Source organism: Geodermatophilus arenarius (assembly GCF_042654585.1).
In the GTDB taxonomy this organism is placed as follows: Bacteria; Actinomycetota; Actinomycetes; order Mycobacteriales; family Geodermatophilaceae; genus Geodermatophilus; species Geodermatophilus arenarius.
Window position 1 is genome coordinate 57,672 of the sequence record NZ_JBHSGR010000003.1, and the last position, 56,664, is coordinate 114,335.

Here is a 56,664-nt window from a genome sequence, read left to right on the forward strand (position 1 = left end):
ATGCCCTGCGGCCGGAAGACCAACAGCAGCATGAGCCCGATCCCGACCAGGACGAAGCGGATCTGCGCCACGTCCGTGGACGACAGGAGCCCCTCGGGGATGATCCCGTTGTCGATGAGGAGCCGCAGCCCGGTGTCGGCGAACTGCAGGATGAACAGCAGGATGACGGCGCCGACCACCGGCCCGAGGACCCGCGCGGCACCGCCGAGGATCAGGGCGGCGTAGGCCAGGAACGTGTTGGCGTTCTGGTACTGGTCGGGGACCGCCGACCCGGTGCCCACGGCGTAGACCATGCCGCCGAGGGCGCCGATGATCCCGCCCAGCACCAGCGCCTGCATCTTGTAGACGTAGACGTTCTTGCCCAGCGCGCGGACGGCGTCCTCGTCCTCGCGGATGGACTTGAGGACGCGGCCCCACGGGCTGCGCATGAGGGCCCACACCAGCAGGCACGACAGGGCCACCAGCACCCACCCGACGAGGGTGACCCACAGCTCGCCGCCGGACCAGCTGGTGCCGAGGATGCGGTAGCGCTCGTTGGTCGCCCACGGGGCGAGGGCGATGAAGTCACCGTTGAAGGCGGACAGGCCGCGGGTGCCGTTGGTGACCGGGGTGGCCGACACCGAGCGGAACAGCAGCCGCAGCCCCTCCGCCGTCGCGATGGTCGCGATGGCCAGGTAGTCCGCGCGCAGCCGCAGGGTCGGCAGGCCGAGCAGCAGGGCCAGGACGACGGCGGCGGCGAGGCCGACGACCACGCCCACCCAGAAGGGCAGCCCCCACTGGCTCACCGAGATGGCGATGCCGAAGCCGCCCAGCAGGGCGAAGGCGATCTGCCCGAAGTTGAGCAGGCCGGCGTAGCCGAACTGGACGTTGATGCCGATGGCGAGCAGCGCGAAGAAGATCGCCTGGAACCCGAGGCCGGCCTTGAGGGCGACGGCCAGGGCGTCGATGAGGTCGCCCACGGGTTCAGCCGATCCGGACCCGGCTGCCCAGGATGCCCTGGGGCCGGATGACGAGGATGACGATCAAGAGCAGGAGCCCCCCGACGTACTTGACGTCATTCGGGATGACGAGGGTCGACATCTGGACGAACACACCGACGATCAGGCTGCCCACCAGGGCGCCGTAGGCGGTGCCGAGACCACCGAGGGTGACGCCGGCGAACATCAGCAGCAGCAGGCGGAAGCCCATGTCCCACTGCACCTGGTCGGACAGGCCGAGCAGGACGCCGCCGAGGGCGGCCAGCGCGCCGCCCATCATCCAGACCACGAGGATGACGCGGTTGACGTCGATGCCCGACGAGGCGGCGAGGTCGCGGTTGTCGGCGACCGCGCGCATCGCCTTTCCGATCTTGGTCCGCTGCAGCATCACGGCCACCAGCACGAGGACGACGATCGAGACGACGATCGAGATCAGCGCCCGGTTGGTCAGCGTGAACAGGCCGTAGTCGACGGCGCGGCCGGTGGCCACCTGGTACGGGCTGGACCGGCCCCCGTAGATGATCTGGATGAGGTAGCGCAGCAGCAGCGACAGGCCGATGGACACGACCAGGGCGGCGACCAGGCCGGTGCCGCGGCGGCGCAGCGGCCGCCACAGCGCCAGCTCGTTGAGGGCGCCGACGGCCGCGCCGACGACCATCGCGATGAGCGTCGCCGCGATGAGCGGGACGCCTCCCGACACGTTGACGTACCAGGCGGCGACGGCGCCGATGGTGACCAGCTCGCCGTGCGCGAAGTTGGTCAGTCCGGTGGTGCCGAAGATCAGCGAGAGGCCGACGGCGCACATGGCGATCAGGAGGCCGAAGCGGATGCCGTCGACCAGCAGCTGCACGGCGCGGACGGTGCTCCCGCCCTCGCCGCGGCTGCCGTCCTCGAGGCCGATGATCACCGGCTCCCGCCGGCCCGTGTCGACGGTGACCGCCCGGTTGTCCGCGCCGGCGAGCTCGACGCCCTCGGGCAGGTCGTCGCCGTCGATGGTGACGACGTAGTCGCCGGGGCCGGGCAGGTCGACCGACCAGCGGCCGTTCTCGTCGGTCTCGACCGTGTCGACCTCGTCCCCGGCGGCGGTGGTGACCGTCACCTGGACGTCCTCGATCGGGCCGGACCGGCTGGTCTGCAGCGTGCCCAGCACCTGCTCGCCCTGGGCGCCGGCGACGCCGGGGACCAGCACGGCGAGCCCGGTGGCGGCGACGAGCACCAGCAGGAGCCGGAGCAGCACCCTCCGGGCGGTCCCCGGGCCCGGGCGGATCGCGCTCCGGTGTGGCCGAGGTGGCCCGGCAGTGGCTGACGGGTGCCTCACACAACCTCCCTGTTCGTGGCACTGCTCTGGGGGCGTGGCGTCGATCGGCACGGTGGGTGTCGCGCGACACAACGCGGGCAGTGGAGGCGTGACGGTAACCCAGGCGTGTTGCGTCCCCGTTCCCTCGTCGCTGCACTGTGACCGAAGCGCGACGCGCCGACGCACCCGTCCTGGTGATCACTCCCGTCCCAGGACCGGCGCGTCTGCGTGGCCGCGGGTCGCGGGAGGTGCACGCTCGGCGGCGCCGTCCAGGGAGGGCTCACGTGTCTGCTACCGGCCAGCGGTCCCGCGTCGTCACGCGAACGGCGCGCCCCGACGACCTGCCCGCCGTCCTCGCCCTGGTGCGCCAGCACCGCGCGGAGGCGCACGCGGAGGGCGTCCTCACCGGGCAGACACCGGGGGCGGCCGCGGCGGCCGGCTTCCGCCGGCTGCTGGCCGACCCCGCGCACCGGGTGGTGCTCGCCGTGCTGCCCGGCGCCAACGCCGCGACCGCGGCCACCGCGGGCGAGGTCGCCGTCGGGCTGGCCGTGCTGGGGCTGGACCCGCTGTCGGCGGTGCTCGGCGTCCCGCAGGTCACCGTGGACAACCTCGTCGTGCACCGGGACCACCGCCGGTGCGGGGCCGGGGCGGCGCTGCTGGCCGCGGCCGCCGACCACGCCGCGGAGGTCGGCGCCGAGCACGTCGTCGCCGCGGTCGGCGGGCACGAGGCCGAGCGGCAGCGGTTCTTCGCGCGGATGGGCTTCGCGCCGCTCACCACCCGCCGCATCGTGCCGCGGGAGACGCTGGCCCGGTCGCTGGCCGCCTGGCAGCGCGGCGGCGTCCCGCTGCCCCGGCCCCCGCGCCGCCGCCCGGTGTCCCGGGCGCTGCCCGCCTGAGCCGCCGCGGGCTCGCGAGCGGTGGGAGCCGCGGGGTCCTCGCCTAGGCCGGGAGGATCGCGCAGGTCAGCCGCGCGGTGGCGGTGGTCCGCCCCCGGTCGTCGGTGACCTCGACGAGGAACGTCGACAGCGTGCGGCCGACGCGGGCCGGGGTGCACACGGCGGTGACCGTGCCCGACGTCGCCGCGCGCAGGTAGCTGGCGTTCAGCTCCACCCCGACGGCCTTCTTCCCCGGGCCGGCGTTGAGCATGGCCGCCCAGGAGCCGATCGTCTCGACCAGCGAGCACGTGGCCCCGCCGTGCAGCAGGCCGAAGGGCTGCTGGTTGCCCTCGACCGGCATCGTCGCCACCAGCCGGGCCGGGTCGTAGTCGACGATCGTGATGCCGAGCTTGTCGTCGAGCGGGCTGGCCGCGCCGGGCGCCAGCCAGTCCGGGGGAGCGGAGGTCACGCCGGGCACCGTAACCGCGGGCGGGCCGGCCCTCCGTGCGGGGCCTCGGAAGCGTGGGTGAGCGCACCTAGGATCGTGCGCGATGTCCGCTCCGGTGACCACCCCCGCGCCCACCGCCCCCTCGGCGACGGCTCAGCCCGCCGCCCAGCGGCCGCGGCTGCTCCTCCTCGACGGGCACTCGCTGGCCTACCGCGCCTTCTTCGCCCTGCCGGTGGAGAACTTCTCCACGACGACGGGCCAGCCGACCAACGCCGTCTACGGCTTCACGTCGATGCTCATCAACGTGCTGCGCGACGAGCAGCCCACCCACCTCGCGGTGGCCTTCGACGTCGGCCGGCAGACGTTCCGCAGCGAGATCTACGCGGAGTACAAGGCCAACCGCACCGAGAGCCCCACCGACTTCCGCGGGCAGGTCAGCCTCATCCAGGAGGTGCTCGCCGCGCTGCGGATCCCGGTGATCACCGCGCCGGGCTACGAGGCCGACGACGTCATCGCCACGCTCACCGTGCAGGCCGTGGAGCAGGGCATGGACGTGCTCATCTGCACCGGCGACCGCGACGCGCTGCAGCTGGTGAACGAGCACGTGACCGTGCTCTACCCGCGCAAGGGCGTCTCGGACCTCACCCGGTTCACGCCGGAGGAGGTCGAGGCGAAGTACGGCCTGACCCCGCAGCAGTACCCGGACTTCGCCGCGCTGCGCGGGGACCCGAGCGACAACCTGCCCAGCATCCCGAGCGTGGGGGAGAAGACCGCGGCCAAGTGGGTGCGCGAGTACGGCTCCCTCGACGAGCTGGTCGACCGCGTGGACACGGTCAAGGGCAAGGTCGGCGAGAAGCTGCGCGAGCACCTGTCCTCGGTGCTGCAGAACCGGCGGCTCACCGAGCTCGACCGGCAGGTCGCCCTCGACCTCGGCCCGCAGGACCTCGCCGTCCGCGCCTGGGACCGCAACGAGGTGCACACCCTCTTCGACAACCTGCAGTTCCGGGTGCTGCGCGAGCGGCTGTTCGCCACGCTGAGCAGCGCCGAGCCCGAGGTCGAGGGCGGCTTCGACGTCACCGCCGACGACGTGCCGGCCGGCGGGCTGTCCGCGTGGCTGGACGCGCACGCCCGCACCGGGCGGACCGGCGTCGTCTTCCGCGGCACCTGGGGCCGGGGGACCGGTGAGCTGACCGGGCTGGCGCTGGCCGCCGCCGACGACCACGCCGTGTTCGTCGACCTCGGTCCCGACCTCGACGTCGCCGACGAGCAGGCGCTGGCCGACTGGCTGGCCGACCCGGCCGCTGAGAAGGTGGCGCACGACGTCAAGGGCCCGCTGCTGGCGGTGTGGTCGCGCGGCTGGGACCTGCAGGGCCTGGCCAGCGACACCGCGCTGGCCGCCTACCTGGCGACGCCGGGGCAGCGCTCCTTCGACCTCGGTGACCTCTCGGTGCGCTACCTCAAGCGCGAGCTCAAGGACGCCGCCGAGCCCGAGGGCCAGATGACCCTCGACGGGATGGGGCCGAGCGAGGCCGACCTCGCCGCCGAGGCCGCGCACGCCGACGTCCTCAAGGCGGTCGCCGTCAACGACCTCTCCGACGCCCTCGAGCAGGTCCTCGCGCAGAAGGGCGGCGACCACCTGCTGCAGGGGATGGAGCTGCCGCTGACCCGGGTGCTCGCCCGGATGGAGCACCGCGGCATCGCCGTCGACACGGACCTGCTCGCCGAGCTGCAGCGCGAGTTCGCCGAGGGCGTGGCCGCCGCGGCCGCCGAGGCGTACGCCGTCATCGGCCGGGAGATCAACCTCGGGTCGCCCAAGCAGCTCCAGGCGGTGCTGTTCGACGAGCTGGGCCTGCCGAAGACCAAGAAGATCAAGAGCGGCTACACCACCGACGCCGACGCGCTCACCTGGCTGCTGGCGCAGACCGGGCACCCCTTCCTCGAGCACCTGCTGCGCCACCGCGACGTCACCCGGCTGCGCACGGTCATCGACGGGCTGATCCCGATGGTCGACGACGCCGGCCGCATCCACACGACGTTCCAGCAGACGATCGCCGCCACCGGCCGGCTGTCCTCGATCGACCCGAACCTGCAGAACATCCCGATCCGCAGCGCCGAGGGCCGCCGCATCCGGCAGGCGTTCGTCGTCGGCCCGGGCTTCGAGTCGCTGATGACGGCCGACTACAGCCAGATCGAGATGCGGATCATGGCCCACCTGTCCGGGGACGAGGGGCTGATCGAGGCCTTCACCTCGGGGGAGGACCTGCACTCCTTCGTCGCCTCGCGGGCCTACGACATCCCCATCGAGGACGTCGACCCGGAGATGCGGCGCCGGATCAAGGCGATGAGCTACGGCCTGGCCTACGGACTGAGCGCCTACGGGCTGGCACAGCAGCTGCGCATCTCCACCGAGGAGGCGCGCGAGCAGATGCACGCCTACTTCGAGCGCTTCGGCGGGATCCGCGAGTACCTCGACGGCGTCGTCGAGGAGGCCCGGCTGCGCGGCTACACCGAGACCACCCTCGGCCGGCGCCGCTACCTGCCCGACCTCACCAGCGACAACGGGCAGCGCCGGCAGATGGCCGAGCGGATGGCGCTCAACGCCCCGATCCAGGGCTCGGCGGCCGACGTCATCAAGGTCGCCATGCTCGGGGTCGAGCGGGCGATCGGGGCCGAGGGGCTCCGCTCGCGGATGCTGCTGCAGGTGCACGACGAGCTCGTGCTCGAGGTGGCGCCGGGGGAGCGGGAGGCGCTGGAGGAGCTGGTCCGCCGCGAGATGTCCGGGGCCGCGCAGCTGTCGGTGCCGCTGGAGGTCTCCGTCGGCGTGGGCCGCAGCTGGGACGCCGCCGCCCACTGAGCCTCGACCTCGAGCAGAGGGTCAGGTGTCGACACGGGCGGCCCCGGTGCAGGGGCCCGCGCCGAGCCTGCGAGGCGTGGGGGGCACCGGGGTCCTTCAGCAGGGCCGGTGGGCGACCAGGACGAGCGTGCCGGGGACGAGCGCGCCGCGGGCCGGCGACCACTGGCCCCACTCCTGCGTGCGGCCCGGCGTCCACTCCGGCTCGACCAGGTCGTCGAGGACCAGGCCCGCCCCGACGACGGCGCGCACCCAGTCGCCGACCGTGCGGTGGTGCTCGACGTACACCGTCCGGCCCTCGCCGTCGGTCTCCACGTAGGGCCGGCGGTCGAAGTAGGACGACACGACCCGCAGGTCCTCGGGGTCGGGGGAGTCCGGCAGCGGCCAGCGGAACGGGTGGTTGACCGACACGGCGAACCGCCCGCCCGGGCGCAGCACCCGCGCCACCTCGGCCAGCGCCCCCTCGACGTCGGCCACGAACGGCAGCCCGCCGAACGCCGAGCAGACGACGTCGAACGACGCGCCGGCCAGCGGGAGCGCGCCCACGTCGGCCTGCAGCAGCGGCACGACGACGCCGGTGGTCGCGCCCAGCTCCGCCGCGCGGGCGAGCATCCCGGCCGACAGGTCCAGCGCGACGACGTCGGCCCCGGCCCGGCGCAGCCACCGCGCGCACGGCGCCGACCCGCAGCCGACCTCGAGCACCCGGCGGCCGGCGACGTCGCCGAGCAGGTGCGCGTCGGCCTCGCGCAGGCCCTCCGGGCACCACAGGAAGTCGACGTCGCCGAGGTCGTCGCCGTGCTCGGCGAGGTAGGCCGGCGCGGCGGCGTCCCACCAGCCGCGGTTGGCGCGGACCGACTCGGCGGACCCGGCCGGCCGCCGCTCGACACCCCCGGCGGCGGGGTAGCCGTCGGGCCCGAGGGGGAGCGTGGGCGGCGGCACCATGACACGCCCAGCGTGACACGCCGGGCCGGATCGGCAGAGGTCGCCCACCCGGTGGACCCCGGTGCGCGCGCGTCCGTACCATGGGGATGCGCCAGAGGTCTGTCAGTGCTGTTACCCGCAAGGGATCGGCGCGCGCCGGCTCTCCCCGCTCCCGCGGTCACCCGGCCGCGGTCCCCCTGTCCCTACGCATCCCCCGTCCGGAGCACTCGACCACATGACCTCCACCCAGGTCCGTCCCGACAGCACCCCCCAGATCGCGGTGAACGACATCGGCACCGCCGAGGACTTCCTCGCCGCGATCGACCAGACGATCAAGTACTTCAACGACGGCGACATCGTCGAAGGCGTCATCGTCAAGGTCGACCGGGACGAGGTGCTGCTGGACATCGGCTACAAGACCGAGGGCGTCATCCCCTCGCGCGAGCTGTCCATCAAGCACGACGTCGACCCCAACGAGGTCGTCAAGGTCGGCGACGAGGTGGAAGCTCTCGTCCTCCAGAAGGAGGACAAGGAAGGCCGCCTGATCCTGTCCAAGAAGCGCGCCCAGTACGAGCGCGCCTGGGGCACGATCGAGGCCAAGAAGGAAGCCGACGAGGTCGTCACCGGCACCGTCATCGAGGTCGTCAAGGGCGGTCTCATCCTCGACATCGGCCTGCGCGGCTTCCTCCCCGCGTCGCTGGTCGAGATGCGCCGCGTCCGCGACCTGCAGCCCTACGTGGGCCGCGAGCTCGAGGCCAAGATCATCGAGCTCGACAAGAACCGCAACAACGTCGTCCTGTCCCGCCGGCAGTGGCTGGAGCAGACGCAGTCCGAGGTCCGCAGCGAGTTCCTCAACAAGCTCGCCCGCGGCCAGGTGCGCACCGGCGTCGTCTCCTCGATCGTCAACTTCGGCGCCTTCGTCGACCTCGGCGGCGTGGACGGCCTCGTGCACGTCTCCGAGCTGTCCTGGAAGCACATCGACCACCCCTCCGAGGTCGTCGAGGTGGGCCAGGAGGTCACCGTCGAGGTCCTCGACGTCGACCTCGACCGCGAGCGGGTCTCCCTGTCGCTGAAGGCGACGCAGGAGGACCCGTGGCGCCAGTTCGCCCGCACCCACCAGATCGGCCAGGTCGTGCCGGGCAAGGTCACCAAGCTGGTGCCCTTCGGTGCGTTCGTCCGGGTCGACGAGGGCATCGAGGGTCTGGTCCACATCTCCGAGCTGGCCGAGCGCCACGTGGAGATCCCGGAGCAGGTCGTGCAGGTCGGCGACGAGATCCTCGTCAAGGTCATCGACATCGACCTCGACCGGCGCCGCATCTCGCTGTCGCTCAAGCAGGCCAACGAGGGCGTCATCGGCGACGAGGAGCAGTTCGACCCGGCCGCCTACGGCATGGCCGCCTCGTACGACGAGCAGGGCAACTACATCTACCCCGAGGGCTTCGACCCGGAGACCGGCGAGTGGCTCGAGGGCTACGAGGAGGCCCGGGAGACCTGGGAGCGGCAGTACGCCGAGGCCCAGGCCCGCTTCGAGGCGCACCGGAAGCAGATCGCCGAGGCCCGCGCGGCCGACGCGGAGGCCGCTGCCGGGGGCAACTACTCCTCCGGCGCCGACACCACCGCGGACACCACCACCGGTGGCGGCACCCTGGCCAGCGACGAGGCGCTCGCCGCGCTGCGGGCCAAGCTCGCCGGCGGGGAGTGACCCGCTGACCGTGCGCTGACGGTCTGACGAACGACGGAGGCCCAGGACCCGCGAGGTCCTGGGCCTCCGTCGTGCGCGCACCGGGGTGGCGCAGAGGGGGGTGCCCGCCCGCCGTCCCCGTCCGGGCGGGCACCCGGTCTCGTCGGGCGCCGCTCCAGAGCGAGCGCCGGACCGGCCTCCTTGCAGGGGCCCGCTGCGAGCGTGCGAGCAGTGGGGGGCGAGGAGGTCCTTGGTCAGAGGCTGAGGATGATCGCGAAGGCGGAGCGCGGGCGGCCGCCGGCCGCGGCCAGCGACTGCCAGGTGTGGCGGCCGGCCGGGGCGGCGTCGAGCAGCCAGCGGAGGAACGCCCCGCGGCGCGGGGGCTCCGCCTGCTGCATCGCCATGCGCGTGCGCACGGCGGGGATGTCGGCCACCCGGATCCCGCCCGCACGCTCCGCCCGGTGCCGGCCCGGGGTGCGGGGACCGGCGGGGACCGTCGCGACGGCGGTACGGGGCTGCGACATCGGGCTGCCTGCCTTCCTCGGCTGCGTCCCCCTCCGTGGGGAACCGACGGGGCGGACGTTATGGGGAGTGACGGGTGTGACTGGTGCGACGCGCCGGGCGCAGGGGGCGGGTGTTACCCGTCCGTGACCGCCGTCCGCGCGCTCGTTACCGTCCGTCCGTGCTGCGCATCGGGTTGACCGGCGGGATCGGGTCGGGGAAGAGCACGGTGGCCGCGCTGCTGGCGGCCCGCGGGGCGCTGGTCGTGGACGCCGACCGCATCGCCCGGGAGGTCGTGGAGCCCGGCACGGCGGGGCTGGCCGCCGTCGTCGAGGCCTTCGGGCCGGACGTGCTCACCCCCGACGGGGCGCTGGACCGCCCGGCGCTGGCCGCCGTCGTCTTCGCCGACCCGCAGGCGCGGGCACGGCTGGACGGCATCGTGCACCCCCTGGTGCGCGCGCGGGCCCTGGAGGTCGTCCAGTCCGCCCCGGAGGACGCCGTCGTGGTCCAGGACGTCCCGCTGCTGGTGGAGACCGGCCAGGCCGGCGCGTACGACCTCGTGCTGGTCGTCGAGGCCGACCTGGACACCCGCGTCGCCCGGCTGGTGCTGCGCGGGCTCACCGAGGACGACGCGCGCGCCCGCATCGCCGCCCAGGCCACCGACGAGCAGCGCCGGGCGGTGGCCGACGTCGTCCTCGACAACAGCGGCGCCCCCGAGGCACTCGCCGCCCAGGTGGAGCGGTTCTGGGAGGAGCGGGTGGCGCCGGCGGTGGGGGAACGGCGGTGAGCGCCCGCCCGCCGGGGGTGAGGGCCCGGAGACGACGGGAGCCCCGGACCGCTGGGGTCCGGGGCTCCGCGTGCTGGTGGGCGATACTGGGTTCGAACCAGTGACCTCTACCGTGTCAAGGTAGCGCTCTACCACTGAGCCAATCGCCCGAGTCCGGTCTGCCGACCGGCCCGCTCCACCGCGCTCGGCGAGGAGGCGAGGTGGAGACGGGATTTGAACCCGTGTAGACGGCTTTGCAGGCCGTTGCCTCGCCTCTCGGCCACTCCACCGCACACACGGGCGCCGGTCTCGCGACCAGCGCCCGAGGTCCCGAGCGGACGACGGGATTCGAACCCGCGACCCTCACCTTGGCAAGGTGATGCTCTACCAACTGAGCCACGTCCGCGTTGCTGTGTTCTGTTGTGTCGCTGTCGTGCAGGGAGAACCATACCCGACCCGCGGAGGGGGTTTCACGGGGGGTCCCCCCGGGCTCACCGGGCCCCGGGATCGGCTCCGCCGCCGGACAGCAGCGCGGCCAGCGCGTCGTCGACGTCGAGCGCCGCCGTCTCCTGCCCGGAGGGCACGAGCTCCTCGGTCCGCTGCAGGAACGCGGCCACCGTGGCGCGGGACAGCTCGAACAGCGCCTCCCCGGACGGGGCCCGCAGGTGCAGGTACAGCACGTCACCGGTGGTGCGGGCCGGCCAGATGCGCACGTCGCCGTCGCCGGCCGGCCGCTCGAGCCCCGCGGCGAGCAGTTCGCGGCCGACCAGCCAGGTGATGCCGTCGGCGGCGACCTCCCCGCCCTCGCCGAAGCCGATCCGCACCGCGAAGGGGTCGCGCACCGCGTAGGAGAGGGCGGCCGGCACCTCGGTCCACGAGGTGGGTCCGACCAGGTGCAGCGTCGTCGGGACGGAGTACCCGGAGGGGGAGCGGTGTGCCATGTCGCCTCGATCCATGTCACGTGTAACGACGAGCGGAGCCGGATGTTGCGCGGACCTGCTGCCGGGCGTGTCGCCGCGGCCGGGCCGGCCGCGGGCGGTCATCGTCCCGACCGGTCCGCGCGGTCCCACCGGGTTCAGGGGCGGAGACCGTCCGGTGACCTCCCTACCCGGCGTGGTGAACCGCGAAGCGCGCTGTCGCGAATGCGACGTGTGACCATGGGAACCGTGACGCGTCCGGCACGACGTCCGGAGGGCGACCCCGGTGACCTGGACCTCGTGGCGCGCGTACGGGCGGGCGACCGGGGTGCCGTGGACGACCTCTACGACCGGTTCCGCCGGCCGGCGTTCGCACTGGCCCGGCGGGTGCTCGCCGACGACACCCTCGCCGAGGACGTCGTCCAGGACGTGTTCCTCGCCGTCTGGCGGGACCCGCACGCCTACGACGGCGCCCGCGGCAGCTTCTCGGCCTGGTTGATGGCGATGGTCCACCACAAGGCCGTCGACGCCGTCCGCCGGGAGGAGTCGCACCGCCGCCGCCGGGCCCGCGCCGAGGACGACCTCGCGCTGAGCGCCCCCACCGGCGCCCGCGACGTCGAGGACGAGGCGTGGGGCCGGGTGGTGTCCGAGCGCGTGCGCACCGCGCTCGGGGCGCTGCCCGACGCCCAGCGGGAGGCGCTCACCCTCGCCTACTACGGCGGGTACACCCAGCGGGAGGTCGCGGCCCTGACCCGCGCCCCGCTGGGGACGGTGAAGACCCGCATGCTGGCCGGCATGCGCCGGCTGAAGGAGGAGCTCGGCGGGGTCGCCGGGCCCACCGCCGGTGGTGCGCTCAGCGGTCCCGCCGCGGTCGACGGAGGCGCCCGGTGAGTCCGCGCCCCGACTCCCACGAGCCCTTCGACGAGCTCGCCGTCGGCTGGGCGCTGCACGCGCTCGAGCCCGAGGACGAGGCGCTGTTCGGCGCCCACCTGCCCACCTGCCCGCGGTGCACCCGGACCGTCGCCGAGACCTCCGAGGTGATGGCGGCGCTGGCCGCGGACCTGCCGCCGGCCGAGCCGGACGACCGGCTGCGCGAGCGGCTGCGGGCCGCGGTCGAGGAGACCGAGCAGCTCCCGCCCCCGGCCGGCGTCGACCCCGCCGCCCCGACCGCGGCGCCCGTGCCGCCGCCGGTCCCGGGCACCCCCGGCGGGCGCCGCCGCACCGACGGTCCCGTCGCGACCGGTTTCCCCGGCTACGTGCCCGCGCCGGAGGAGCCCGCGCCGGACCCGCGCCCGGTGTGGCGGCGGGTGCTGCCCAACGCCCTGGTCGCCGCGGCCGTCGCGGCGATCCTGGCGCTCGGCACCTGGAACGTCGTCCTGAGCTCCGCCCGGGACGACGCCCGCGCCGCCGCCGTGGAGCAGCAGCAGGTCCTCGAGGCGCTGCTGCAGCCGGGCCGGGCGACCATCGCCCCCGTCCAGGACGGCGACGGGGACCCGGTGGCCACCGTCGTCGCCCGCGACGCGCAGCTGGAGGTCGTCGCGCACGGCCTGCGGGTCAACGACAGCAGCGACAGCGTCTACGTGCTGTGGGGCGTGGTCGACGACGCGCCCGTGGCGCTCGGCACCTTCGACGTCGTCTCCCCACAGACCGACCTCCGGACCGTAGGCTCCGCCTCGACCGGTCTCGACGACTACGCGGCCTACGCGATCAGCATCGAGCCCGGCCGGCAGGCTCCGGCGCAACCGTCGGACGTGGTGGCGAACGGGCAGGTGACCAGCTGAGCGGACAGGACACGGTGCCGCCGCCCCCGCGGCAGCGGCGGGCACGACCGACCGCGGAGCAGCGGCGGGAGCACTTCGCGCAGGACGGCTACCACAGCCTGCGCGAGCGGGTCGCGGAGTCCCGGTGGCGGCGGCGTCTGGCCGCCCGCCGCTCGGTCGACCACACCTACCGGATGGCCGTCGGCATCGTCGGCAGCCTGGTCGTCGCCGTCGGCCTGGTCACCATCCCGCTGCCGGGGCCCGGCTGGCTCACCGTCATCGCCGGCCTGTTCGTGCTGGCCACCGAGTTCATGTGGGCCGAGCGGCTGCTGGAGTTCACCAAGCGGCACGTCAAGGCCTGGACCGACTGGCTGGGCCGCCAGCCGGTGTGGGTGCGCCTGGGCATCGGCGTGCTGACGGCGGCGTTCGTCTACGGCGTCCTGGTCGTCACGCTGCACCTCACCGGCGTTCCGGACTGGGTGCCGGGGTGGGTGCCCCTGTGGCGCTGACCGTCTGGCATCATGGACGGCGCAACGGGCGATTGGCTCAGTGGTAGAGCGCTTCGTTCACACCGAAGAGGTCACTGGTTCGAACCCAGTATCGCCCACCGGCACGAGAGGGCCGGGCTCCCGACGGGGGCCCGGCCCTCTCCGCGTCCACGGGGGAGACCCCGTCGTCGCCCGGGCCGACGCCGCTCGGGGCGACGTCGGCCGGTGGTGTCGGCCGGTGGTGTCGGCCGGTGGTGTCGGCCGGTGGTGTCGGCCGACCACGACGGCAACGACTCCCGCGGGCTGCCGTCCCCGGGGACGGGAGGGCCGGGCTCCCGACGACGGGGAGCCCGGCCCCCTCGCGCAGTGCCCGGCGGCTCAGGCGGCCGGGCCGTAGGTGAGGTGCGCGACGCCGTTGCTCAGCGCCTCGACGCCGACCAGCGACAGCTTCTGCTTCGTGCCCTCGGGGAACAGGTGGATGCCCTCGCCGACGGCGACCGGGTACACGTACAGGTGCAGCTCGTCGACCAGGCCGTCGGCCACCAGCGCCCGCACGAGGGTGGCGCTGCCGCTGACGTAGAGGTCCCGGTCGGCCTTGAGCTCCCGGATCCGGTCGGCGTCGTAGCCGCCGAGGGAGGTGGAGTTGCGCCACACGCCCTCGGCGTCGGACAGCGTCGAGGAGACGACGTACTTGGTCGTGTCGTTGAAGAACGGCGCGCCGGGGTCCTCCTCGACGGTCCGGGTGGACCACGCCGGCGCGAACATCTCGAAGGTCGTGCGGCCGAGCAGGATCCCCTCCGCCGGCGCCGTGAGGGACCCGATCGAGGCGGCCAGGTCGTCGGGGAAGCCGTAGTCGACCGTCCACATCGGTGCGTCGACGACCCCGTCGACGGTGGTGAACTCGTGCACCCGGATGACGCCCATGCCTGCTCCTCGGTCGGTCGGCCGGCCCTGTCGGCCGGTCTCGTCGGGTCAGACACTGGCGGATCCCGTTTCTCATCGGTGGCGGACCCGCCGTGCTGCACGATGCGGGGATGGAGCCGACCCCGCCGGTGCCCGATGCGTACACCCTGCGTGCCGTCGTCGAGCTGGAGGTGGCGCTCGAGGCGGGGGCGGCGGTCGACGCCGCGCACGCCGTCGTCGGGGACCTGGCGGTGCGGTCCTTCGGCCCCGGGGTGTTCGGCTGGATCGGCGAGGCGCTGGCCGACGAGGACCGGGACCCCGAGGACTGGGCGGCGCTGCTCGCCGACGACGACCTCGCCGGCCGCGTCCTCGCGCACCTGCGAGACCGCGCCGGCGACGACGGCGCCGCGGCGGGCGACCTCGTGTGGTCGGCGTACCCGCCCGGTGCCGGCTCCGGCCACGAGCGGTTCCGGCGGGCGGTCCGCCGGCGCCGGCAGGCCGCCCTGACGGCGGCGCTGCTGCCGCGGCCCCCGCGGGTGGCCGGGCGCGGCCGCCGGGACTGAGCGCACGGGGACCGGGCGCACCGGGACCGGGCGCACCCGCCGCCTCCGCCCGGATCGGGCGCACCATGGGGGCGATGGCACCGGACCGGAGGGCACTGGACAGGGTCGCCCGGCTGGACGCGGCCGTGGAGCGCGACGGACCCACCTGCATCTGGTGCGGCCGCGCGCTCACCGGGCACGTCCCCCCCACCACCGAGCACGTCGTGCCGCGGGTCAAGGGCGGCCCGTCGTGGCTGGAGAACGAGGTGGCCGCCTGCCGGCGGTGCAACGGCGAGCGCGGGCACACCGCACCGGTCGAGTGGCTGGAGGAGTGCCTGCGCCGCGGCTGGCCCGCCGACGAGCAGCGGCTGGCCCGCGTCCTGACCGGGCTGGCCGAGGCGATCGCCGTCCGCGGCGGGCAGCGCCGGGCCCGGCCGTACCTGGAGTCCCAGTTGCGCCGGCTGCGCCGCCGCGGTGTCGTCGTCGCCCGGTCCGCCTAGCCTGGCCCGCGTGAGCGCGGGGACGGTCGTCGGCATCTCGGTCTACCCCGTCCGCGGGTGCGCCGGGACGCCGCTGCAGCAGGCCGAGGTCGGCCCCGCCGGGCTGGCGGGGGACCGTGAGTCGGCCGTCGTCGACCTCGACGGGCGGGTGCTGCGCGGCAAGGACGCCCCGGGACTCGCCGGCGTCGTCCCCACCGGTTCCCCCGACCTCGACGCCGCCGCCGTCGCCGCGGTGCTGGGCCGGCCGGTGCGGCTCGAGCCGCTGACCGGCCGCCCCGAGGGCGCCGCGGCGGTGCACCTGGTCTCCCGCCAGGCGCTGGACCGGGCCGCGGCCGGCGTCGTCCCGGACGGCTGCGGCGCCGAGGACCCGCGGGCCAACCTGCTCCTCGACCTGCCCGCCGACGACGAGCGGACCTGGGTGGGCCGCCGGCTGCGGCTGGGCTCGGCCGTGCTGCAGGTCACGCGGCTGCCGAAGCACTGTCTGGGCGTCTACGCCGAGGTGGCCGAACCGGGGACGGTCACGGTCGGCGACGAGGTCCTCCCCGCGTAGTCGGGTCCCCGGGGCCGGCGCGGACGCTCGTTAGGCTGGCCGGTGCGCGTCCGCCTCCGGCCGGGCGCCGTCCGAGCACCTCGCGACCCCCCAGGAGCCCCCGTGTCCGCCGCGCTTCCCCCTGCCGCAACCACCCCGATCCGGGTGCCGGCCGGGACGACGGCCGAGCAGGCGCTCAAGGAGGCCGGGGTCGCGCTCAAGGGCCCCGACGGCGCCGTCGTCGTCCGCGACCTGGCCACCGGCGACCTGCGCGACCTCGCCTGGGCCCCCGACGCCGACGCCGAGGTCGAGCCCGTCGTCGCGGCCAGCCCCGAGGGCCGGGCGGTCATCCGGCACTCGACCGCGCACGTGCTCGCCCAGGCCGTGCAGGACCTGTTCCCCGGCACCCGGCTGGGCATCGGCCCGCCGGTCGAGAACGGCTTCTACTACGACTTCGACCCCGAGAAGCCGTTCACCCCGGAGGACCTGCAGGCGCTGGAGAAGCGCATGCAGCAGATCGTCAAGGCCGGGCAGCGCTTCGCCCGCCGGGAGATCAGCGACGACGACGCCCGCGCGGAGCTCGCGCACGAGCCGTACAAGCTCGAGCTGATCGGCCTGAAGGGCGGCGAGGCTGCGTCCTCCGATGACGGCGCCTCCGTCGAGGTCGGCGGCGCGCAGCTGACCATGTACGACAACCTCGACCCGCGCACCGGCGAGCGGCTGTGGACCGACCTGTGCCGCGGCCCGCACCTGCCGCGCACCTCGAACATCCCGGCGTTCAGCCTCACCCGCTCGGCCGCCGCCTACTGGCGGGGCAGCGAGAAGAACCCGCAGCTGCAGCGGGTCTACGGCACCGCGTGGGAGAGCCGCGAGGCGCACAAGGCGTACCTGGAGCAGGTCGCCGAGGCCGAGCGCCGCGACCACCGCCGCCTCGGCGCCGAGCTGGACCTGTTCAGCTTCCCCGACGAGATCGGGTCGGGCCTGGCGGTGTTCCACCCGAAGGGCGGCGTCGTCCGGCGGGAGCTGGAGGCCTACAGCCGCCGGCGGCACGAGGAGGGTGGCTACTCCTTCGTCAACACCCCGCACATCACCAAGGGCCGGCTGTTCGAGATCTCCGGCCACCTCGACTGGTACGCCGAGGGCATGTACCCGCCCATGCAGCTCGACGAGGAGCGCGACGCCGACGGCACCGTCCGCCGGCAGGGGCAGGACTACTACCTCAAGCCGATGAACTGCCCGATGCACAACCTGGTGTTCGGGGCCCGCGGCCGCTCCTACCGCGAGCTGCCGCTGCGGCTGTTCGAGTTCGGCACCGTCTACCGGTACGAGAAGTCCGGCGTCATCCACGGGCTCACCCGCGCCCGCGGCTTCACCCAGGACGACGCCCACATCTACTGCACCCCCGAGCAGATGGCCGGGGAGCTGCGCGGGTTGCTCGACTTCGTGCTCGGCCTGCTCGCCGACTACGGCCTCAGCGACTTCTACCTCGAGCTGTCCACCCGCAACCCGGACAAGTCCGTGGGGTCGGACGAGAGCTGGGAGGTCGCCACCGAGGCGCTGCGACAGGCGGCGCTGGACTCCGGCCTCGAGCTCGTCCCCGACCCGGGCGGCGCGGCGTTCTACGGCCCGAAGATCTCCGTGCAGGCCCGCGACGCCATCGGCCGCAGCTGGCAGATGTCGACCATCCAGGTCGACTTCAACCTGCCCGAGCGGTTCGGCCTGGAGTACACCGCCGCCGACGGGTCCCGCCAGCGGCCGGTGATGCTGCACCGCGCGCTGTTCGGCTCGATCGAGCGCTTCTTCGCCGTCCTCACCGAGCACTACGCCGGCGCGTTCCCCGCGTGGCTGGCGCCGGTGCAGGTGGTCGGCATCCCGGTCACCGACGACCAGGTGGGGTACCTGACCGACGTCGCGCTGAAGCTGCGCGCCCGCGGCATCCGGGTCGAGGTCGACGACTCCGACGACCGCATGCAGAAGAAGATCCGCAACGCCAGCAAGCAGAAGGTGCCCTTCGTGCTGATCGCCGGGGCCACCGACGCCGACGCGGGTGCGGTCTCCTTCCGCTACCGCGACGGCAGCCAGCGCAACGGCGTGCCGGTCGACGAGGCCGTCGACGCCGTCGTCGCCTGGGTGGCCGCGCGGCACAACGCCGACCCGACGGCGGACGCGCCGCTGGAGTCGCGGTGACCGTGGGGCCCGACGGCTTCACGGTCCCGGTCTCCGCCGACGACGGCGGGCCGGCCGCCGTCTTCGAGCACCTGTGGACGCCCTACCGGATGGCCTACATCCGGGGATCGGGCAAGCCGACCGGCGAGCACGACTGCCCGTTCTGCCTCATCCCGGCGATGCCGGACGAGCAGGGGCTGGTGGTGGCGCGCGGTGCGACCGTGTTCGCGGTGCTGAACCTCTACCCCTACAACGCCGGGCACCTCATGGTGGTCCCTTACCGGCACGTGCCCGACTACACCGACCTGACCGAGGCCGAGGTCGCCGAGCTGGGCGCGTTCACGCAGACGGCGATGCGGGTGGTGCGGCAGGTGACCGGAGCACACGGTTTCAACATCGGGATGAACCAGGGGTCGGTGGCGGGGGCCGGGATCGCTGACCACCTGCACCAGCACGCGGTGCCGCGCTGGGGCGGCGACACGAACTTCATGCCGGTCATCGGCCTCACCCGGGTGCTGCCGCAGGTGCTGGCCGAGACCCGCACGCTGCTGGCCGCGGCCTGGCCGGGGGCTGCGTCGTCGGCCCCGTCCGCGCAGACGGGGGACTGACCGTGCTGGGGTCGGGCGCCCGGGCGGCCGTCGGCCGGTTCTGGGCGCCGGTGGTCACCCGGCTGGCGCGGGCGGGGGTGACGCCGGACGCGATCACGGTCACCGGGACCGTCGGCGCGATCGTCGCGGCGGTGGCGCTCGTGGCCCACGGCGTCCTGTTCTGGGGCGCGTTCACCGTCACGCTGTTCGTCCTGCTCGACATGCTCGACGGCGCGCTCGCGCGGGCCCGCGGCGGCGGGTCGGCGTTCGGCGCGGTGCTGGACTCGACCTGCGACCGCGCCGTCGACGCCGCCGTCTTCGGGGCGCTGGTGTGGTGGTACACCGGCGAGGGCGACGACCGGCTGTTGGCGCTGCTGGCGATGGTGGGGCTCGTCCTCGGCGTGCTGACCAGCTACATCAAGGCGCGGGCCGAGGGCGTCGGCATCCCGTGCGACGTCGGCCTGGTCGAGCGCACCGAGCGGCTGATCCTGGTGCTCACCGGCACCGGCCTGACCGGCCTGGGCCTGCCGTACGCCGTCGACGTGGGGCTGTGGCTGCTGGTGGTGGGCGGCGCGGTGACCGTCGCGCAGCGGGTGGCCGCCGTCCACCGCGGCGCCCGGGGGAAGTCGCTGACGCCGTCGGCGCCGGCCCCGTGAGCGGCCTCCGGGCGCGGGCGGCCGCGCGGGCCACGGACCTCGGCTACGCCGCGGGCTGGCAGGCGGTGCAGTGGCTGCCCGAGCCGGTGGCCCGCGGCGCGTTCGACGCGGTGGCCCGCTTCGCCGCCGGCCGCGAGGGCCGGGGCACCCGACAGCTGCGGGCCAACCTGCGCGTGGCCACCGGCGGCAAACTCGCCGAGGACGAGCTCGACGCGCTCACCGCCCGCGCGCTGCGCTCCTACGCCCGCTACTGGCAGGAGGCCTTCCGGCTGCCCCGCCTGGGCACCGCGCGGGTGCTGCGCGACACCGTCGTCCCCGGGATCGACCACCTCGCCCGCGCCCGCGCGCAGGGCCGGCCGGTGATCCTGGCGCTGCCGCACAGCGGCAACTGGGACGCGGCCGGGGTGTGGTTCCTCGACTGGCTCGGTGAGCCGTTCATGACCGTCGCAGAGCGGCTGCGGCCGGAGTCGCTGTACGAGCGGTTCCTCGCCTACCGGGAGACCCTCGGCATGCGGGTGGTGCCCCTGACGGGCGGGGAGCGGCCGAGCTCGGCGGTGCTGCGCGAGTGGCTGGAGGCCGGGCGCTCGGTGTGCCTGCTGGTCGACCGCGACCTCGGCTCCGGCGGCGTCCCCGTGGAGTTCTTCGGCCGGCCGGCCACCATGCCCGGCGGGCCCGCGCTGCTGGCCGCGCAGACCGGCGCCTCGCTGCACCCGGTCACCTGCCGGTTCAGCGAGCGCGGGTGGGTGCTGCAGGTCGGCGAGGAGGTGCCGCTCGACGGCGGGACCCGGCTGAGGGACCGGGTGGCGACGGCGATGCAGGGCGTGGCCGACGCGTTCACCGCCGACATCGCGCGGCAGCCGGAGGACTGGCACGTGCTCGGGCGCGTCTGGGCCGACGTGCCGCCCGACCCGCCGGCGGGGGAGCGTCACTGATGCGGATCGGCCTGGTCTGCCCCTACCAGTGGGACGTGCCCGGGGGCGTCCAGTACCACGTGCGCGACCTCGCCGAGACGCTGCGCGGGCTCGGCCACCACGTCGAGGTGCTCACCCCGGCCGAGCACGAGGAGTCGCTCACCGACCCCTGGCTCACCTGGGCCGGGCGCACCGTGCCGATCCCGTACAACGGCTCGATGGCCAGCGTGCAGTTCGGGCCGGTGTCCGCGGCGCGGGTGCGCCGCTGGCTGCGCGAGGGCCACTTCGACGTCGTCCACGTGCACGACCCGGCGCCACCGTCGATCGGCCTGCTGGTCTGCATGATCGCCACCGGCCCGATCGTGGCCACCTTCCACGCCGCCACCGTGCGGTCGAAGTGGCTGGCCGCCTGGGGCCCGGTCGTGCGCCCGTGGCTGGAGAGGATCACCGGCCGGATCGCCGTCTCCGACTTCGCCCGGCGCGTGCAGGTCGAGCACCTCGGCGGCGACGCGGTGATCATCCCCAACGGCGTCCACGTGGGGTTCTTCGCCGAGGGGCCGACCCTGCCCGGGGCCGCGCGCGGCGTCGACGGGCCGACGATCGGGTTCCTCGGCCGCTACGACGAGCCGCGCAAGGGCCTGCCGGTGCTGCTGGAGGCGATGCGGACCGTCGTCCGCGAGCACCCCGGCGCCCGGCTGCTGGTGGCCGGCCGCGGCGACCCCGACGCCCTGCGGGACGCGGTGGGGGAGGACCTGCGCCCGCACGTGGCCCTGCTCGGCGAGCTCCCCGAGGCCGACAAGGCCGCGTTCCTGCGCTCGGTGGACGTCTACTGCGCGCCCAACCTGCTCGGGGAGTCCTTCGGCGTGGTGCTCATCGAGGCCATGGCCGCGGGTGCGCCGATCGTGGCCAGCGACCTCGACGCGTTCGCGCGGGTGCTCGAGGACGGCGCGGCCGGGGTGCTGGTGCGCCGCGGGGACGGCGCGGCGCTGGCCCGGGCGCTGTCGGACCTGCTCGCCGACCCCGCCCGGCGCGCGGCGCTGTCGGCCACCGGGAGCGAGGTGGCCGCGGGCTACGACTGGCAGGTGGTGGCCCGCCGGGTGCTCGCCGTCTACGAGACCGTGGTGCTCCCCGGCGCAGGGGAGGTCACGGCCGGCGACGACGAGGCGTGGCCGGAGGTGACGGGAGCCACCGACGGGGTGTTCCCCTCCCTGCTGAGGCGCGTCCGCCGCTAGCGTTGGCCGACGTGACGCCCGGCGCCTGGTTGCTCGTCGCCGCGGTCGTCGTCGTCCTCCTCCTGGCCTGGACCGCCTGGACGCTCACCCGGCTGCGGCGGCTGGAGGCCCGGGTCGCCCGCGCGCGGACGGTGCTCGAGGACCGGCTGCGCGCCCGCGCCGCCCTGGCCGAGGACCTGTCCTCCGGGTACAGCGCCGCGCTCGGTGAGGACCGCGCGTCCCGGCTGAAGACCGCCGCCTACGAGGCGCGCCGGACCCCGGCCGGCGACCGGGAGCTGGCCGAGAACACCCTGGGCCGGGAGCTGCGCGGCCTCCCGGCGGAGCTGCCGGGGGTCCCCGCGGAGCTGCTCGCCGAGCTGGCCGAGGCCGAGGCCCGCATGGCCCTGGCCCGGCGCTTCTACAACGACGCCGTCCGGGACACCGCGCTGCTGCGGCAGCGCCGGCTGCCCCGGCTGCTGCGGCTGCACGCCGACCGGCCGCTGCCGCGCTTCTTCGACGTCGAGGACGGCCTGGACGCCGTCCCGACCGGCGCCGGGACGCCCCGCGCCTGAGCGCCCGCGGTGGACGACCGCATGACGACGGGACAGGACGAGGCCGGGGACGCGCCTCCCGCCGCGGGCCCGGTGCGGGAGCGGCCGGCGGGCCGGCGGCTGCGCGGTGTCGACCTCGCCCGCGGGCTCGCCGTCCTCGGCATGTTCGGTGCGCACCTCGGCGACACCGGCGACCTCGGCTGGGACCCGGCCACCTGGCGCGCGGTGGTCGACGGTCGCTCGTCGATCCTGTTCGCCACGCTGGCCGGGGTGTCCATCGCGCTGCTGTCCGGGGGGCGCACCCCGCCCGCGGACGACGAGCTCGCGCGGGCCCGGACCCGGGTCCTCGTCCGCGCCGCCTGGGTGTTCGCGATCGGCGGCGTCCTGGAGCTGCTGGACACCTTCGTCGCGATCATCCTCGGCGTCTACGCGGTCCTGTTCGTGCTCGCGCTGCCGTTCCTGCGCTGGTCCCCGGCGCGGCTGCTGGCCGCCGCGGCCGTCGTCGCCCTGGCCGGGCCGCCGCTCACGCTGGCGGCCGGGCGGTACGCGACCGGGCAGGGCGAGGAGGACGGCGCGTTCGCCTTCCTGCTGTTCACCGGCTACTACCCGGCGGCGGTGTGGCTCGCCTTCGTGCTCGTGGGGCTCGCGGTGGGGCGGCTGGACCTCGGCGCCGCCCGGGTGCGCGCGTGCCTGGTCGCCGGCGGGGCGGTCACGGCGGTGCTCGGCTACCTCGGCGGCCGGCTGACCACCCGGGCGTTCGCGCCGGGGGAGCGGCCGGCCGGGATCGAGGAGGGCTTCGGCGCCGCCGGCGGCTGGGACCCGGCCTGGTTCGCCGGCGCCGAGCCGCACAGCAGCACGCCGTTCGAGGTGGTCGGGTCCGGCGGGGTCGCCGTCGCGGTCCTCGGGGTGTGCCTGGTCGTCGCCGACCTGCTGCCGCGGCTGACCCACCCGGTCGCCTCGGTGGGTGCGCTGGCGCTGTCGGTCTACACCGCCCAGATCGTCGCCATCGCCGTGCTCGACGTCGAGTACGGGCGGGACTGGGGGCTGTGGGCGCGCTTCAGCCTGACCGCCCTGCTGCTGGCGTCGGCGTGGCGCTCCCGGCTGGGTCGCGGACCGCTGGAGGGGTTGCTGGCCTGGAGCTCGCGGCGGGCGGCCGGCTCCTGAGGCGGGAACGGGCACCGGCGCGCCGCCGGTAGGATCGACCGGTGCGTCCGGGCGCCGGTGCCGGGCGTCGGGACGAGGGAGGACAGTCGTGAGCGGCCATTCCAAGTGGGCGACCACCAAGCACAAGAAGGCCGCGATCGACGCCAAGCGCGGCAAGCTGTTCGCCAAGCTGATCAAGAACATCGAGGTCGCCGCCCGGACCGGTGGCGGTGACCCGGCGGGCAACCCGACGCTCTACGACGCCATCCAGAAGGCGAAGAAGTCCTCGGTCCCCAACGACAACATCGACCGCGCGGTCAAGCGCGGCTCGGGCGCCGAGGCCGGTGGCGTCGAGTACCAGTCGATCACCTACGAGGGCTACGCCTCCGGCGGCGTCGCGGTGCTCGTCGAGTGCCTCACCGACAACCGCAACCGGTCGGCCTCCGAGGTGCGCACCGCGATGACCCGCAACGGCGGCTCGATGGCCGACCCCGGCTCGGTGTCCTACCTGTTCACGCGCAAGGGCGTCATCGTCGTCCCGCAGGCCGACGGCGTCGACGAGGACACCGTCCTCATGGCGGTCCTCGACGCCGGCGCCGAGGAGGTCCGCGACCTCGGCGACACCTTCGAGGTCGTCTGCGAGCCCGGTGACCTGGTCGCCGTCCGCACCGCGCTGCAGGACGCCGGCATCGACTACGACTCGGCCGAGGCCGGGTTCGTGCCCAGCGTCACCGTCGAGCTCGACGAGGAGGGCGCCGGCAAGGTGTTCCGCCTCATCGACGCGCTCGAGGACCTCGACGACGTCCAGAACGTCTACGCCAACTACGACGTCTCCGACGAGGTGCTCGAGAAGGTCGGCTGAGGCGCCACCGGCGCACCGGCCGCCCCGGACGCCACACCGGCAGCGGCCCGATCCGGTCCGCCGGCCCCGGCACGGGGCGACGCGCCGCCTCCCGCGGCGCCCGGCGGACGCGGGTGGGCTCGGCGGGGTCGCGCCGCCCACCCCGGGCGCCGCGGCGACGGTCCGCCGCGCCGGAGCCCGCCCGCCGCCCTGCCGCTGGACGTCGACACCGGCGGCTCCGCCCAGGTGGCCGGACCCGGGCGCCGCGCCGCTGGTGGCCGCCGGGGTCGGCTGAGCGCCCGCGTGTCGCTCCCCGGACCGTGCCGCGTGTTGCGTCCCGGGGCCGTCGTCGGGGACGGTTACGGTTGCGGTCGAACACGCGTTCGGTGAGAGGGGGAGCGGGCATGCGGGTGCTCGGCATCGACCCGGGGCTGACCCGGTGCGGCTGGGGTGTGGTCGACGGCCGTCCCGGCGCGCGCCCGGCCGCCGTGGGCGTCGGCGTGATCCGCAGCTCCGCGGACCTGGACCTGGAGCTGCGGCTGCTGGAGCTGCACACCCAGGTCACCGCGCTGCTGCGCGAGCACCGGCCCGACGTCGTGGCCATCGAGCGGGTCTTCACCCAGAACAACAAGGGCACCGCCACCGGGACCGCGCAGGCGGCCGGGGTCGCGGCGCTGGCCGCGGCGCAGGCAGACCGGCCGGTCGCCTGGCACACGCCCAGCGAGGTCAAGGCGGCCATCTCCGGCAACGGCCGCGCGGACAAGGAGCAGGTCACCCTCATGGTCACCCGGGTGCTGGGGCTGACGTCGGCCCCCAAGCCGGCCGACGCCGCCGACGCGCTGGCGCTGGCGGTCTGCCACGTGTGGCGCGGCCCGGCCCAGGACCGGCTGCGGGTCGCGGCGATCGCCGGCGGCATCGGCGCGCCGGTGGTGCAGCGGACGCTGCCGCGCTGGCGGGGGGTGTCCCGGTGATCGCCTCGGTGAGCGGCCGGGTCGCCGCGGTCGGCCCCGAGGGCGCGGTCGTCGAGGTCGGCGGCATCGGCCTGGCCGTGCAGTGCACGCCCGGCACCATCGCCCGGCTCGCGGTGGGGGAGGACGCCCGCCTGGCCACCAGCCTGGTCGTGCGCGAGGACTCCCTCACCCTCTACGGCTTCGCCGACGACGACGAGCGGCAGCTGTTCGAGCTGCTGCAGACCGCCAACGGCGTCGGCCCGCGGCTGGCGCAGGCGGTGCTGGCCATCCACCCGCCGCGCGAGGTCCGCCGCGCGGTGTCCACGGCCGACGTCAAGGCGCTCATGCAGGTGCCCGGCATCGGCAAGAAGGGCGCCGAGCGGCTGATCCTCGAGCTGCGCGACCGGCTCGGCGCCACCACCACCGACACCCAGCTGGACGGCCCCGCCCCGGCCGGCCTCGCGCCGGTCACCCCGGTGGCGCCCTGGCGCGACCAGCTGTCCTCGGCCCTGGTCGGGCTCGGCTGGTCCACCAAGGAGGCGGACACCGCGCTCACCGCCCTCGCCCCGGTCGCCGACGAGCAGCTCGCCGGCACCGGCCGGGTCGACGTCGCGCTGCTGCTGCGCCAGGCGCTGCAGCTGCTGGGCCGGTCGTGAGCGCCCCGTTCGACCGGTCGCTGACCGGCGAGGTGGAGTCCGGCATCAGCCGCGACTTCGCCGTCTCCCCGCAGGCCGGGGACGAGGAGCGGGTGGTCGAGTCCGCGCTGCGGCCGCACTCGCTCACCGACTTCATCGGCCAGCCCAAGGTCGCCCGCCAGCTCGCGCTGGTCCTCGAGGGCGCCAAGCGCCGGGGCCGCCCGCCGGACCACGTGCTGCTGTCCGGCCCGCCCGGGCTCGGCAAGACCAGCCTCGCGCTGATCATCGGCTCGGAGCTCGGCACCTCGGTCAAGATCACCAGCGGCCCGGCGATCGAGCGCTCCGGCGACCTCGCCGCGATGCTGTCCAACCTCGGCCCCGGCGACGTGCTGTTCATCGACGAGATCCACCGCATCGCGCGGCCCGCCGAGGAACTGCTGTACATGGCGATGGAGGACTTCCGGGTCGACGTCGTCGTCGGCAAGGGGCCCGGCGCCACCGCGATCCCGCTGGAGATCAACCCGTTCACCCTGGTCGGCGCGACCACCCGTGCCGGGCTGCTGACCGGGCCGCTGCGCGACCGGTTCGGCTTCGTCGGGCAGATGGAGTTCTACGAGCCGGCCGAGCTGCAGCAGGTGCTCGCCCGCAGCGCCGACCTGCTCGGCGTCGAGCTCACCGACGACGGCTCGGCCGAGATCGCCGGCCGCTCCCGCGGGACGCCGCGCATCGCCAACCGGCTGCTGCGCCGGGTGCGCGACTACGCCGAGGTCGAGGCCGACGGCCGGGTCACCCGTGCCGTGGCGCAGGCCGCGCTGGCGCTCTACGACGTCGACGACCTGGGGCTGGACCGGCTGGACCGGGCGGTGCTCGAGGCGCTGGTCGTGCGCTTCTCCGGCGGCCCGGTCGGCGTCTCCACGCTGGCGGTCGCGGTGGGGGAGGAGCCCACCACCGTCGAGGAGGTGTGCGAGCCCTTCCTCGTCCGCGCCGGCCTGCTCGCCCGCACCCCCCGCGGGCGGGTGGCCACCGAGGCGGCCTGGCGGCACCTCGGCCACCCGGTGCCGCGCGGCGGCATCCCCCTCGGGGGTGTCACAGCCGTCCCGCGTGACCCGGGCGCGTCGTCGGAACCGCTCTTCGACGCCTAGACTCATCGGCGCTGGCGCGCAACTCGGCCCTCCCCGGGCCGACCGGTCCCGGCCGTGCGATCCCGTGTCGGCGCGGACGGTGCCCCGCGCGCCACGACCGACGTACCCGAGCGGTCCCGACCCGGGCCGCACCGACCGCGTGCAGCCGACGCGGTAGAGAGGCACTCCCGTCGTGGAACTGTTCCCCCTGCTCCTGCTCGTCCTGGCGTTCGTGGCGCTGGTCGTGCTCCCCGCGCGGGCCCGCAAGCGCCAGCAGACCCAGACCCAGTCGGCGCTGGCGATCGGCGTGCCGGTCACCATGGCCGGCGGCGTGTACGGCACGGTGGCCGGTCTCGACGACCCGGCCACCATCCAGGTCCAGATCGCCCCGGGCGTCGTCGTGACCTACGCCCGGCAGGCGGTCCTCCAGGTCCGCCCGGTGGCCGGCGAGGTGCCCGGCCCGGTGGTGTCGGGGGAGACCGTGGTCGAGCCCGCCCCGGACGAGACCACGCCCCGGGACGACCGGCCGGGCGACGGCTCCACCGGCAAGACCCTCTGACGGAGGACCCGTGGCCAACCGCGCCCTGCCGGCACGCCGCTACTTCGGCGCGCTGGTCCTGATCGTGGCCGTCATGTACGGCCTGATCTTCCTCACCGGCTCCGACCGCACCCCCCAGCTCGGCCTGGACCTGCGCGGCGGGACCACGGTCACGCTGACCGCGCGCACGCCCGACGGGCAGGCGCCGGCACCCGAGGACCTCGAGCTCGCCCGCCAGATCATCGAGCAGCGGGTCAACGGCCTCGGCGTGGCCGAGGCCGAGGTGGTCACCGAGGGCGAGGCCAACATCGTCATCTCGGTGCCCGGCGACGACGGCGAGCAGGCCCGCGAGCTCGGCCAGACCGCCCAGCTGCGCTTCCGCCCGGTGGTCACCGGCCCCGAGGCGGCCGCGCCCGCCGAGAGCACCGACGGCGCGACGCCGAGCGACTCCGCGACGCCGACCGACGGCGCCACGCCGACGGACTCCGCGGCACCCACCGACAGCGCGGCCCCGACCGACGCGGCCACCCCGACCGACGCCGCGACGACGGACTCCGCCACCCCGAGCGACGGCGCGGTGAGCGACCCCGCGCTCGACCCGGACCGGCCCGCGGTGACCCAGGAGGAGGCCGCGGCGCAGTACGCGACGCTGACCTGCGCCCCCGAGGACACCACCAGCGAGGTCGCCCGCCCCGACGACTACGTCGCCGCGTGCAGCGAGGACGGCACGCAGAAGTACCTGCTCGGCCCGACGATCATCGAGGGCACCGAGATCGCCGACGCCAGCGCCGGCACGCAGCAGACCACCGGCGAGTGGGTCGTGCTGCTGGACTTCAACTCCGAGGGCCGCGCCACCTGGGCGGAGTACACCGCCGCCAACGTCGGCACCAACGTCGCCTTCACCCTCGACGGCCGGGTCGTCTCCGCGCCCACCATCCAGGGCGCCATCAACGGCCAGACGACGATCACCGGCTCGTTCGACCAGGCCGGCGCCGAGGAGCTGGCCAACCAGCTGCGCTACGGCGCGCTGCCGCTGACCTTCGAGCAGGCCACCGCCCAGTCGATCTCCACCGAGCTCGGCGCCGAGCAGCTCAAGGCCGGGCTCATCGCCGGCGCCATCGGCATCGCGCTCGTGTTCGTCTACGCGCTGGTCTACTACCGGCTGCTGGGCCTGGTCATGATCGTCAGCCTGCTGCTGTCGGCGGTCGTGGTCTACGCCAGCCTCGTGCTGCTGGGCCGGGAGATCGGGTTCACGCTGAGCCTCGCCGGCATCGCCGGGTTCATCGTCTCGATCGGCATCACGGCGGACTCGTTCGTCGTCTACTTCGAGCGCCTCAAGGACGAGATCCGCGAGGGCCGGACGCTGCGCTCAGCGGTGCCGCGCGCCTGGGTCCGCGCCCGCCGCACGATCCTCTCGGCCGACGCGGTCAGCTTCCTCGCCGCGGCCATCCTCTACTGGCTGGCCATCGGCGACGTGAAGGGCTTCGCGTTCACCCTCGGCCTGTCCACGGTCCTGGACCTGGTCGTCGTCTTCCTCTTCACCCACCCGCTGATGGCCGTGCTCGCCCGGTTCCGGTCGTTCGGCTCGAGCCGGTTCTCGGGCCTCGGCCAGGTCGACCGGTCCCTGCGCTCGGCCGCCCCGGCCGTGCGCGCGGAGCGCGAACTGGTCGGCGCCGGGTCGGGTGCCCGCGCGTCGCAGGACAGGAGCAGGGCATGACCGGCCGCAGGGACGACACCGGGCAGGACACCCCGGTGCCGGTGGGCACCGAGGCCGACGAGGCCCGCGCGGCCGGCGCGGCGGCGGCCGCGGACGCCGCCGCGGCCGCCGCCGACGCCGCGCTGGCCGACGCCGGCCTGCCGGCGGAGGGCAGCGCGGCCCGCCGCCCCGGACGGCGGGCCTCCCTGGCGCACCGCCTCTACAACGGCGAGGCCGGCCTCGACGTCGTCGGCCGCAGCCGGCTCATCTACAAGGTCACCGCGGTGATCGTGCTGGTCTGCATCGCCTCGATGGTGTTCCGCGGCTTCAACTTCGGCATCGACTTCGCCGGCGGCAACAGCTTCCGGCTGCCCGGCGGCACGGAGCAGCTGGAGCAGGTGCGCGAGGCCGCCACCGACGCCGGCGCCGACGTCGCCTCGGCGCAGGTGGTCGGCGGCGACGAGATCCTGCTGCGCACCGGCGCGCTGGACAACGAGGGCGAGCGGGCGGTCGTCGAGGCGGTGGCGGACGCCGCCGGCGTCGACGCGGGTGCCGTCAGCCCCGAGTCGGTGAGCGCCGAGTGGGGCCAGGACATCACCGACCAGGCGCTCATCGCGCTGGCGGTGTTCCTCGCCGCGGTCATCGCGTTCCTGGCCATCCGGTTCCAGCCGAAGATGGCCGTCGGCGCCATCGCCGCGCTGCTGCACGACCTCGTGGTCACCGCGGGCGTCTACTCGCTCGTCGGCTTCGAGGTCACGCCGTCGACGATCATCGGCCTGCTGACCATCCTCGGGTTCTCCCTCTACGACACCGTCGTCGTCTTCGACAAGGTCGACGAGAACACCCGCGGCCTGGCGCAGAGCGCGCGCATGACCTGGGGCGAGGCGGCCAACCTCGCGGTCAACCAGACCCTCATGCGCTCGATCAACACCTCGGTGATCGCGCTGCTGCCGGTGGCCGGGCTGCTGTTCGTCGGGGCGGGCCTGCTCGGCGTCGGCACGCTCAAGGACCTCGCGCTGGTGCTGTTCGTCGGTCTCGCGGCGGGCGCCTACTCGTCGATCTTCCTGGCCACGCCGATCGTCGCCGACCTCAAGGAGCGCGAGCCCGAGGTGGTCGCGCTGCGCAAGCGGGTGCTCGCCCGCCGCTCGGCCGCCGCCCGTCAGGGCGCCCGCGCCGCGGCCGGGCCTGTCGCCAGCGCCCGCCGGGCCCGCGGCGGCGCCCCCCGCGGCGGGCTGGCCCTCGCCCAGCGGGACGCCGGGTCGCTGGGCCCGGCGGAGGCCGACGTCGTCGTCGAGTCGCCGGCCTCGGTCGGTCCCGACGCCGGCCGGCCGCGCGGCGCCACCGCGGCGCCGCGACCGGGCGTCCGGCCGCAGCGGCCGGGCGGGGCGAAGAAGCGCCGGTGAGCACCGCCGAGGCGCTGCCGCCCCTCGACGAGCTCATCGCCTCGCTGGCCGTCGACGTCCCGGACTTCCCCGAGCCCGGGGTCGTCTTCCGCGACCTCACGCCGGTGTTCGCCGACGGCCCGGCCTTCCGCCGCATGGTGGAGGGCCTGGCCGCGCCGGTGCTGGTGGACCCGCGGGCGGCGGCGGTCGCGCACACCGACGACGGCCGCCCCGGCGACCCGGGCTTCGACGTCGTGGTCGGCGTCGAGGCCCGCGGGTTCCTGCTGGCCGCGGCGGTCGCGCTGCACGCCGGCGTCGGCGTCGTGCCGGTGCGCAAGGCCGGCAAGCTGCCCCGGGAGCGGATCGCCGCCGAGTACGTGCTCGAGTACGGCACCGCGACCGTCGAGATGCACACCGACTCGCTGCGCCGCGGGCAGCGGGTGCTGCTGGTCGACGACGTGCTCGCCACCGGCGGCACGCTGGCGGCCTCCGTCGCGCTGGTCGAGGAGCTCGGAGGCGTGGTGACCGCGGTGTCGGTGGTCGTCGAGCTGGCCGCCCTCGGCGGCCGCGAGCGCCTCGCCCCGCACGCCGTGCACACCCTCTGGACCACCTGAGGAGGAGCCCCGGCCCGGTGGCGCCGCACCCCTGGCGGGCGCGGCTAGCATGGTGCCGGTCGTTCCTCCTCAGCCTCCGCAGGAGTCGCCGTGGCACCCGACGCGCCCGCCACCCGCGTGGCTGGCGCGCGGCCCGAGGAGGACCCGGCCCCGCCGCAGGACCAGCGCGCCCCGCTGCCGTCCCGGCCGCTGGTCCGCCGGCCCGACGACGTCGGCAGCGAGCCGCCGGAGGAGGGCGCCCCCGCCCGCCCGCGCCGGGTGCGCGACCGGCTGGCCCGCCGCATCGTCGCCGGCCAGCGCAGCGAGGTCCGCCCGGTGCTCGAGCCGCTGGCCGCGCTGCACCGGCAGAGCCACCCCAAGGCCGACCTCGCGCTGCTGCAGCGGGCCTACGACGTCGCCGAGGCCGCGCACGCCACCCAGAAGCGCAAGAGCGGCGACCCCTACATCACCCACCCGCTGGCCGTGGCCACCGTGCTCGCCGGGCTCGGGATGGACACCACGACGCTGGTCGCCGCGCTGCTGCACGACACCGTCGAGGACACCGGCAAGACCCTCGAGGCCATCAGCGCGGACTTCGGCCCCGAGGTCGCCCACCTCGTCGACGGCGTCACCAAGATCGACAAGGTGAAGCTGGGCGACGCCGCCCAGGCCGAGACGATCCGCAAGATGATCGTCGCGATGGCCCGCGACCCCCGGGTGCTGGTCATCAAGCTCGCCGACCGGCTGCACAACATGCGCACGCTGCGCTTTCTCCCGCCGGAGAAGCAGGAGAAGAAGGCGCGCGAGACGCTGGAGATCCTCGCCCCGCTGGCCCACCGCCTGGGCATGAACACGATCAAGTGGGAGCTCGAGGACCTCGCGTTCGCCACGCTCTACCCCAAGCGCTACGACGAGATCGTCCGGCTGGTCGCCGAGCGGGCGCCCTCCCGCGACACCTACCTCGCCGAGGTGACCGCGGCGGTCACCGAGCAGCTCAAGGCGGCCGGCATCCAGGCCGTCGTCACCGGCCGGCCCAAGCACTACTACTCGATCTACCAGAAGATGATCGTCCGCGGCCGGGACTTCACCGACATCTGGGACCTGGTCGGCATCCGGATCCTGGTGGACACCGTCCGCGACTGCTACGCGGCGCTGGGCATCATGCACGCGCACTGGCAGCCGGTGCCCGGGCGCTTCAAGGACTTCGTCGCGATGCCGAAGTTCAACATGTACCAGTCGCTGCACACGACGGTCATCGGGCCGCAGGGCAAGCCGGTCGAGCTGCAGATCCGCACGCACGACATGCACCGCACCGCCGAGTACGGCATCGCCGCGCACTGGAAGTACAAGGAGAAGGCGCGGCAGGGCGGCAAGCCCGGCCCGGGGGAGTTCGGCGCCGCGAAGGCCGGCACGCCCGACGACATGCTGTGGCTGCGCCAGCTGCTGGACTGGCAGCGCGAGGCCCAGGAGCCCGGCGAGTTCCTCGAGACCCTGCGCTACGACCTGGGTCCGCAGGAGGTCTTCGTCTTCACGCCCAAGGGCGACGTCATGAGCCTGCCCGGCGGGTCGACGCCGGTGGACTTCGCCTACGCGGTGCACACCGAGGTCGGCCACCGCTGCATCGGCGCCCGGGTCAACGGCACGCTGGTCAGCCTGGACAGCAAGCTGTCCAACGGCGACGTCGTCGAGATCTTCACCTCCCGCTCGCCCACGGCCGGCCCCTCGAAGGACTGGCTGTCCTTCGTCGGCTCCTCCCGCGCGCGGACCAAGATCCGCCAGTGGTTCACCAAGGAGCGCCGCGACGACGCCGTCGAGGCCGGCAAGGAGGCCCTGACCCGCGCCATGCGCAAGGCGGGCCTGCCGCTGCAGCGGCTGCTCGGCGGCGAGGCGCTGGTCACGCTGGCCAAGGACCTCCGCTACGCCGACGTCACCGCGCTGTACGCGGCGGTGGGGGAGAACCAGATCTCCGCGGCGTCGGTGGTCGACAAGCTGATCACCGCGCTCGGCGGCGCCGAGGGCGCGGTCGAGGACATCGCCGAGACCGCGATCCCCACGCGGCGGCCGCTGCACCGCCGGCCGGCCAGCGGCGACCCCGGGATCGTCGTCCACGGGATGAGCGACGTCTGGGCCAAGCTCGCCAAGTGCTGCACCCCGGTGCCCGGCGACGACGTCCTCGGCTTCGTCACCCGCGGCGGCGGGGTGAGCGTGCACCGCACCGACTGCACCAACGCCGCGGACCTGCGGCGCAAGAGCGAGCGGCTGGTCGAGGTCGAGTGGGCCAGCCAGCCCGGCTCGGTGTTCCTCGTCTCGATCCAGGTCGAGGCGCTGGACCGGCACCGGCTGCTGTCCGACGTCACCAAGGCGCTGGCCGACGAGCGGGTCAACATCCTGTCGGCGTCGGTGCAGACCAGCCGCGACCGGGTGGCGGTCAGCCGGTTCACCTTCGAGCTGGCCGACCCCGCGCACCTGGGCGCGGTGCTGCAGACGGTGCGCAACGTCGAGGGCGTCTTCGACGTCGAGCGCGTCACCGCCTGAACGCCACCACCGCGTACAGCGGGTCCCCGGCGCCGGGCGGGGTGCGCAGCGACACCTCCGGCTCGGTGAAGGCGCCGGCGCGCCGCACCAGCTCGGCGACCAGCGCGCCGTGCTGCTCGTCGGTCGTCGCCAGCCAGCCGTGCACGGCCTTGGTGGGGAAGCAGCGGTTCGAGAAGGTGACCACCAGCGGCCCACCCGGGCGCAGCACCCGCCCGGCCTCGGCGAGCACCTCGATCGGCCGGGTCAGGTAGTCGATCGACACGCAGCACACCGCGGCGTCGACGTCGCCGTCGGGCAGCGGCAGCCGCGGGTCGGCGTTGAGGTCCTGCACCACCCGCCCGGTGGCCGCGGGGTTGGCGGCGAGCTCGCGGGCGTTCATGCCGAGCACCACCAGCTCGGCCGGCGGGGTGCGGAAGTGCGAGACCCACGAGGACATGAGGTCCAGCACCCGGCGGGGGACCGGCGCCGAGCCGTCGATGCCGAGCTCCGCGTAGAGGTCGCCGACCGCGGCGATCGCGGCGTCGTCGATGTGGGTGACCAGCCGCGGCGGGCCGTAGAACTCCGCGTCGGGCCGCTCGTCGTCGCGCGCGAAGAACCCGGGCGGGAACCCCGCGTAGGCATCAGGTCGGGCGGTCACCGCCACGAGGTGCCCTCCGGCCCCGTCCCGGGCCCCGCCCCGGGCCTGCGAGGGGTGGGGAGGACGGGGCCCTTCGTCCGTCATCCCCCCACGGGGGTCATCGAGGTGACCGTCACCGGGACGGTGGGGGCGCCGCCGCCGGGCGAGGGGTCCAGCGAGCCGTCGTTGCCGTTGGCCGCCACCACGTCGAGGACGGCGAGGCCGCCGTCGTCGACGGTGCCGACGACGGTGTAGTCCGGCGGCAGCGAGCTGTCGCCCCAGACGAGGAAGAACTGGCTGCCGTCGAGGCCCTGCCCGCTGTTGGCCATCGCGACCGTGCCGCGGGGGTAGGTCTCGTCGCCGTCGACGTCGGTGGGGAAGGCGTAGGTCGGCCCGCCGGCGCCGGTGCCGGTCGGATCGCCGCACTGCAGCACCTGCAGGCCCTCGCTGTCGACCTGCCGGTGGCAGGAGGAGCCGTCGAAGAAGCCCTGCGCGGCCAGGTGGAGCATGCTCGCCGCCGCGCACGGGGCGCCGGCCCGGTCCAGGGTGAGCGTCAGCTCGCCCAGGCTGGTGGTCATCCGCAGCGCCGCGGTGCCCTCGGCGGGCACCTCGTCGTCGGGCGGGGCCACCTCCACGGCGTAGGGGTTGCCCGACCGGGCGGCCACCCACTCGCAGGCCACCGTCGCGGTGCCCGCACCGCCGCCCGCGGCGTCGCCGGTCCCGTCGGGGACCGGCGACGCCGAGCCGGGGACCGTGCCCGTGCAGGCCGACAGCGCCAGCAGGGCGCCGGTGACACCGGCGCCCGCCCGCGCCGGCCTCACGCGACGACGGTCATCGAGGTGATGGTCACCGGCAGGTTCGGGGCGCCGCCGCCGGGGCTCGGCTCGAACGAGCCGTCGTTGCCCGCCGCGGCGATGGTGTCGAGCACCGCGAGGCCCGCCTCGTCCACGGTGCCGACCGCCGTGTAGTCCGGGGGCAGGTCGGTGTCGACGAAGCAGAGGAAGAACTGGCTGCCCGTGGAGCCGGGCGTGCCGCTGTTCGCCATGGCGATCGTGCCGCGGGGGTAGGTCGTCTCCGGCGTGACCTCCTCGGCGAACTTGTAGGTCGGGCCGCCGGAGCCGGTGCCGGTCGGGTCGCCGCACTGCAGGACGCCGAAGGTCGGCTGGTTGACCTCGCGGTGGCAGGTGCTGCCGTCGAAGAACCGCTGCGAGGCGAGGAAGGCGAAGCTCGCCGCGGCGCAGGGGGCCTTGGCGCGGTCGAGGGTCAGGGGGACGTCGCCCTGGTCGGTGCTCATGAGCAGCTGCACGGTGCCGCTGGCCGGGGTGGAGGCCGGGTCCGGCGGGGTGCCGACGTCGGTCAGGTTCGGGTTGCCCGACGTGTCGGGCGCGTAGGTGCAGGTGACGGTTCCGTCGGCGTTGGTGACCGCCGGGGCCGCGGTCGCCTCGGTGCCCTCGGTGGCGGCGGCCGAGCTGCTGCTGGCGGCGGCCTGGGCGCTGTCGTCGTCGTCCCCGCCGAGCCCGGCCACCAGGGCCACCGCCCCGGCGACGAGCACGACGGCCATCACGGTCACCACGACGAGCAGGTTGCGACGGCGCTTGCGGGCGAGCTCGGCGCGCCGCTCGAGCTGGCGCTGCAGGCGGCGCTGGGCGGCAACCCGCCGCTGCTTGTTGGTCGGCACGGGTCGGGACACTCCTCGGACGGACGAGACGTTCCGCGGGGTCCGGACCCGGCCTCGGCCGCGCTCCGCGGTCTCCCCGCTGGTCGATCCGCGAGTGTAGGTGCCGCTCCTGTGGACCCTCGGTTGCCGGACCGGAGCGGCCCCGATCCCCCGCGTAACCTGCACGGGTGCTCATCCGCTCGTTCCCGGCCGGCGCCTTCGGCACCAACTGCTACGCCGTCGCCCCCGGGCCCGGCCAGGAGTGCGTCGTCGTCGACCCGGGCATGGACGCGGTCGAGCCGCTGGCCCGGGTGCTCGCCGACGACGGCCTCAAGCCGGTCGCCGTCGTCCTCACCCACGGCCACCTCGACCACACCTTCTCCGTGCTGCCCGTCTGCGAGGGCTACGACATCCCGGCCTACCTGCACCCCGACGACTTGGGCATGCTCGCCGACCCCGCGCGATGGCACGGGCCGGCGCTGGCGCCGCTGATCACCGGCGTCCGGCTGCCCGACCCCACCGAGGTCGAGCCGCTCGCTGACGGCGCCGTCCTCCCGCTGGCCGGCGTCGAGCTGACCGTCCGCCACGCGCCCGGCCACACGCGGGGATCGGTGGTCTTCTCCCTCGACCTCGGGGAGGCCCCCGGCCTGCTGGCCGGCGACGTGCTGTTCGCCGGGTCGGTCGGCCGGGTGGACCTGCCCGGCGGCTCCTGGGAGGCGATGCTCACCTCGCTGCGCGAGGTGGTCCTGCCGCTGGACGACGAGACCGTCGTGCTGCCCGGCCACGGCCCGGCGACGACGATCGGGCGCGAGCGGGCGACCAACCCGTACCTCGCCGACGCCGCGTCGGCTCCGAGGGGACGCGGACTGTGAGCGGGCTGAGCGCGCCCAAGGGCACCTTCGACGTCCTGCCGCCGGACTCGGCGCGCTTCCTCGCCGTCCGCGAGACGCTCACCGCGCCGCTGCGGCGGGCCGGCTACGGCTACGTCGAGACGCCGGTGTTCGAGGAGACCGCGGTGTTCTCCCGCGGCGTGGGTGAGTCCACCGACGTCGTGACGAAGGAGATGTACACCTTCGACGACCGCGGCGGCCGATCGCTCACGCTGCGCCCCGAGCTCACCGCCGGGCTCATGCGCGCGTTCATCGAGCACCGGCTGCACACCGGGCCGCTGCCGGTGAAGCTGTGGACCGTCGGCTCGGCGTTCCGCTACGAGCGCCCGCAGGCCGGCCGCTACCGCCACTTCACGCAGGTGGACATGGAGGCCCTCGGCGTCGACGACCCCGCGCTGGACGCCGAGGTCGTGGCGCTGGGCGTGCAGGGGTTCCGCGACCTCGGCCTGCGGGACTTCGAGCTGCTGCTCACCTCGCTCGGTGACTCCACCTGCCGGCCGCAGTACCGCGAGCTGCTCGTCGCCTACCTGGAGAAGCTGGACCTCGACGAGGAGACCCGGCGCCGGGCGGAGATCAACCCGCTGCGGGTGCTCGACGACAAGCGGCCCGAGGTGCAGGCCCAGCTCGACGACGCCCCGCTGATGGTCGACCACCTGTCGGACTCCACGAAGGCGCACTACGACGCCGTCCGCCAGCACCTGACCGACCTCGGCGTGACCTGGACCGAGGCGCCCCGGCTGGTGCGCGGGCTGGACTACTACACGAAGACGACGTTCGAGTTCGTCCACCACGGGCTGGGCGCGCAGTCGGCGATCGGGGGCGGTGGGCGCTACGACGGGCTGTCCGCGGCGCTCGGCGGCCCGGACGTCAGCGGCATCGGGTACGCCGTCGGCGTCGACCGGACGCTGCTGGCCGTGCAGGCCGAGGGGCTCGACGTCGCCGCCGCGTCCGGCGTGCGGGCGTTCGTCGTGCCGCTGGGCGCCGACGCCAAGCGGCTGGCGGTCCGGCTGGTCGGGCAGCTGCGCGAGGCCGGTGTGTCCGCGGACACCGTCTACGGCGACCGTGGGCTCAAGGGCGCGATGAAGGCCGCCGACCGGTCGGGTGCCTCGCACGCGGTCGTCGTCGGCGAGCGGGACCTGGCCGAGGGCGTCGGCCAGCTGAAGGACCTGCGCACGGGGGAGCAGCGCGCCGTCCCCGTGGGTGACCTGTTCGAGGCGCTGAGAGCTGCGGTTGCTACGGGAGTGGTGAGCGAGTGATGGAGACCCGACCCCTCGGACGGACCGGCGCGGAGGTCGGCGTCGTCGGCCTGGGCACCTGGCAGCTGGGCGGTGACTGGGGCGACGTCGACGACGAGCGCGCCCTCGCCGTCCTGGAGGCGGCGCTCGACGACGGCGTGACGCTGCTCGACACCGCCGACGTCTACGGCGACGGCCGCAGCGAGGAGCGCATCCGCAAGGCGCTGGCCGCCCGGTCGGAGCGGCCGTTCGTGGCCACCAAGGCCGGCCGCCGCGCCGACCCGTTCGAGGCCGCGCAGTACACCCCGGAGAACCTGCGGGCCTGGGTCGACCGGTCGCGGCGCAACCTCGGCGTCGACACCCTCGACCTGGTGCAGCTGCACTGCCCGCCGACCGCGGTCTACTCCGACCAGCGGGTGTACGACGCGCTCGACTCCCTCGTCGAGGACGGCGCGATCGCGGCCTACGGCGTCTCGGTGGAGACCGTCGCCGAGGGGCTGACCGCCCTGGAGCACCCCGGCGTGGCGACGATCCAGGTGATCCTCAACGTCTTCCGCCGCAAGCCGCTGGAGGAGCTGCTGCCGGCCGCGGCCGCGCGCAGCGTCGGCATCCTGGCGCGGGTGCCGCTGGCCAGCGGCCTGCTGTCCGGGAAGTACGACGAGTCGACGACGTTCGGCGCCGACGACCACCGGAACTTCAACCGCAACGGCGACGCCTTCGACGTCGGCGAGACCTTCGCCGGCGTGCCCTACGAGGTCGGCGTGGCCGCCGCGCGCGAGTTCACGGCCGTCTGCGGTGACCGCTCGCCGGCCCAGGTGGCGCTGCGCTGGGTGGTCCAGCAGCCGGGCGTCACCTGCGTCATCCCCGGCGCCCGGTCGGTGGAGCAGGTGCGGTCGAACGTCGCCGCCGCCGACCTCGCGCCGCTGACCGACGCCGAGCTCGCCGACCTCGAGCGGCTCTACGACGAGCGCATCCGGCAGCACGTCCACGACCGCTGGTGATCCACCCTTCCCCGAGAGAGGCCTGACCGTGCTCCGCACCCACGACGCCGGCACGCTGCGCGCGTCCGACGCCGGTTCCACCGTCACCCTCGCCGGCTGGGTGGCCCGCCGGCGCGACCACGGCGGCGTCGTCTTCGTCGACCTGCGCGACGCCTCGGGCTACGTCCAGGTCGTCGTCCGCGAGGAGGAGGCGCACGCCCTCCGCAACGAGTTCTGCGTGCTGGTGACCGGCGAGGTCCGGCAGCGGCCGGCGGGCAACGAGAACCCCGAGCTGCCCACCGGCGAGATCGAGGTGGCCGCCGCCGAGCTGCGTGTGCTGTCGCCGGCGGCGCCGCTGCCGTTCCCGATCGAGACCGACCAGGCAGCCAGCGACGACGTCCGCTACAAGTACCGCTACCTGGACCTGCGCCGGCAGGGCCCGGCCCGGATCCTGCGGCTGCGCAGCGAGGTCAACCGGATCGCCCGCGGCGTCATGGCCGGCCACGGCTTCACCGAGGTGGAGACGCCGGACCTCACCCGCTCGACCCCCGAGGGCGCGCGCGACTTCCTCGTGCCGGTGCGGCTGCAGCCGGGCAAGTGGTACGCCCTGCCGCAGTCCCCGCAGCTGTTCAAGCAGCTGCTGATGATCGGCGGGCTGGAGCGCTACTACCAGATCGCCCGCTGCTTCCGGGACGAGGACTTCCGCGCCGACCGGCAGCCGGAGTTCACCCAGCTCGACTTCGAGATGAGCTTCGTCGAGCGCGACGACGTCCTGGCCGTGGTCGAGGACGTCGTCCGGACGCTGTGGCGCGAGCTGGCCTCCTACGACGTGCCCGAGATCCCGCGGATGACCTACCGCGAGGCGATGGACCGGTTCGGGTCGGACAAGCCCGACCTGCGCTTCGGCGTCGAGCTCACCGAGCTGACGGAGTTCTTCGCCGACACGCCGTTCCGGGTGTTCCAGGCGCCCTACGTCGGCGCGGTGGTCATGCCCGGCGGCGGCTCCCAGCCGCGGCGCGCGTTCGACGCCTGGCAGGACTGGGCCCGCTCGCGGGGCTACCGGGGCCTGGCGTACGTGACCGTCGCCGAGGACGGCACGCTCGGCGGCCCGGTGGCCAAGAACGTCTCCGACGCCGAGCGCGAGGGCCTCGTGGCCGCCGTCGGCGCGAACCCGGGGGACTGCGTGTTCTTCGCCGCGGGCCCGCGCCGGTCCTCCCAGGAGCTGCTCGGCGCCGCGCGCAACGAGATCGCCCGGCGGCTGGAGCTCGTCGAGCCCGGCTCCTGGTCGTTCCTGTTCGTCGTCGACTTCCCGATGTTCGAGGAGACCGAGGACGGCGACTGGACGTTCATGCACCACCCGTTCACCTCGCCCACCCCGGAGTGGCGGGAGCGGTTCGCCGAGGACAAGGCCGACGCGCTGTCGGACGCCTACGACCTCGTCGTCAACGGCAACGAGCTGGCCAGCGGGTCGGTCCGGATCGCGGACCCGGAGCTGCAGGAGCGGGTGTTCGAGACCCTCGGGATGTCCCGCGAGGAGGCCCGCGAGCGCTTCGGGTTCTTCCTCGAGGCGTTCGCCTACGGCCCGCCGCCGCACGCCGGCGCCGCGCTCGGCTGGGACCGGCTGACCGCGCTGCTGGCCGGGGTCGAGTCGATCCGCGAGGTCATCGCGTTCCCGAAGACCGGCGCCGGCTACGACCCGCTGACCGGCGCGCCGACGCCGATCACCGACGCGCAGCGCAAGGAGGCGGGCATCGACGCCGTCGCCGACGAGCCCGCGCTGCCCGGCGAGCCCGGCGCCCCCGGCCCGAGCGACCCGACCAGGTGAGGGCCCGGCCGGGCCGGCTGCTCAGCCGGCCCGGTCGGCCACCTCGGGCGGCCAGACGACGCGGAAGCGCTCGAACACGACCTCGAGCGCGTCGTCCCAGGTCTGCCCCCGGGCCTGCTGCGTGCGGGTGAAGTAGCGCAGGTGGCCCTCGAGCCAGCTCGCGCGGGTGCGGTCGTCCTCGCCCTCGTCCCACGCGAAGGCGTCGTCGACGCTGTCGAGACGGCCGATGCGCAGCTCGGTGCTGCGCAGGACCACGCGCGGGCGGCCCTCGCCGTCGCAGGCGATCCAGTGCCCGCCGATGCGGGGCAGCGGCACGCCCTCGTACGCGAAGTCCGCGACCAGGGCCGCGGTGGCCCGCTTGGTGCCGGTGAGCACCAGCCCGACCAGCTCGTCGGCGAGCGCGCGGCTGTCGCCGAAGCGCTCGACGGGCGGCTCGTCCTCGGGCGGGCCGCCCCCCGGCCGGCTCGCGGTGTACTCCCGCCACATCGCGGCGGCCTCCTCGCGGCGCGGCGCGGCCGGTGCGTCGTCGGTGCTCACCGGCCCATCCTCGACGCGCCGGGTGCCGCGGCGGGAGACTGCGCGCGCACGGACGGAGGTCTGCGATGCGCGTGGTGGTCGCCGCGATGCCCTTCGCCGGCCACGCGGCGCCCATGGCCGCGCTGGCCGGGGAGCTGACCGCCCGCGGGCACGAGGTGGTCGCCTACACCGGCCGGCGGTACGCCGCGCGGTTCACCGCGGTCGGGGCGTCCTGGCTGCCGTGGGAGCGGGCGCCGGACTTCGACGACACCGACCTGCGCGCGACCTTCGCGCAAGTGGGCGACGGCCGCGGCATGCGCGCGGTGGCCACGAACCTCGAGCACGTGTTCCTGCGCACCGGCGCGGGCCAGGCGCGGGACGTCGAGGCCGCCGGGCCGGTGGACCTGCTGGTCAGCGACCAGCTGGCGCTGGGCTGCAGCCTGGTCGCCGAGCGCACCGGGACCCCGTGGGCGTCGGTGTCGCTGGTGCCGCTGTCGATGCCGTCGCGGGACCTCCCGCCGTTCGGCACCGGCCTGCTGCCCGGGCGCGGCCGGCTCGGGCGGGCCCGCGACGCCGCGCTGCGGGCGCTGGTGGCGCGCACGCTGGTGCGCCGCATCGACGCCGTCCTCACCGAGGTGCGCGCCGAGGCCGGCCTGCCGCCGGCGCGGTCCACGGCGCTGGAGGCGTTCGCCTCGCCGCAGCTGGTGCTCGCCCACGGCGTCCCCGAGCTCGAGCACCCGCGCAGCGACCTGCCCCGTCAGGTGCACTTCGTCGGGCAGCTCGCGCCGCCGCCCGCCGGACGCGAGCCGCCGTCGTGGTGGCCGGGGCTGCTCGCCGACGGCCGCCCGGTCGTGCACGTCACCCAGGGCACCTACGACGTCGACCCGCGCGACCTGCTCCTCCCGGCCCTGCGCGGACTGGCAGGCGCCGACGTCGTGGTCGCGGCCGCCACCGGGTCCGGGGCGCTGCCGGCGGACGCCGTGCCACCGAACGCGCGGCAGGCGGAGCTCCTCCCGTACGACCTGCTGCTGCCGCGGACGGCGGTGGTGGTCACCAACGGCGGCTGGGGCGGTGTGCTGGCGGCGCTCGGGGCCGGGGTGCCGCTGGTGGTGGCCGGCGGCACGCTCGACAAGCCGGAGATCGCCCGCCGGGTGGCCGCCTCCGGCGCCGGCGTCGACCTGCGCACCGGCCGACCCGCGCCGCGGCAGGTGGCCGCCGCGGTGGAGCGGGTGCTCGCCGACCCCTCCTTCCGCGCGCGGGCGGCGGCCGTGGCGGCGTCCCTGGCCCGGCACGGCGGGGCGGCCGCCGCCGCCGACCTGCTGGAACGGCTGGTCGCCGAGGGCGGTCCGGTGGAGCGCGCCGACGCCGACCCGTGGGGTGTCGGGGGAGCGGTGGCGGGAGGCCGGTCCTAGGGTGCGGCGCATGCCGCTGCGCGCCCGCACCCTGCTCGGTCCCGGCCCCTCCAACCCCTACCCGGAGGCGACGGTCGCCCTCGGGCAGCCGCTGCTCGGCCACCTCGACCCGGTGTTCCTCGGCGTCCTCGACGAGACCTCCGAGCGGCTGCGCACCGTCTTCGGCACGGCCAACCGGCGCACGCTGCCGCTGTCGGCGACCGGGTCGGCGGGGATGGAGGCGGCGTTCGTCAACACCGTGGGGCCGGGCGACGTCGTCGTCGTGGCGGTCAACGGGCTCTTCGGCGAGCGGATGGTCGACGTCGCGTCCCGGTGCGGCGCCGAGGTGGTGCGGGTCGACCACGAGTGGGGCTCGCCCGTGGACGCCTCCCGGGTCCTGGAGGCGCACCCCGCGCCGAAGCTGATCGCGGCCGTCCACGCGGAGACCTCGACGGGCGTGCTGTCGGACCTGGAGCCGCTCGCGGCCGGCAAGGGCGACGCGCTGCTGCTCGCCGACTGCGTGACCTCGCTGGGCGGCATCCCGGTGCGGCTGGACGACTGGGGCGTCGACCTCGCCTACGCCGGCTCGCAGAAGTGCCTGGGCGTCGCGCCCGGGCTGGCGCCGTTCAGCATCTCCGACCGCGCGTGGGAGCGGCGGGTGGAGAAGCCGCGCAGCTGGTACCTCGACCTCGGCATGCTCGGTGGCTACGCGGGGGAGGCGGCCGGGTCGGGTGGCCGCACCTACCACCACACCGCGCCGACCGGGATGGTCGTGTCGCTGCACGCCGGGCTCGGCCGGATCCTCGACGAGGGCCTGGACGCGGTGCACGCCCGGCACGCCGAGGCCGGCCGGCTGCTGCACGAGGGCCTGCAGGAGATGGGCCTGGAGCTGTTCGCCGCGGAGGGGCACCGGCTGCCGGAGCTCACCACCGTGCGGGTGCCCGACGGCGTCGACTCCGCGGCCGTCCGCAAGGAGCTGCTCGAGCGCTACGACCTGGAGATCGGCGGCGGCGTCGGCGCGTACGCGGCCACGGTCTGGCGGATCGGGCTCATGGGCCACAACGCCCGCCCCGACACGGTCGCCCTGGTGCTCGCCGCGCTGCGCGAGGTCCTGGGCCGCTGAGCACTGCCGTCGTCCCGCCGCCGGGAGCTGCCCGGCGGCTCCCGGTCTGGGCGCTGGTGCCCTCTGCGGCGCTCGCCTGGTGCGCGGGCTTCCTGCCCTGGCTGCTGCACGGGACGGGCCGCGGGGCGCCGATCGTGCTGCCGCTGCGGGCCGGACTGCTCACGCCGCTCGTGCTGGGCGCCGCGGTCGGCGGGCTGCTGGCGGGTGCGCTGGCGCTGCTCGTGCCGGCGGGCCGGCGCCGGGCCGCGCTGCTCGCCACGGGGAGCGGCGCCGTCCTGGGGATCGCGGTCACCGTGCTGCAGTCGGTGGCGGCCTCGGTGGCCGGTGCGGGCTTCGACTCCGACCCGCGCGTGCTGACCGGCCTCGCGGTGCTCACCGCCGCCCTCGGGGTGCTGGCGTGGGGCGCCGGGTCGCTGGTGCTCGCCGGTCCCGCCGGGGCGGGCGTGGTGCTCGGGTCGGCGGCCGGCCTGCTGCCGGGGTGGCTCTCGACGCTGCTGCCGCCGTCGGTGTACGTGTCCGGCCTCGGCACCGCGCTGGTCTGGCTGCAGGCCCTCCTGCTGGCGACGGCGCTGGTCGTGGTCGGCGTCCGGCCGGGAGCGCGGCTGGTGCTGTGGCCGGTCGTCGTGCTGGTCGCGTGGCTGGTCGGCCCGGCGCTGACCGCGGTGGCGTGGTGGGAACCGCTGCTGCGTCCCGGCACGGGCCTGCCGCGGACGCTCGGTGACGCGCTCGCGGGGGCGTGGCAGGTCTTCGGCCTGGCGGCGTCCCCTCTCGGCCGGGACCGGGGACCGTGGGTCGCCGCCGTGGTCCTGGCGGTGTTCGTGGCGGTGCTGCTCGACGGCCACCGCCGCGCCCAGGCGGGATCCGTCCCCGTGAGTTGATCATCGGGTCGTTGCCGCTGACACGTGCGGGCACGCCGGCGGGAGCGGCAACGAGACGATGATCGACTCCAGGCGGGGACGTCCACAGGCGCCGCGGTGTCCACAACCGTCCGTCACCGCCCGCCCGGCGCCGGCCCCGGCGGCACGGTCCCGCCATGGACGACGTCGAACTCCCGTTGGTCCACACCTGGTCGGAGGCACGCGCGGCCGGGGCGCGGCGGCGGCAGGTGGCCACGGACGGGCGACGGCTCACCCGCGGGCTCTACCTCTCCGCCGCCGCGGAGCAGAGCCTTCCAGCCCGCTGCCGCGCCTGGACCCGGCTGCTCCCCCCGGACGCCGCCTTCGGGCTGGGCACCGCGGCGGCCCTGCTCGGCGGGCACACTGACCCTCCACCTGAGGTCGAGGTCGTGTTGCGGCCCCGGCCGGTGCTGCCGCAGCGGCGCGGGCTGGCGGTGCACGTCCGGGACCTGCGCGCGGAGGACGTCACCGAGGTCGCGGGCCTGCGGGTCACCTCCGGTGCGCAGACCTTCCTCGACCTGGCGCCACGGCTCCCACCGGCTGAACTGGTCGCCGTGGGGGACGCGCTGCTCCGCGCCGGGCGCCTCGACGCGGCGGCGCTCGATCGACGCCTCGGCCGAGCCGGCCGGACCCGGGGCGTCGTCCGTGCGCGGGAGTGCGCGCCGCTGCTGTCCCCGGGCGCGATGTCCCGTCCGGAGTCGCTGCTGCGCTACTGGCTGGTGACCAGCGACCTGCCCGAGCCGCAGGTGCAGGTGCCGGTCCTCGACCGGTGGGGCCGGGTGGTCGCGCACGCCGACCTCGGGTACGCCGAGCACCGGCTGGTGATCGAGTACGAGGGCCGGCAGCACGCCGAGGCGGAGCAGTTCGGCCGCGACGTCGACCGGTACTCGCTGATGGCCGCTGGCGGGTGGCTGGTGCTGCGCTTCGCCGGACGGCACCTGGGCGGGCCCGCCGTCGTCGTCGAGCGCACGCGGCGGGCGCTGCTCAGCCGCGGGTGGCGCCCACCGAGTTGATCACCGGGATGTTGCCGCTGACACGCGCGCACACGCCGGCGCGTACGGCAACCAGCCGATGGTCGACTCAGAGTCGGCCCGGTCAGGAGCCGTTCAGGCGGGCCAGCTGGTCCCGGGTGAGCTCCAGGTCGGCCGCGGCGGCCGAGTCCTGGATGGACGCCGGCCGCGACGCGCCGGGGATGGGCACGACGACGTCGGCCTGGGTGAGGTGCCAGGCCAGCGTCACCCGGTACACCGACACGCCCAGCTCGGACGCGACCTCCGCGAACGCCGGCGCGGTGGCCGACAGCGACCCGGCCGCGGTCACACCGCCGAACGGGCTCCACGGCAGGAACGCGAGCCCGTGCGCCGCGCAGTGCTGCACCTCGCCGGCCGAGAACCGCCACCCCGGCGAGAACTGGTTCTGCACGGCCGCCAGCGCCGGGCCGACGATGGAGCGGGCGACGTCGATCTGCGCGACGTCGGCGTTGGAGATGCCGACCATCTGCACCAGGCTGTCGTCGGCGAGCTGCCGCAGCGCGCCCATCGAATCCTCCCACGGCGTGTCCGGGTCGGGCCGGTGGTACTGGTACAGCCCGATCGCGTCCACGCCCAGCCGCCGCAGCGAGGCCTCGCACGCCCGCCGCAGGTGGGCCGGCGACCCGTCGAGCTCCCAGTCGGTGCCCCGCCGGGTGTGCCCGCCCTTGGTCGCCACGAGCACCTGCGAGGGATCGCCGCCCCAGGAGGCCAGCGCCTCGGCCACGAGCGTCTCGTTGTGCCCGAACTCGGACTCGTCGCGGGCGTAGGCGTCGGCGGTGTCGACCAGGGTCACGCCGGCGTCCAGCGCCGCGTGGACGACGGCGACCGCCTCCTCGCGGGTCGGCCGGTCGGTCTTGGTCGACAGGGGCATGGCCCCCAGGCCGATCGCGCTGACGGTGCGGTCTCCGATGCGTCGCTGCTGCACGGGGCTGTCGTGCCCCGCGGGTAGCGTCGCTACCCGTGACGAGCCTGTTCGACGAGCCGGCGGAGGCCGGGAGCGACGTCGTCGACCCGGGCGCGCCGCTGGCGGTGCGCATGCGCCCGCGCTCCCTCGACGAGGTCGTCGGCCAGTCCCACCTGCTCGGCCCGCGGGCGCCGCTGCGCCGCCTGGTGGAGGCCGACGAGCCGATGTCGCTGGTCCTCTACGGCCCGCCGGGCACCGGCAAGACGACGCTGGCGCACGTCATCTCACTGGCCACCAAGCGGCAGTTCGTGCAGCTGTCGGCGCTCGACGCCGGCGTCAAGGAGGTCCGGGCGGTCATCACCGCGGCCAAGCGGGAGCTCACCTACGCCGGCCGGCGCACCGTGCTGTTCATCGACGAGGTGCACCGGTTCTCCAAGACCCAGCAGGACTCGCTGCTGTCGGCCGTCGAGGACCGCATCGTCAGCCTGATCGCCGCCACCACCGAGAACCCGTTCTTCTCCGTCGTCAGCCCGCTGCTGTCCCGCAGCCTCGTGCTCGCGCTGCAGCCGCTGTCCGACGACGACGTCCGCACGCTGCTGCACCGGGCGCTGACCAGCGACCGCGGGCTCGGCGGGGCGCTCACGCTGAGCCCCGAGGCCGAGGAGCACCTCGTGCGCGTGGCCGGCGGCGACGGGCGCAAGGCGCTGACCGCGCTGGAGTCCGGCGCGGGTGCCGCGCGGGCCGCGGGTGCGGCCGAGATCGACCTGGTCACCCTGGAGACCGCCGTCGCGCAGGCGGCGGTGCGCTACGACCGCCAGGGCGACATGCACTACGACGTCGCCAGCGCGCTGATCAAGTCGATCCGCGGCAGCGACGTCGACGCCGCGCTGCACTACCTCGCCCGCATGGTGGTGGCGGGGGAGGACCCGCGGTTCATCGCCCGCCGGCTGGTCATCTCCGCCAGCGAGGACATCGGCATGGCCGACCCGACGGCGCTGCAGACCGCGGTCGCCGCCGCGCAGGCGGTGCAGCTCATCGGCATGCCCGAGGGGCACTTCCCGCTGGCGCACGCCGTCGTCCACCTGGCCACCGCCCCCAAGTCGAACGCGGTCACGGTGGCGATCGGCGAGTCGGTGGCCGACGTCCGCGCGGGCCTGGGCGGGCCGGTCCCGGCCGGCCTGCGCGACGCCCACTACGCCGGGGCCAAGAAGCTGGGCCACGGGTCGACCTACGTCTACCCGCACGACGCGCCCGACGGGATCGTGCCGCAGCAGTACCCGCCCGACGGGCTGGTCGGCCGCGACTACTACCGGCCCACACCCCGCGGCGCGGAGGCGGGCATCGGCGCCCGCCTGGGCAAGCTCCGGGCGATCGTCCGCCGGCACCCGCGGGAGAGCCGGGGCGCGGAGCGGGCGGGCCGCGGCGCCTGACGGGCCGGCGTCGTCCGGCGCACCCGATGGGCGCCGGAGGCCGCGACTACTGTTGCCACGCCGGTCGTTGCCGACCACGCCGGCCGCCGACGGAGAAGAGGAGACGCCGCGTGTCCGCAGGAGAGTGGGCCGGACTGATCGCCGCCCTGGCGCTGGTGCTGCTGGTGCTGCTGCTGGCCGTCCCGCTGCTGAAGCTGGGACGCACCCTGGACGAGGCCACGCTGACCATCCGGCAGACCCGGGAGGAGAGCCGGCCGATCCTCACCCAGGCGCAGACGACGATCGCCCAGGTCAACAGCAACCTCGAGCGGGTCGACGACATCACCGGCAACGCGGCGAACGTGTCCAGCAACGTCGCGGCGCTGACCAGCGTCGTCGCCGCCACCGTGGGCAGCCCGCTGATCAAGGTCGCCGCGTTCAGCTACGGCGTCCGCAGCGCGACGAGGAAGCGCCGCGAGGGCCAGGCGATCGCCGAGGCCGCCGCCCGTGACAAGGCCGAGCGCCGCGCGCGCCGCGCCGCCCGGCGGGCCGCCTGATGCGCCGGCTGTTCTGGCTGGCGATGGGCATCACCATCGGCGCGCTCGTCGTCCGCAAGCTGTCCCGGGCCGCGGAGAAGCTCACCCCGCAGGGCATCGCCGGCGCGCTGGTCGAGGGCCTGCGCGACCTCGCCGACGCGATCGGCGAGTTCGGCGCCGACGTGCGCGCCGCGGCCGCGGCCCGCGAGGAGGAGCTGCGCTCCGGCACCGGGCTCGACGCGCCGCTGCCCGAGCGCGACACGACCCAGCTCCAGCTCCCCGGGCGACGCGGCGCCCACGCCGCCGACCGCTGAGCACCCACCCCGCGGGGGCCGCCCCCGCCACCCTGCCCCTGTCGCCGGAGACCGAGTAGGCCATGCAGACCGCCGAGATCCGCCGCCGCTTCCTGCAGCACTTCGAGCAGCGCGGCCACACCGTCGTCCCCAGCGCCTCGCTGGTGTCGCCGGACCCCTCCCTGCTGTTCACCGTCGCCGGCATGGTGCCGTTCATCCCGTACCTGACCGGCCGCGAGCCCGCGCCGTTCCCGCGGGCCACCAGCGTGCAGAAGTGCGTGCGCACCCTCGACATCGAGGAGGTGGGCAAGACCACCCGCCACGGCACGTTCTTCCAGATGAACGGCAACTTCTCCTTCGGGGACTACTTCAAGGAGGGGGCGATCCAGCACGCCTGGGACCTGGTCACCGGGCGGGTGGAGGACGGCGGGCTGGGCTTCGACCCCGACCGCATCTGGGTCACCGTCTACCTCGACGACGACGAGGCCGCCGACGCCTGGCACCGCATCGCCGGGCTGCCGCTCGAGCGCATCCAGCGGCTGGGCAAGAAGGACAACTACTGGCACACCGGCGCCGACGGCCCCGGCGGCCCGTGCTCGGAGATCTACTTCGACCGCGGCCCCGCGTACGGCCCCGACGGCGGCCCGCTGGTCGACACGGCCGGTGACCGGTTCCTGGAGATCTGGAACCTCGTCTTCATGCAGTACGAGCTCACCGACGTCCGGAGCAAGGAGGACTTCCGGATCGTCGGGGAGCTGCCGAAGAAGAACATCGACACCGGCATGGGCCTGGAGCGGGTGGCCTTCCTGCTGCAGGGCGTCGACAACATGTACGAGATCGACGAGGTGGCGCCGGTGCTGCGCCGCGCCGCCGACCTCGCCGGCGTCACCTACGGCAAGGACCACGACGCCGACGTCCGGCTGCGCGTGGTCGCCGACCACGTCCGCAGCGGCCTGATGCTCATCGGCGACGGCGTCACCCCCGGCAACGAGGGCCGCGGCTACATCCTCCGCCGGCTGCTGCGCCGCGCGGTCCGCTCGATGCGGCTGCTCGGCGTCGACGCCGCCACGCTGCCCGAGCTGCTGCCGGTCTCCCGCGACGCGATGGGCGCGAGCTACCCCGAGCTGGTCACCGACTTCGACCGCATCTCCGCCGTCGCCTACGCCGAGGAGGAGGCGTTCCGCCGCACCCTCGCCTCGGGCACCGCGCTGTTCGACACCGCCGTCGCGCGGGCCAAGGCCGCCGGGACGCCGTCGCTGTCGGGGGAGCAGGCGTTCTCCCTGCACGACACCTACGGCTTCCCGATCGACGTCACCCTCGAGATGGCCGCCGAGCAGGGCGTGACCGTCGACGAGGACGGCTTCCGGGCGCTCATGCAGCAGCAGCGCGACCGGGCCCGCGCCGACGCCCGCGCCAAGCGCACCGGCTCGGTCGACGTCCTGGCCTACCGCCGGCTGCTGGCCGACCACGGCCCCACCGACTGGCGGGCCTACTCCACCCTGCGCACCGACTCCCGCGTGCTCGGCCTGGTCGCCGACCTCGCCGCGGAGGAGGGTGCCCCGGCCGCGCCGGCCGGGCCGGGCGAGGTCACCCGCGTGGTCCTGGACCGGACGCCGTTCTACGCCGAGTCCGGCGGCCAGGTCGCCGACGCCGGCACCCTGACCTGGGACGGCGGCCGCGCCGAGGTGCTCGACGTGCAGCGGCCGGTCAAGGGCCTGGTCGTGCACCAGGTCCGGGTCCTCGAGGGCGAGCTGGCCGAGGGCGCGGAGCTCACCGCCGAGGTGGACCGCGAGTGGCGGCTGTCGGCCTGCCAGGCGCACTCGGGCACGCACGTGGTGCACGCCGCGCTGCGCCAGGTGCTCGGCCCGCAGGCGCTGCAGTCGGGCTCCTACAACCGCCCGGGCTACCTGCGGCTGGACTTCGCCTGGCAGGGGGCGCTCACCCTGCAGCAGCGGCACGACATCGAGGACGTCGCCAACGCGGCCGTGCGCGCCGACCACCGGGTCACCGCCACCTACATGACGCTGCCCGAGGCGCAGGCGATCGGCGCGCTGGCGCTGTTCGGCGAGACCTACGGCGAGCAGGTGCGCGTCGTCGAGATCGGCGGCCCCTGGTCGCGCGAGCTGTGCGGTGGCACGCACGTCGCCGGCTCGGCGCAGATCGGCACGCTCGCGCTGACCGGCGAGTCGTCGGTCGGCTCGGGCGCGCGGCGCGTGGAGGCCGTCGTCGGCCTCGAGGGCTTCCGCTACCTGGCCCGCGAGCGCGACCTGGTGCGCCAGCTCGGCGAGCTGCTCAAGTCGCCCACCGACGGGCTGGTCGACCGGGTCGGCGGCATCCTGTCCCGGCTGCGCGACGTGGAGCGGGAGGTCGCCGACCTGCGCGCCCAGCAGACCCAGGCCGCGGCCGGTCAGCTGGCGGCGGGCGCGACGGACGTCGGCGGGGTCGCCGTCGTCACCGCGGCGCCGGCCGGCCTGTCCGGCGGTGACCTGCGCACCCTCGCCCTGGACGTCCGCGGGCGGCTCGGCGAGCGCCCCGCGGTCGTCTTGCTGGCCTCGGAGTCGGGGGGCAAGGTGGCTCTGGTCGCAGCACTGAACCCCGCCGCCCAGCAGCGCGGGTTGTCCGCCAGCGACGTGCTGCGTGCCGCGGCGGCCCCGGTCGGGGGCCGCGGTGGTGGCAAGCCCGACGTCGCCCAGGGCGGCGGCACGGACCCGGGCGGCATCCCCGCCGCCCTGCAGGCCGGCGAAGAGGCGGTCGCGACCGCCACAGGGAGGTGAGCGGAGTGCCCGAGCAGCGCCCCGACGAGACCGGTCCGGTGGGGGAGCGGCGCGTGCAGGGCCGCCCGGCGGTGCCGCCGTCGCGGCCCCGGCAGACCCCGCCCCCGGCGCAGCAGCCGGTGCACCACCGCACCGAGCAGATCGACCTGCGTGCCGGCTTCCCGCCGGTGCGCAACGAGACCACCGAGATCGACCTGTCCCAGGGGCTGCCCGCGGGGCTGCCGCTGCCGCCGCGCCGGTCCCGCCAGGGCCGCCGGCTCGGGCTCGACGTCGGCACGGTGCGGATCGGCGTCGCGCTGTCGGACCCCACCGGCACGCTGGCCAGCCCGCTGGAGACCGTGGAGCGCCGCCGCGACGGCGGCGACCTCGACCGGATCGCCGCCCTCGTCGAGGAACACGAGGTGACAGAGGTGATCGTGGGGGAGCCGAGGCACCTGTCGGGTGCGTCGGGCGCCTCCGCCCGGGAAGCGCGTGCCTACTCTCGGTCACTCGCCGGGCGCATCGGCAGCGTGCCCGTGCACCTCGTCGACGAGAGGCTCTCCACCGTGACCGCAGCCGGTTCCCTGCGGGCCAACGGGCTCGACAGCCGCGCCCAGCGTCCCGTGATCGACCAGGCCGCCGCCGTGGTCATCCTCCAGGCGTACCTCGACGCCCAGCGGGGGCGCTCATGACCGAGCTCGCGAGGTCGTGCAAGAGCACAGCACCGGTGGGCACCGGTACGCCGAGCGTCAGCGAGGTGTGCCGGTGACCGGTCCGGTCCCGCCGTACGGGCGGGGCCTCCCCGGCATGCCGGACGTCCCGGCGCCCCCCGCGGGTGCCTGGCCGGCCGGCCCGCAGACGACACGGCTGCCCCTCGGCCCCGGCCCGGCCCGTCCCGGCACCCCGTCCCGCGCCGGCCTGCTGGACCGCGACGTCCGGCCGGTGACCGCCGGCCGGCACGCCGCCCCGGACGACGCGGACGCCGGCGCCGGGGGCGGCGCGCCCGAGGACGACCGCACCGGCCCGCTGCCCGGCGACAGCCAGCCCGTGCCGCCGCTGCCCGGCGTCCCGCCGCGGCCGTCCGGCCCGTGGTCGAAGCTCGCCCGCCGCAACGAGACCACCGACCCCGACGACGCGCCCACCGTGGCCGCGGCCGCCGTCGGCCCGCACGACGAGCCCGCCGACGACGAGGACCCCACCGGCGGCCTCGAGGTCCTCGGCGCCGGCAGCGCGGACCGCCCCCGCCGGCGCGGCCGGCGCGCCCGCGACGAGGCCGAGGAGCACGGGCACGCCGCCGTCTTCGGCGACGACCCCGACGAGACCGGCTCCGCCGACCTCCACGACGGCGACCTGCACGACGGCGACCTCCACGACGGCGACCTGCACGACGGCGACCTCTACGACGACCACGAGGCCGCACCCGCGCCCCGCCGGCGCTCCGGCCGCCGCCGCAGCCCGCTGGCCAACGTCCTGGCGCTGCTGGTCCTCGCCGGGCTCGTCGCCGGCATCGTCTTCGGCGGCAGGGCCCTCATCGGCCTGGTCAACCCCGAGGCCGAGGACTACGCCGGCGCGGGCACCGGCAGCGTCGAGGTGCGCGTCGGCGAGGGCGACACCCTCAGCGACATCGCCCGCACCCTCGTCGACGCCGACGTCATCGCCTCCTCCGAGCCGTTCGTCGACGCCGCCGAGGCGAACGCGGCGGCGACCGGCATCCAGCCCGGCGTCTACGAGCTGCGGTCGCAGATGAGCGGCCAGGCCGCCCTCGACCTGCTGCTCGACCCGGCCGCTCGGCAGGTCTCGCGGGTCACCGTCCCCGAGGGCTCCACGCTCGCGGGCACGCTGCAGCGGATCTCCGAGGCGACGGGCACGCCGATCGAGGAACTCCAGGCGGCGGCCGCCGACCCGGCCGCGCTGGGCCTGCCGGCCTACGCGAACGGGCAGCTCGAGGGCTTCCTGTTCCCGGCCACCTACGACGTCGAGCCCGACGACACCGCCGTCGACGTGCTGCGCGCGATGGTCTCCCGGTTCACCGACACGGCGGCCGACGTGCAGCTCGAGCAGCGGGCCGCCGCGGCCGGGCGCTCGGTGTACGACGTCGTCGTCGTCGCCTCGATGATCGAGCGGGAGACCAAGGTCGACGACGAGCGGGTGGACGTCGCGCAGGTCGTCTACAACCGCCTGTCGCAGGGCATCCCGCTCGGGATCGACGCGACGCTGGCCTACGGGCTCGGCAAGAACGGCAACGACCTCACCGTCACCGACCTGCAGACCGACAGCCCGTACAACACGCGGACCCGGGCCGGCCTCCCGCCGACGCCGATCGCGGCGCCCGGTGAGGCGAGCCTGGAGGCGGCGCTGGCGCCGACGACCGGGGACCTCCTGTACTACGTGCTGGAGTCCCCGGACGGGCGGCACTTCTTCACCGCCAGCTACGACGAGTTCCTGGCGGCCCGCCAGCGGTGCGCCGACGCCGGCCTCGGGTGTGGTGGCTGACCGGCCCGTGCCCGCACCGGCCCCGCCCGGCCGGGCGGCCGTCGTCGGCCGCCCGGTCGGGCACTCGCTCTCCCCGCTGCTGCACCGCGCCGCCTACGCCGCGCTCGGCCTGACCGGCTGGACCTACGACGCGCTCGACGTGGGCGCCGAGGACCTGCCCGACCTGGTCGCCGGCCTCGGCCCCGAGTGGCGGGGGTTCTCGGTGACCATGCCGTGCAAGCAGGCGGCGGTCGCCGTCGCCGACGCCGTCGAGCCGCTGCCCCGGCTGCTGGGCGCGGCGAACACCCTCGTGCACACCGACGCCGGCTGGCGGGCGGAGAACACCGACGCACACGGCGTCGGCATGGCGCTGCAGGCCGGCGGCGTCGAGCGGGTCTCCCACGCGGCGATCGTCGGCGCGGGCGGGACGGCCGCGGCCGCCGCCGTCGCGCTGGCCGAGCTCGGCGCGGAGTCGGTCGACGTGCTGGTCCGCGACCCGTCCCGCGCCGCCGACGTCACCCGGGTGCTCGGGGTCCTGGGGGTGGAGGCCGTGGTCCGGGTCCTGGAGCCCGGCCCGGTCGAGGCACCGGTCGTCGTCAGCACCGTGCCGATCGGCGCGCACCGGGACCTCGCGGGCCTCGGCTGGCACGCCGGGCAGACGGTGCTCGACGTGCTCTACGCGCCGTGGCCCACGCCGGTGGCCGCCGCGGCCGACCGGGCCGGCGCCACGGTGGTCAGCGGCATCGAGATGCTGTTCTGGCAGGCCACGGTGCAGGTCGAGCTGATGACCGGGCTGCCCGCGCCGCTGGGCCCCATGCGCGCCGCGCTGGACGCCCGCTGAGCCCTCCCGTCCCGCGCGAGCTGCTGCTGGCCGCCGCCGTCCTCGTCGCCGCGGCGCTCGGCCCGCCGCTGCCGCGGGCCGCCGTCCGGCAGGCCGGCCGGGACCCCGCGGCGCGGGCCAGGCTCGCCCGCGCCCTGCTCAGCGCGCTCGTCCTCGTCCTGCTGCTGTGCGGCGCGGTGCTGCTCACCCGCGCCCGCCCGGCGACCGCCGCCTACGCCTGGGCCGCCGGCGCCGCCGTCGTCCTCGCCCAGGTCGACCTCGCCGTCCACCGGCTGCCCGACCGGGTCACGCTCCCGGCCGCGGCCGTGTGCGCCGCGGCCCTGCTCGCCGACGCCGCCCTGCTCGGCACCTGGCCCGCGCTGCTGCGGGCGCTGCTCGCCGCGGCCGCGGCTGGCGGGATCGCGCTGCTCGCCGCCCTGGCCGGGCCGTCGGGGCTGGGCCTCGGCGACGTCAAGCTGCTCGCGCTGCTCGGGCTGCTGCTGGGCTGGGCCGGCTGGGGCGTGCTGCTCGCGGGGGTGTTCCTCGGCCTGCTCGCCGGTGCCGCCGCCTCGCTCGTCCTGGTGGCGACCGGCCGGGCCGGCTGGGACACGCCCGTCGCGTTCGGTCCGCCGCTGCTGCTCGGCGCGGTCCTCGCCCTGGTGGTCGAGGGGCCGCTGGCGTGACGACACCGACTGGCAGAATCGGCGCCATGTTGCGCTGGCTGACCGCCGGTGAGTCGCACGGCCAGCAGCTCACCGCCATCCTCGAGGGCCTGCCCGCCGGCGTGCGGGTGCAGACCTCCGACCTCGACGTCGACCTGGCCCGCCGCCGGCTGGGCCACGGCCGGGGCGCGCGGATGTCCTTCGAGCAGGACGTCGTCACCCTCACCGGGGGCGTCCGGCACGGGCTGACCATGGGGGGGCCGATCGCGGTCCAGGTGGGCAACACCGAGTGGCCCAAGTGGACGACGGTCATGTCGGCCGACCCGGTCGACCCCGCGGTGCTCGAGGGGCAGGCCCGGAACGCGCCGCTGACCCGGCCGCGGCCCGGCCACGCCGACCTCGCCGGCATGCAGAAGTACGGCTTCGACGACGCCCGCCCGGTGCTGGAGCGGGCCAGCGCCCGCGAGACCGCCGCCCGGGTGGCGCTCGGCGCCGTCGCGAAGGCGTTCCTGCGGCAGGCGCTCGGCGTCGAGGTGGTCAGTCACGTCGTCGCGATCGGCCCGGTCACCGTCCCCGACGGCGTGCTGCCCGGCCCGCAGGACAACCCGCGCATCGACGAGGACCCGGTGCGCTGCGCCGACCCGGCCACCAGCGAGGCGATGGTCGCCGAGGTCGACGACGCCCGGAAGAACGGCGACACGCTCGGCGGCGTCGTCGAGGTCGTCGTCCACGGGCTGCCGCCGGGCCTGGGCAGCCACGTGCACTGGGACCGCCGCCTCGACGCCAGGCTTGCCGCGGCGCTCATGGGCGTGCAGTCGGTCAAGGCGGTGGAGGTCGGCGACGGCCTGGAGACCGCCCGCCGCCGGGGCTCGGTGGCCCACGACGAGATCGTCAGCGAGGACGGCCGGCTGCGCCGGGTCACCGACCGCGCCGGCGGCATCGAGGGCGGCATGACCAACGGCGAGGCGCTGCGCGTGCGCGCGGCGATGAAGCCGATCTCCACGGTGCCGCGGGCGCTGGCCACCGTCGACGTCGCCACCGGGGACGCCGCGGTCGCGATCAACCAGCGCAGCGACGCCTGCGCGGTGCCCCGCGGGGCGGTGGTGATGGAGGCGATGGTCGCGCTGGTGCTCGCCGACGCCGCGCTGGAGAAGTTCGGCGGCGACTCGGTGGCCGAGACCCG

General features: G+C 75.5%; 55 protein-coding genes and 4 tRNA genes (2 of these 59 running past the window's edge). 44 read left to right on the plus strand and 15 right to left on the minus strand.

Annotation, left to right across the window (positions count from 1 at the left end):
- Positions 1–959 carry the 5' portion of a branched-chain amino acid ABC transporter permease gene (locus tag ACFO3M_RS04070; protein ID WP_387986684.1) on the minus strand. 40 nt of this gene lie to the left of the window's left edge, so the window shows 959 of its 999 coding nt (coding positions 1–959); the start codon lies at positions 957–959; the stop codon falls past the left edge of the window.
- Positions 960–963: 4 nt separating this feature from the next.
- Positions 964–2,214: a branched-chain amino acid ABC transporter permease gene (locus tag ACFO3M_RS04075; RefSeq protein ID WP_387986685.1), complete on the minus strand. Its 1,251-nt coding sequence runs from the start codon at positions 2,212–2,214 to the stop codon at positions 964–966.
- Between the two features lie 344 nt (positions 2,215–2,558).
- Here ACFO3M_RS04075 and ACFO3M_RS04080 point away from each other — a divergent pair, with 344 nt between their 5' ends.
- A complete protein-coding gene (locus tag ACFO3M_RS04080) occupies positions 2,559–3,170 on the plus strand; it encodes a GNAT family N-acetyltransferase (protein ID WP_387986688.1) in 612 nt (203 codons plus the stop codon).
- A 43-nt stretch (positions 3,171–3,213) separates the two neighbouring features.
- Here the strand turns inward: ACFO3M_RS04080 and ACFO3M_RS04085 are convergent, their stop codons facing one another.
- On the minus strand, positions 3,214–3,618 hold the full coding sequence (locus ACFO3M_RS04085; RefSeq protein ID WP_387986690.1) for a PaaI family thioesterase: 405 nt from the start codon (positions 3,616–3,618) through the stop codon (positions 3,214–3,216).
- An 82-nt stretch (positions 3,619–3,700) separates the two neighbouring features.
- Here ACFO3M_RS04085 and polA point away from each other — a divergent pair, with 82 nt between their 5' ends.
- Positions 3,701–6,451: a DNA polymerase I gene (gene polA, locus ACFO3M_RS04090; RefSeq protein ID WP_387986693.1), complete on the plus strand. Its 2,751-nt coding sequence runs from the start codon at positions 3,701–3,703 to the stop codon at positions 6,449–6,451.
- 96 nt (positions 6,452–6,547) lie between these two features.
- Here the strand turns inward: polA and ACFO3M_RS04095 are convergent, their stop codons facing one another.
- The gene (locus ACFO3M_RS04095; protein WP_387986695.1) at positions 6,548–7,390 is read right to left on the minus strand and encodes a class I SAM-dependent methyltransferase; all 843 of its coding nucleotides are present in this window, start codon (positions 7,388–7,390) and stop codon (positions 6,548–6,550) included.
- A 214-nt stretch (positions 7,391–7,604) separates the two neighbouring features.
- On the opposite strand from ACFO3M_RS04095, the gene rpsA reads away from it, so the two are divergent.
- On the plus strand, positions 7,605–9,071 hold the full coding sequence (rpsA, locus tag ACFO3M_RS04100) for a 30S ribosomal protein S1 (RefSeq protein ID WP_387986697.1): 1,467 nt from the start codon (positions 7,605–7,607) through the stop codon (positions 9,069–9,071).
- A 233-nt stretch (positions 9,072–9,304) separates the two neighbouring features.
- Here the strand turns inward: rpsA and ACFO3M_RS04105 are convergent, their stop codons facing one another.
- Positions 9,305–9,574, minus strand: a complete 270-nt coding sequence (locus ACFO3M_RS04105; protein WP_387986699.1) for a hypothetical protein — start codon at positions 9,572–9,574, stop codon at positions 9,305–9,307.
- A gap of 158 nt (positions 9,575–9,732) precedes the next feature.
- On the opposite strand from ACFO3M_RS04105, the gene coaE reads away from it, so the two are divergent.
- Positions 9,733–10,338, plus strand: coding sequence for a dephospho-CoA kinase (coaE, locus tag ACFO3M_RS04110; RefSeq protein ID WP_387986701.1), 606 nt, complete (start codon positions 9,733–9,735; stop codon positions 10,336–10,338).
- A 74-nt stretch (positions 10,339–10,412) separates the two neighbouring features.
- Here the strand turns inward: coaE and ACFO3M_RS04115 are convergent.
- The 4 genes from ACFO3M_RS04115 to ACFO3M_RS04130 form a co-directional block, all read right to left on the minus strand.
- Positions 10,413–10,487 (minus strand) — tRNA-Val (locus tag ACFO3M_RS04115).
- A gap of 49 nt (positions 10,488–10,536) precedes the next feature.
- Positions 10,537–10,607 (minus strand) — tRNA-Cys (locus ACFO3M_RS04120).
- Positions 10,608–10,650: 43 nt separating this feature from the next.
- Positions 10,651–10,723: transfer RNA gene (locus ACFO3M_RS04125), tRNA-Gly, on the minus strand.
- An 85-nt stretch (positions 10,724–10,808) separates the two neighbouring features.
- Positions 10,809–11,258: an SsgA family sporulation/cell division regulator gene (locus tag ACFO3M_RS04130; protein ID WP_387986704.1), complete on the minus strand. Its 450-nt coding sequence runs from the start codon at positions 11,256–11,258 to the stop codon at positions 10,809–10,811.
- A gap of 216 nt (positions 11,259–11,474) precedes the next feature.
- Here ACFO3M_RS04130 and ACFO3M_RS04135 point away from each other — a divergent pair, with 216 nt between their 5' ends.
- From ACFO3M_RS04135 to ACFO3M_RS04150, 4 genes are all read left to right on the plus strand, one after another.
- Positions 11,475–12,125 (plus strand): sigma-70 family RNA polymerase sigma factor, encoded by a 651-nt coding sequence (locus ACFO3M_RS04135; protein ID WP_387986706.1) that lies wholly within the window; start codon positions 11,475–11,477, stop codon positions 12,123–12,125.
- Positions 12,122–13,015 carry an anti-sigma factor domain-containing protein gene (locus tag ACFO3M_RS04140; RefSeq protein ID WP_387986708.1) on the plus strand — a complete coding sequence of 298 codons (894 nt, stop codon included), beginning with the start codon at positions 12,122–12,124 and terminating at the stop codon, positions 13,013–13,015. The genes ACFO3M_RS04135 and ACFO3M_RS04140 overlap by 4 nt, the downstream gene beginning before the upstream one ends.
- A gap of 14 nt (positions 13,016–13,029) precedes the next feature.
- Positions 13,030–13,503 (plus strand): TIGR02611 family protein, encoded by a 474-nt coding sequence (locus ACFO3M_RS04145; RefSeq protein WP_387986710.1) that lies wholly within the window; start codon positions 13,030–13,032, stop codon positions 13,501–13,503.
- Positions 13,504–13,529: 26 nt separating this feature from the next.
- Positions 13,530–13,601: transfer RNA gene (locus ACFO3M_RS04150), tRNA-Val, on the plus strand.
- Positions 13,602–13,860: 259 nt separating this feature from the next.
- Here ACFO3M_RS04150 and ACFO3M_RS04155 read toward each other — a convergent pair.
- Positions 13,861–14,406 (minus strand): dihydrofolate reductase family protein, encoded by a 546-nt coding sequence (locus tag ACFO3M_RS04155; protein ID WP_387986712.1) that lies wholly within the window; start codon positions 14,404–14,406, stop codon positions 13,861–13,863.
- A gap of 110 nt (positions 14,407–14,516) precedes the next feature.
- Here ACFO3M_RS04155 and ACFO3M_RS04160 point away from each other — a divergent pair, with 110 nt between their 5' ends.
- From ACFO3M_RS04160 to ACFO3M_RS04250, 19 genes are all read left to right on the plus strand, one after another.
- Positions 14,517–14,948: a hypothetical protein gene (locus ACFO3M_RS04160; protein WP_387986715.1), complete on the plus strand. Its 432-nt coding sequence runs from the start codon at positions 14,517–14,519 to the stop codon at positions 14,946–14,948.
- Between the two features lie 74 nt (positions 14,949–15,022).
- A complete protein-coding gene (locus ACFO3M_RS04165; RefSeq protein WP_387986717.1) occupies positions 15,023–15,427 on the plus strand; it encodes an HNH endonuclease in 405 nt (134 codons plus the stop codon).
- A gap of 10 nt (positions 15,428–15,437) precedes the next feature.
- Positions 15,438–15,977: an MOSC N-terminal beta barrel domain-containing protein gene (locus ACFO3M_RS04170; RefSeq protein ID WP_387986720.1), complete on the plus strand. Its 540-nt coding sequence runs from the start codon at positions 15,438–15,440 to the stop codon at positions 15,975–15,977.
- A gap of 102 nt (positions 15,978–16,079) precedes the next feature.
- Positions 16,080–18,143, plus strand: coding sequence for a threonine--tRNA ligase (gene thrS, locus ACFO3M_RS04175; protein ID WP_387986723.1), 2,064 nt, complete (start codon positions 16,080–16,082; stop codon positions 18,141–18,143).
- Entirely contained in the window at positions 18,140–18,730 is a 591-nt protein-coding gene (locus tag ACFO3M_RS04180) for an HIT family protein (protein ID WP_387986726.1), read from the plus strand. The genes thrS and ACFO3M_RS04180 overlap by 4 nt, the downstream gene beginning before the upstream one ends.
- Before the next feature lie 2 nt (positions 18,731–18,732).
- The gene (gene pgsA / locus ACFO3M_RS04185) at positions 18,733–19,365 is read left to right on the plus strand and encodes a phosphatidylinositol phosphate synthase (RefSeq protein WP_387986728.1); all 633 of its coding nucleotides are present in this window, start codon (positions 18,733–18,735) and stop codon (positions 19,363–19,365) included.
- The gene (locus ACFO3M_RS04190; RefSeq protein ID WP_387986731.1) at positions 19,362–20,297 is read left to right on the plus strand and encodes a phosphatidylinositol mannoside acyltransferase; all 936 of its coding nucleotides are present in this window, start codon (positions 19,362–19,364) and stop codon (positions 20,295–20,297) included. Before pgsA ends, ACFO3M_RS04190 begins: the two co-directional genes overlap by 4 nt.
- On the plus strand, positions 20,297–21,508 hold the full coding sequence (locus tag ACFO3M_RS04195; protein WP_387986734.1) for a glycosyltransferase family 4 protein: 1,212 nt from the start codon (positions 20,297–20,299) through the stop codon (positions 21,506–21,508). Before ACFO3M_RS04190 ends, ACFO3M_RS04195 begins: the two co-directional genes overlap by 1 nt.
- Before the next feature lie 11 nt (positions 21,509–21,519).
- Positions 21,520–22,059 (plus strand): hypothetical protein, encoded by a 540-nt coding sequence (locus ACFO3M_RS04200; RefSeq protein ID WP_387986736.1) that lies wholly within the window; start codon positions 21,520–21,522, stop codon positions 22,057–22,059.
- Between the two features lie 21 nt (positions 22,060–22,080).
- Complete coding sequence (locus tag ACFO3M_RS04205; RefSeq protein ID WP_387986739.1) at positions 22,081–23,202, plus strand: heparan-alpha-glucosaminide N-acetyltransferase domain-containing protein; 1,122 nt, start codon at positions 22,081–22,083, stop codon at positions 23,200–23,202.
- 88 nt (positions 23,203–23,290) lie between these two features.
- On the plus strand, positions 23,291–24,043 hold the full coding sequence (locus tag ACFO3M_RS04210) for a YebC/PmpR family DNA-binding transcriptional regulator (RefSeq protein WP_387986741.1): 753 nt from the start codon (positions 23,291–23,293) through the stop codon (positions 24,041–24,043).
- A 383-nt stretch (positions 24,044–24,426) separates the two neighbouring features.
- The gene (gene ruvC, locus ACFO3M_RS04215; protein WP_387986744.1) at positions 24,427–24,993 is read left to right on the plus strand and encodes a crossover junction endodeoxyribonuclease RuvC; all 567 of its coding nucleotides are present in this window, start codon (positions 24,427–24,429) and stop codon (positions 24,991–24,993) included.
- Complete coding sequence (ruvA, locus tag ACFO3M_RS04220; protein WP_387986746.1) at positions 24,990–25,628, plus strand: Holliday junction branch migration protein RuvA; 639 nt, start codon at positions 24,990–24,992, stop codon at positions 25,626–25,628. Before ruvC ends, ruvA begins: the two co-directional genes overlap by 4 nt.
- Entirely contained in the window at positions 25,625–26,749 is a 1,125-nt protein-coding gene (gene ruvB / locus ACFO3M_RS04225; RefSeq protein ID WP_456902765.1) for a Holliday junction branch migration DNA helicase RuvB, read from the plus strand. Before ruvA ends, ruvB begins: the two co-directional genes overlap by 4 nt.
- A gap of 172 nt (positions 26,750–26,921) precedes the next feature.
- Positions 26,922–27,287: a preprotein translocase subunit YajC gene (locus ACFO3M_RS04230; protein WP_387986749.1), complete on the plus strand. Its 366-nt coding sequence runs from the start codon at positions 26,922–26,924 to the stop codon at positions 27,285–27,287.
- Positions 27,288–27,297: 10 nt separating this feature from the next.
- Positions 27,298–28,983 (plus strand): protein translocase subunit SecD, encoded by a 1,686-nt coding sequence (gene secD, locus ACFO3M_RS04235; RefSeq protein ID WP_387986752.1) that lies wholly within the window; start codon positions 27,298–27,300, stop codon positions 28,981–28,983.
- On the plus strand, positions 28,980–30,365 hold the full coding sequence (gene secF / locus ACFO3M_RS04240; RefSeq protein ID WP_387986754.1) for a protein translocase subunit SecF: 1,386 nt from the start codon (positions 28,980–28,982) through the stop codon (positions 30,363–30,365). The genes secD and secF overlap by 4 nt, the downstream gene beginning before the upstream one ends.
- On the plus strand, positions 30,362–30,958 hold the full coding sequence (locus ACFO3M_RS04245) for an adenine phosphoribosyltransferase (RefSeq protein WP_387986756.1): 597 nt from the start codon (positions 30,362–30,364) through the stop codon (positions 30,956–30,958). The genes secF and ACFO3M_RS04245 overlap by 4 nt, the downstream gene beginning before the upstream one ends.
- A 90-nt stretch (positions 30,959–31,048) precedes the next feature.
- The gene (locus ACFO3M_RS04250; protein ID WP_387986759.1) at positions 31,049–33,472 is read left to right on the plus strand and encodes a RelA/SpoT family protein; all 2,424 of its coding nucleotides are present in this window, start codon (positions 31,049–31,051) and stop codon (positions 33,470–33,472) included.
- On the opposite strand, the gene ACFO3M_RS04255 is transcribed toward ACFO3M_RS04250, so the two are convergent.
- The 3 genes from ACFO3M_RS04255 to ACFO3M_RS04265 all read right to left on the minus strand — a co-directional run bounded on the left by ACFO3M_RS04255 (position 33,462) and on the right by ACFO3M_RS04265 (position 35,766).
- Positions 33,462–34,109: a class I SAM-dependent methyltransferase gene (locus ACFO3M_RS04255; RefSeq protein ID WP_387986762.1), complete on the minus strand. Its 648-nt coding sequence runs from the start codon at positions 34,107–34,109 to the stop codon at positions 33,462–33,464. The two genes, ACFO3M_RS04250 and ACFO3M_RS04255, sit on opposite strands and share 11 nt — an antisense overlap.
- Positions 34,110–34,189: 80 nt before the next feature.
- Entirely contained in the window at positions 34,190–34,909 is a 720-nt protein-coding gene (locus ACFO3M_RS04260) for a peptidylprolyl isomerase (protein WP_387986765.1), read from the minus strand.
- On the minus strand, positions 34,906–35,766 hold the full coding sequence (locus ACFO3M_RS04265) for a peptidylprolyl isomerase (protein ID WP_387986768.1): 861 nt from the start codon (positions 35,764–35,766) through the stop codon (positions 34,906–34,908). Before ACFO3M_RS04265 ends, ACFO3M_RS04260 begins: the two co-directional genes overlap by 4 nt.
- Before the next feature lie 167 nt (positions 35,767–35,933).
- On the opposite strand from ACFO3M_RS04265, the gene ACFO3M_RS04270 reads away from it, so the two are divergent.
- From ACFO3M_RS04270 to aspS, 4 genes are read left to right on the plus strand one after another with little or no spacing between them, the layout of a single operon-like run.
- A complete protein-coding gene (locus ACFO3M_RS04270; protein WP_387986770.1) occupies positions 35,934–36,617 on the plus strand; it encodes an MBL fold metallo-hydrolase in 684 nt (227 codons plus the stop codon).
- Positions 36,614–37,891 (plus strand): histidine--tRNA ligase, encoded by a 1,278-nt coding sequence (hisS, locus tag ACFO3M_RS04275; RefSeq protein ID WP_387986773.1) that lies wholly within the window; start codon positions 36,614–36,616, stop codon positions 37,889–37,891. Before ACFO3M_RS04270 ends, hisS begins: the two co-directional genes overlap by 4 nt.
- Positions 37,891–38,871 (plus strand): aldo/keto reductase, encoded by a 981-nt coding sequence (locus ACFO3M_RS04280; RefSeq protein WP_387986776.1) that lies wholly within the window; start codon positions 37,891–37,893, stop codon positions 38,869–38,871. Before hisS ends, ACFO3M_RS04280 begins: the two co-directional genes overlap by 1 nt.
- 28 nt (positions 38,872–38,899) lie before the next feature.
- Complete coding sequence (aspS, locus tag ACFO3M_RS04285; protein ID WP_387986779.1) at positions 38,900–40,675, plus strand: aspartate--tRNA ligase; 1,776 nt, start codon at positions 38,900–38,902, stop codon at positions 40,673–40,675.
- Between the two features lie 21 nt (positions 40,676–40,696).
- On the opposite strand, the gene ACFO3M_RS04290 is transcribed toward aspS, so the two are convergent.
- Positions 40,697–41,212: an ASCH domain-containing protein gene (locus ACFO3M_RS04290; protein WP_387986781.1), complete on the minus strand. Its 516-nt coding sequence runs from the start codon at positions 41,210–41,212 to the stop codon at positions 40,697–40,699.
- Positions 41,213–41,277: 65 nt separating this feature from the next.
- Between ACFO3M_RS04290 and ACFO3M_RS04295 the strand changes: the two genes are divergently transcribed.
- The 4 genes from ACFO3M_RS04295 (at position 41,278) to ACFO3M_RS04310 (ending at position 45,614) form a co-directional block, all read left to right on the plus strand.
- Entirely contained in the window at positions 41,278–42,603 is a 1,326-nt protein-coding gene (locus ACFO3M_RS04295) for a glycosyltransferase (RefSeq protein WP_387986784.1), read from the plus strand.
- A gap of 10 nt (positions 42,604–42,613) precedes the next feature.
- Positions 42,614–43,705 carry a pyridoxal-phosphate-dependent aminotransferase family protein gene (locus tag ACFO3M_RS04300; protein WP_387986787.1) on the plus strand — a complete coding sequence of 364 codons (1,092 nt, stop codon included), beginning with the start codon at positions 42,614–42,616 and terminating at the stop codon, positions 43,703–43,705.
- Positions 43,706–43,761: 56 nt separating this feature from the next.
- Complete coding sequence (locus tag ACFO3M_RS04305) at positions 43,762–44,583, plus strand: hypothetical protein (protein WP_387986790.1); 822 nt, start codon at positions 43,762–43,764, stop codon at positions 44,581–44,583.
- A 155-nt stretch (positions 44,584–44,738) separates the two neighbouring features.
- Entirely contained in the window at positions 44,739–45,614 is an 876-nt protein-coding gene (locus tag ACFO3M_RS04310) for an endonuclease domain-containing protein (RefSeq protein WP_387986791.1), read from the plus strand.
- Positions 45,615–45,696: 82 nt separating this feature from the next.
- Here the strand turns inward: ACFO3M_RS04310 and ACFO3M_RS04315 are convergent, their stop codons facing one another.
- Complete coding sequence (locus ACFO3M_RS04315) at positions 45,697–46,557, minus strand: aldo/keto reductase (RefSeq protein ID WP_387986794.1); 861 nt, start codon at positions 46,555–46,557, stop codon at positions 45,697–45,699.
- Positions 46,558–46,592: 35 nt separating this feature from the next.
- Here ACFO3M_RS04315 and ACFO3M_RS04320 point away from each other — a divergent pair, with 35 nt between their 5' ends.
- The 9 genes from ACFO3M_RS04320 to aroC all read left to right on the plus strand — a co-directional run.
- Entirely contained in the window at positions 46,593–47,966 is a 1,374-nt protein-coding gene (locus tag ACFO3M_RS04320) for a replication-associated recombination protein A (RefSeq protein ID WP_387986796.1), read from the plus strand.
- Positions 47,967–48,076: 110 nt separating this feature from the next.
- Positions 48,077–48,502, plus strand: a complete 426-nt coding sequence (locus tag ACFO3M_RS04325; RefSeq protein ID WP_387986799.1) for a DUF948 domain-containing protein — start codon at positions 48,077–48,079, stop codon at positions 48,500–48,502.
- Positions 48,502–48,795, plus strand: a complete 294-nt coding sequence (locus tag ACFO3M_RS04330; protein WP_387986802.1) for a hypothetical protein — start codon at positions 48,502–48,504, stop codon at positions 48,793–48,795. Before ACFO3M_RS04325 ends, ACFO3M_RS04330 begins: the two co-directional genes overlap by 1 nt.
- A gap of 62 nt (positions 48,796–48,857) precedes the next feature.
- Positions 48,858–51,548: an alanine--tRNA ligase gene (alaS, locus tag ACFO3M_RS04335; RefSeq protein ID WP_387986804.1), complete on the plus strand. Its 2,691-nt coding sequence runs from the start codon at positions 48,858–48,860 to the stop codon at positions 51,546–51,548.
- A 5-nt stretch (positions 51,549–51,553) separates the two neighbouring features.
- Positions 51,554–52,219, plus strand: coding sequence for a Holliday junction resolvase RuvX (gene ruvX / locus ACFO3M_RS04340; protein WP_387986806.1), 666 nt, complete (start codon positions 51,554–51,556; stop codon positions 52,217–52,219).
- A gap of 73 nt (positions 52,220–52,292) precedes the next feature.
- Positions 52,293–54,020 (plus strand): endolytic transglycosylase MltG, encoded by a 1,728-nt coding sequence (mltG, locus tag ACFO3M_RS04345; protein WP_387986809.1) that lies wholly within the window; start codon positions 52,293–52,295, stop codon positions 54,018–54,020.
- Between the two features lie 7 nt (positions 54,021–54,027).
- Complete coding sequence (locus ACFO3M_RS04350) at positions 54,028–54,840, plus strand: shikimate dehydrogenase (RefSeq protein ID WP_387986812.1); 813 nt, start codon at positions 54,028–54,030, stop codon at positions 54,838–54,840.
- Positions 54,841–55,016: 176 nt separating this feature from the next.
- Entirely contained in the window at positions 55,017–55,502 is a 486-nt protein-coding gene (locus ACFO3M_RS04355; RefSeq protein ID WP_387986815.1) for a prepilin peptidase, read from the plus strand.
- 26 nt (positions 55,503–55,528) lie between these two features.
- Positions 55,529–56,664: the 5' portion of a chorismate synthase gene (gene aroC, locus ACFO3M_RS04360; RefSeq protein WP_387986817.1), read on the plus strand. It continues 43 nt past the right edge of the window; 1,136 of the gene's 1,179 nt are visible here — the first part of the coding sequence; its start codon is at positions 55,529–55,531; its stop codon lies beyond the right edge, outside the window.

Bases quoted from the DNA above. Each gene is read 5' to 3' on its own strand.
- polA (WP_387986693.1), top strand. From the start codon at position 3,701: ATGTCCGCTCCGGTGACCACCCCCGCGCCCACCGCCCCCTCGGCGACG.
- ACFO3M_RS04095 (WP_387986695.1), bottom strand. From the start codon at position 7,390: ATGGTGCCGCCGCCCACGCTCCCCCTCGGGCCCGACGGCTACCCCGCC.
- rpsA (WP_387986697.1), top strand. From the start codon at position 7,605: ATGACCTCCACCCAGGTCCGTCCCGACAGCACCCCCCAGATCGCGGTG.
- ACFO3M_RS04105 (WP_387986699.1), bottom strand. From the start codon at position 9,574: ATGTCGCAGCCCCGTACCGCCGTCGCGACGGTCCCCGCCGGTCCCCGC.
- ACFO3M_RS04130 (WP_387986704.1), bottom strand. From the start codon at position 11,258: ATGGCACACCGCTCCCCCTCCGGGTACTCCGTCCCGACGACGCTGCAC.
- ACFO3M_RS04135 (WP_387986706.1), top strand. From the start codon at position 11,475: ATGGGAACCGTGACGCGTCCGGCACGACGTCCGGAGGGCGACCCCGGT.
- ACFO3M_RS04155 (WP_387986712.1), bottom strand. From the start codon at position 14,406: ATGGGCGTCATCCGGGTGCACGAGTTCACCACCGTCGACGGGGTCGTC.
- ACFO3M_RS04160 (WP_387986715.1), top strand. From the start codon at position 14,517: ATGGAGCCGACCCCGCCGGTGCCCGATGCGTACACCCTGCGTGCCGTC.
- ACFO3M_RS04165 (WP_387986717.1), top strand. From the start codon at position 15,023: ATGGCACCGGACCGGAGGGCACTGGACAGGGTCGCCCGGCTGGACGCG.
- ACFO3M_RS04195 (WP_387986734.1), top strand. From the start codon at position 20,297: ATGCGGATCGGCCTGGTCTGCCCCTACCAGTGGGACGTGCCCGGGGGC.
- ACFO3M_RS04205 (WP_387986739.1), top strand. From the start codon at position 22,081: ATGACGACGGGACAGGACGAGGCCGGGGACGCGCCTCCCGCCGCGGGC.
- ruvC (WP_387986744.1), top strand. From the start codon at position 24,427: ATGCGGGTGCTCGGCATCGACCCGGGGCTGACCCGGTGCGGCTGGGGT.
- secF (WP_387986754.1), top strand. From the start codon at position 28,980: ATGACCGGCCGCAGGGACGACACCGGGCAGGACACCCCGGTGCCGGTG.
- ACFO3M_RS04280 (WP_387986776.1), top strand. From the start codon at position 37,891: ATGGAGACCCGACCCCTCGGACGGACCGGCGCGGAGGTCGGCGTCGTC.
- ACFO3M_RS04295 (WP_387986784.1), top strand. From the start codon at position 41,278: ATGCGCGTGGTGGTCGCCGCGATGCCCTTCGCCGGCCACGCGGCGCCC.
- ACFO3M_RS04300 (WP_387986787.1), top strand. From the start codon at position 42,614: ATGCCGCTGCGCGCCCGCACCCTGCTCGGTCCCGGCCCCTCCAACCCC.
- ACFO3M_RS04310 (WP_387986791.1), top strand. From the start codon at position 44,739: ATGGACGACGTCGAACTCCCGTTGGTCCACACCTGGTCGGAGGCACGC.
- ACFO3M_RS04330 (WP_387986802.1), top strand. From the start codon at position 48,502: ATGCGCCGGCTGTTCTGGCTGGCGATGGGCATCACCATCGGCGCGCTC.
- alaS (WP_387986804.1), top strand. From the start codon at position 48,858: ATGCAGACCGCCGAGATCCGCCGCCGCTTCCTGCAGCACTTCGAGCAG.